This window comes from Variovorax sp. WDL1 (assembly GCF_001541225.1).
Classification (GTDB): Bacteria; Pseudomonadota; Gammaproteobacteria; order Burkholderiales; family Burkholderiaceae_C; genus Variovorax.
Window position 1 is genome coordinate 13,939 of sequence record NZ_LMTS01000228.1, and the last position, 49,653, is coordinate 63,591.

Genomic DNA, 49,653 nt, shown 5'->3' on the forward strand with positions numbered 1-49,653 from the left:
CGCGGCGCGACCGATGACCTCGGGATCTGGCTGATGGACAAGCCCCAGGGCCTCGAGGGTGCCGTGGTCTACAACGCCGACATCTACCGGCGCGAGACCGGCGAGGCCTTCAAGGAGCGCTACATGGAGCTGCTGCGCAAGGTGGCCCAGCAGCCGGACACGACCCTTGGGGCGCTCTCCGCGCCCGAGGGCTCGGAGAGCGCGCTCTACCTGCAGCGCCTGGCCGCCGACGCGGCACCGGCGCCGAGCGCGGCCGAGACCGTGGCCGCGCGTCCGGCGCAGGCGCAGCCGGTGCTGCTCCTGCCCGAGCAGGCCAAGCTGGCGCAGATCTGGGCCAGCGCGCTCACCATCGATGTCAACGACATCCGTGCCAACGACAACTTCTTCGACCTGGGCGGCGACTCGCTGCTGGCGATGCGGGTGGTGCAGCAGGCCGAACAGGTGATGGGCTTCCGCGTGGAGCCGCGGCGCTACGTGTTCGAAAGCCTGGGGCAGCTCGCCTCCGCCGCTGCGGGCACACCGCTCGAGGTGGAATCCGCACCTGCCGCCGACAGCGGCGCCAAGCGCGGCGGCCTGCTCAGCCGCGTGCTGGGCTGGGGCCGCAAGAACTGAGGCGCATCGCCATGACGACCGTGCAGCTCCCTTCCTCGATGAACTGCCGCCTCTGGCAGGTGGACCTGGACGCCACTCCGGCGCCGCAGGCCGTGGCCGCCCTCTCCGAAGCGGAGTGGGACCGTGCCCGGCGCTTCGTCTTCAAGCGTGATCGCAACCGCTTCATCGCCGCCCATGCCGCGCTGCGCGAGACGCTCTCCTCGCAATGCGGCATCCCGGCCTCCACGCTGGAATTCGCGCTGGGCGCCCTCGGCAAGCCAAGCCTGGTCGAGCATGGCGGGCTGCGCTTCAATCTCAGCCACAGCGAGTCGCTGGCCCTGATCGCCGTCTGCGACGACGCCGAGGTGGGCGTGGACATCGAGCTGCTGCGCCCGATGCCGGACGCCGAGGCCCTGGCCGAAACCTACTTCAGCGCAGCCGAGCGGCGCGCGCTGGCGGCGCTGCCGCAGGAAGCCCGCGACCGTGCCTTCCTCTGCTGCTGGACGCGCAAGGAGGCCTGCCTCAAGGCCACCGGCATGGGACTGTCGGTGGACACGCGCAGCTTCGAGGTGGGTGTGTCGCCCGACGTGCGCGAAGTGCAGATCGACGCCGCGGACGGCTGCGCGCGGCTCGCGCTATCCTCTTTTCACGATGTCCAGGGAGCGCAATGCGCCGTGGCCCGCGTGCTGGCCTTCGGGCTGGCCCAGGCAGCGTGCCGGCCCCTGGTCGACAATGAGATGTACGCATGACTCCGATGCTCTTCGGCCCGGCCTCCAGGCAGCTGTTCGGGCTTTTCCACGCACCCGAGCGCGACGCCAGGCTCGCAGTGGTGATCTGCATGCCCCTGGGCCAGGAGGCCGTGCGCGGGCACCGGCTGTTCCGCGTGCTGGCCGACCGGCTCGCTCGGGCCGGCGTAGCGGTGCTGCGCTTCGACTATTACGGCAGCGGCGACTCGCCCGGCGAGGACACCGACGGCGATCTCGAGGGCTGGCGCCGCGATGTCTGCGCCGCGCACGAGGAGCTGCGGCGGCGCACCGGCAGCCGGCGCATCATCTGGCTCGGCGCGCGCCTGGGCGCGGCGCTGGCGGTAATGGCAGCCAAGAGCGGGCGCTGCGACCCGGCGCGGCTGATCCTCTGGGACCCGATCGTGGACGGCGCGCGCTACGTCGACGAGCTGCGCGCCGGCCACGTCGATGCGCTGGAGCGTTCCTTCTGCGTGCCCGACGCTGCCTGGCGCCGCCAGCTGGCGCGGGACCCGGACGCCTTCACCGAAGAGACCTTCGGCTTCGGCGTGTCGCCGCTGATGCGCGAGCAATTGCGCGCGCTCTCGCCGGCAAGCCTGCAACTCACCGCGCTGCACGAGACGGTGGTCCTGGCCGATGCCGAGGACCACGCGACCCATCAATGGGCGGCGCAGGAGATGGCTCGTCACATGCCGTTGCGAATCTCGGCCTTCCAGCACCCGCTGGTCTGGACCTCCGATCCGCATCCCAACAACGCAATGGTTCCCACGGAGGCGCTGCAACGACTGCTGGCGGTAATACATGAGTGACTACAAAGAGACACCCGTTCAGTTCGGACCCGACGGCTCGCTGATCGGCATCATCACCACGCCGGCCGAGGGGCCGATGGCGCCGGTGGCCTGCCTGATGCTCAACATGGGCGCCAACCACCGGATCGGGCCGCGACGCATCAACGTCAAGCTGGCGCGGGAGATGGCAGCGCGCGGCATCAGTTGCATCCGCATGGACCTCGCCGGCCTGGGCGACAGCGGGCCGGCCAGCGGCTCCGAGCACTTCCTCACGCAGGCGGTGCTGGACCTGCAGGCGGCCATGAACCTGATCCAGACCATGCTGGGCGTGCGCCGCTTCATCGTGATCGGCCTGTGCTCCGGTGCGACCAACGGCCTGTCGCTCGCGGTGGCCGACTCGCGCGTGGTGGGCCTGCTGATGTTCGACGGCTACGCCTTCCCCGGCCGGCGTGCGCAGCTGGAGCGCAGCTTGTGGCGCGCGCTGGCATTGACCAATCCCGCGGTGATCGGCAAGACGGTACGCTGGCTGCAGCGCAAGTTCTCCGCCGCCGCCGCAGCCGCCGCCGCGCCGCACATCTTCGAGCCCGATCCGCCGGAAGTCACGGCCGCGCTGTTCCGCCGCTCGATGACGCAGATCGCGGAGCGCAACGTGGCGGTGTTGCTGCTGTACACCGGCACCATGCACGTGACCGACCGCAAGCGCGACCAGCTCGGCCCCTTCGCGAAGGAGGCCTTCACCCAGCACTTCGAGTACCAGTTCATCGGCGAGATCGACCATAGCCTCACCTCGATGGCTTCGCAGCAGATCTTCATCGAAGTGGTGTGCGACTGGGCGCTGCGGGTGGTGCAGGGTGCTCCGGTGACTTCCTCGCCGCCTGCCGCCGAGCCAGCACGCACGGGCGGGCAGTTCGCAAGCAGCAGGCCGGCGGTTGCGTTGCAGCGGGATCCGGTGATCTGAGCATCATGTCAGTGTCGCGGTGACGCCTGGAGCCAAACGTACACGCTCCTGGCAGCCCCGCGTCTTGACTGGTGGCCAGACGCGTCATCGTGTCGGCAGATGTTGCAGGCGCTGCCAGCCGACCACGGGATCGCATCGGCCTGCTTGACCGCCTCCTGCAGATACTCGGCGTCGCCGCCTGGCTCGAAATACCGGCCGATCCGAGCCGGTTGCAAGGCTCACGACATGCCCCTTGACCCCATTGACTCGGGTGGCTACCCCTTTGGAACGCAGATATTCCCTCGGGTTACCAACCCGAATGAACACACTGCCGCTCGACTGCCTTGTCGCCAATTTCCTCGCTTGTGAAGGCAGGCTCGACAGCCCTCCAACTCCCGACGAGGAAAATGTCTTTCCCCTTCCGCTCGACGATACGCACTGGCTAGGTGTGCAGATGAGCGAATCGGAAAACGACCTGCTGTTCTTCGCGCATCCCGGGCCCGAGGCGTTCCCTCAAAGCCCGCCGCAAATTGACGCGGAGTTATCCGAAGAGCTGGAACTCGGCGATGACATGGATGGAAGATGGGTTCTGACCGCGAACCGATCGAGTGGGCGCTACACGCTCTGGGTCAGCGTGGAGCACGAACGAGTGGGGCATGTCGAATTCGCGAGGATCGTCGACAACTTGCGCTGGCGCTTTGCGATGTGGGACGACGTTCTCGCAGAGCGTAACAATCCTTCGCAGGCTGTTACTCAGGAGTTCCGCTAACTCGAGTTGGAGAACCTATGGAAGCCCTGACGCGTCGATTCGCCCCGTCCAAAATCTTCAAGACCTTCAAGGAGGACGACGATTCGTCCGGCGACGAAAAGGCCAACAAGGGCGGTAGCAAGAAAGTAAAGAACCTCCAGCCCCCCAAGCTGAAGTCGAACTGGCCGCCGCATCTGGAGAAGCATTACAACGAACTCTCTGCCCTCTACCCGGGACGGGACTTCAAGACCCCGATCAAGACTGCCATCACCCTCCTCCACGCACTCAACCTCGATGACGCTGCTTGCGATGTGCTTCACGATGAGCACGTCATCGAGAACATGGTTATCGAGCTGAAAGCGAAGACGATGCGTTTTGGCGAGAGGTTGACCGGTCGAGGAACCTTCCTGGTCCCGGTCTTCAGGCTCCTGGTGAAGCTGGATGTCAAGGCAGCCCGGCAATTCCATTTCCTCTGCGACCCGGCAGCCAAGGATCTGCGCGCCGGGACGGAGGAATACAGGCTCATTGAGACGTTGCCTCCGGCGCAACCTGCTTCCGATCGCAAGCAGGCAAAGCGCGAAAGGGACCTCTACATGGACAAGGTGAAAAGCACGATCAATGGTGATCCGAAGGCCTACGCCACGCAATTGGTGCTGCTCATCCAGGGCTGTCCCCCAAGCGCGCGCGACAAAGTCCTCAATCTTCTCGCGAACGTCAAGGTGTCCACGGCCTGTCGAAAGTCTCGCGAGCTCGCCGCAGCCGTTGACGGGCTCCAGGGAATGATCCCGGCCGAACGGGGCCAAGTGGACACCACGCTTGCCTTGCTCGTGGTGGATATCAACCTTGCGATGGCCGAAGCGGAGGGCCCCGGGAAGCGGGAGTTCGATTTCTTGCAGGATCCGAAGATAGTTGCACTCTTCGCAAAACTGGAGAAGGGCCTGGGCGAACAGCAGTTCGACCTTGGAACGCTGATTGCCACGCTATGCCCCGGCGAGCGCACGACAGCATCGCAGGCGAAGTTCGTCACAGGATTGATGGGGCATCTGATTCAAGGCGCGCATGACCGCGGGGAGCTATTTGACTTCCAAGGCTTCTTGTCGGCCACGCTGCTTTCGGGTATGCCGGGAAGGTGCGCGAAGTGGCTCGCAAACTCCGCAGTAGGAACCTGCCGAACCGCTGTCGACGTAGGGAGGCTTGTCGACGCTATCGAGCAGGTGGGGTACATGTCGGGCATGGAGATCTCCCATTGGGCGCCGCTCGGCCTCTGGGCAAGTATCGTCGGCAGCGACATCGGCAACTCGCACTACATCAAGCCGCACATCAAGGAGGAACTGGAGCACACAGGATTGCTTGGTGAACTTCGGAAACGGCTCCAAGACGTCGACGACAACTCCCGCAAGTCAATCAGCCTACTCGCCGCGGGCTTCAACGCGGTGGACCAACTGGAAAAAGACAGAGAGCGGTCTATCGAGCTTGCGACGGCATCACACACCGCACAGCGGCAGGCGAAGGAGGAGAAGGAGCAGCAGCGCCTTCAGGATGCGCTCAAGTCAGCTTCCGTCGAGGTGCGCGGCGCGATCGAGGACATGGGCTCGATTTCCTCCTGGGATGAAATGCTTTCATGCGCCAAGTCGGTTTCAGACAAAGCTACGCAGTGGAAAGCTCGACGTGCAGAAGGTTGCGGGGGATTTGGCGGCAGTCGACACATCGGCCGCGATGAAGCTTCTGGGCGTGCTCGCGGCGATTCTTCCTCCGGATAGCGCTCTTGCTTTGCTTGTCGCAGCGCACAAATATCGGCCTGAGTCGATTCAGACCCCAGATTTTGCGAACGGCCTCGTCGATATCTGGTATTTGGCCAGACGAAGAATGGACATGGGCGAAGTGGCGATCGCGACAGACCTCATCAATTTCCTTGCCAAGCTCAGAGAAAATGACGCTTCGTCCAGCACTTACTTTATAAAAATTCGCATAAGGGACCGGATTGCCGTCTCTCCAGCGCTACCTACCTCGCCCGTTGACCGGCAAGTGAAACAGTTGATCGACAACATGTACTAGCTGCCACTCTCGTGTCTGATGCCTTCACCGAGGTGCTCGGCTTGGCCCGATGCTCAGGCGGCAGGCCCAGGCGCCGCGTACGCGAGCTTCTCCCCCGGCAGCTCCTGCATCGGCCCGCTGCCGCTGTAGCGGTCCAGCGCCAGGTAGATGGCCGGCGTGATGTAGAGCGTGATCACCTGCGAGAACAGCAGCCCGCCGACCACCGCCACGCCCAGCGGCTGGCGCAGCTCGGCGCCGGCACCCAGCCCCAGCGCGAGCGGCAGCGCGCCCATCAGGGCAGCCAAGGTAGTCATCAGGATCGGGCGGAAGCGCAGCCGGCAGGCCTCTCGTATCGCGTCGACCGGCGCCATGCCCTGGGTGCGCTGCGCGTCCAGCGCGAAGTCGATCATCATGATCGCGTTCTTCTTGACGATGCCGATCAAGAGCAGGATGCCGATGGTCGCGATCAGCGTCAGGTCGAAGCCGAAGAGCTTGAGCGAAAGCAGCGCCCCCACCGCCGCCGAGGGCAGCCCGGCCAGGATGGTGAGCGGGTGGATGTAGCTCTCGTAGAGCACGCCGAGCAGCACGTAGATGACCAGCACCGCCAGCACCAGCAGCACCGCCTGGCTGGCCTGCGAGCTCTGGAACACCGCGGCGTCGCCGCCGTAGCTGGTGATGATCGAGGGCGGGATCTTGAGCTCGGCCTTGAGCTGGTCGATCTTCGCGGTCGCATTGCCCAGCGGCACGTCGGGCGCAAGGTTGAAGGACACCGTCACCGCCTGCAGCTGGCCCTGGTGGTTGACGGAAGTCGGCCCCACCGTGCGCTTGACGGTCGAGAAAGCCGACAGCGGCACCAACTGCCCGGTCTTGCTGCGAACCGACAGGCGCGACATGTCTTCCTCGAACTGGCGGTCGTCGTCGGCCGCCGAGAGGATCACCTGGTAGGTGTTGCTGGGCGCGTAGATGCTGCCGATCTGGCGGTCGCCATAGGCGTTGTAGAGCGCGGTGCGCAGGTCGCCGACCGCAACGCCGAGCACGCCGGCCTTGTCGCGGTCGATCTCCAGCGTGGCCTGCAGGCCGCGGTTCTGGGAGTCGCTGGTGACGTCGCGGAAGGCGGGGTCGGCACGCATGCGCTCCATCAGCTTTTCGGCCCACTCGTTGATGGAGCCGGCGTTCACGCTTTGCAGGGTGTACTGGAAGCGTGCCTTGCTCTGGCGGCCGCCCAGGCGCAGGTTCTGCACCGGCTGCATGTACGCTGCGATGCCGGGGATCTCGCGAAAGCGCGTGCGCAGGGACTCCATCACCTGCGCCATCTTGCCGCGCTCACTGCGCGGCTTGAGGACCACGAACAACCGGCCGGTATTCTGAGTGGAGCTCGAGCCGCCGACGCCGACGAAGGAGTTGACATAGGCCACATTCGGATCGGTCCGCACGGCCTCGGCCACACGGTCCTGCAAGGCCTTCATCGCCGGAAACGAGATGTCTTCGGCAGCCTCGGTCGTGATGAAGATCTGGCCGATGTCTTCCTCGGGGAAGAAGCCCTTCGGGATGACGATGAACATCCAGGCCGTCAGCGCGAAGGTCGATGCCGCAACGACCAGCATGAGTTTGCGGCGGCGCAGCGTCCAGTCGAGCGAGCGCAGGTAAGTGCCGTGGACCCAGCGGTATCCACGCTCGAACGCGCGGCCTATGGCGGTGCCGGGCTCGGCGTGGCCGTCCTCGTGCTCCTGCGCCCCCGCAGAGCGATGCGTCTGCCGCAAGAGGCGGCTGGCCATCATCGGCACGAGGGTCAGCGACACCACGGCCGACACCAGCACCGCCAGGCCGACCACGACCGCGAACTCGTGGAACAGGAGGCCGATCACGCCCGGCATGAAGAAGATCGGGATGAACACCGCCACAAGCGAGACCGAGATCGAGACGATGGTGAAGCCCACCTCGCGCGCACCGCGCAGCGCGGCGGCCATCGGCGCCATGCCCTTCTCGACGTAGCGCATGATGTTCTCCAGCACCACGATGGCGTCGTCCACCACCAGGCCGACCGCCAGCGTGATGCCCAGCAGCGACACGTTGTCCAGGCTGTAGCCGAAGGCGTAGAGCAGCGCCACGGCGCCGATCAGGGAGATCGGGATGGTGGCCGCCGGAATGAGCGTGGCCACCACGCGGTGCAGGAACAGGAAGATCACCAGCACCACCAGCAGCACCGTGCCCAGCAGCGTGAGCTGGACGTCGTGCACCGCCTCGCGGATGGAGATGGAGCGGTCGTTGACCATGTTGATCTCGACCGACTGCGGCAGCTCCTCGCGGAACCGCGGCATCAGCGCCCGCACCGCGTCCACCACCTGCACGGTGTTGGCATTGGGCTGCCTCTGCACGGCCAGCGAGATCGAACTCTGGCCGTTGAAGCTGCTGGCGGTCTTGACCGACTCGAAGCTGTCCTCGATGGTGGCTACCTCGTCCAGCCGCACCGGCGCCCCGTTGCGCTGGCCGACGATCACCTTGGCGAAGTCGGCGGCCTTTAGCATCTGCTCGTTGGCCTGGATGGTGAGTGTCTGGCGCGGGCCGTCGAGCACGCCCACGGGCGTGTTCGCGTTGGCCAGGCGCACGGCGTTGGCCAGTTCATCGAGGGTGATGTTGCGGGCGTTGAGCAGGTCGGCGTTGGCCTTGATGCGCACCGCGAAAGCCTTGCGGCCATACACCACGACCTGTGCCACGCCGTCGATGGTGGAGAGCGTCGGCGAGATCAGGTTCTCCGCATAGTCGTTCAGCTCGGACGGGTTCATCGAGGGCGAGACGAGCGCGATGAACAGCACCGGCGCATCGGCCGGATTGACCTTGCGGTACGAGGGCATCTGCGTCAGTTCGACCGGCAATTGCCGCTGCGCCCGCAACAGCGCAGCCTGCACATCGACGGCGGCGGCATCGATGTCGCGGCTGCTGACGAATTCCAGGGTGATCGAGCTCACGCCCTGGGTGTTGACCGAGCTGATCGTCGACAGGCCCGGAATGGTGGAGAACTGCTTCTCCAGCGGCAGCGCAACCGAGGAAGCCATGGTGTCGGGACTTGCGCCCGGCAACTGCGCGTTGACGTTGATGACCGGCGTGTTGTAGCTGGGGAGGGCCGCGACCGGGATCTGGAAGTACGCAAAGATGCCGGCCACCACCACGGCGGCCGAGAGCAGCACCGTCATCGCCGGACGACGGATGCAGAGCTCCGAGATATTCACTGGATTGCCTCCCGCAGGCTCGTCACTTCGTGTATGGGCGGCCGGGCGGCGCTCATGTGCGCTCCCGCTGCGCGACCACCCTGGCGTCGCCGGGCGTTGCGGAGGCGGCTCCGCCCGAGGTCGCCTGGGGCGCATTGCCATTGGAGCGCTGCGGCTGGCCGGCGCTGTCGAGCCGCACCTTGCCGCCCGGGCGCACGTTCTGCTTGCCTTCGATCACCACCTGCTCGCCGGGCTCCACGCCGCGCACCGCGACCTGCGTGCCGAAGTTGTACAGCGCCTGAACCTTGCGGCGCGTCGCTGTCCGCTCGGCGTCGACGACGTAGACCGAGCTGCCCTCGGCCAGCATCATGATGGCGGCCGCGGGAATCACGGTGGCGCCCTCGAGCGTGCGCACGGTCACGCGGGTCTCGACGAACTGGCCGGGCCACAGGCCCTGGTCGGCGTTGTCGAACACAGCCTTGGCGCGCACGGTGCCGATCAGCGGGTCGACCGTGTTGTCGACGAAGTTCAGGGTGCCCTTCATCGGCGTCTTGCGCCCGCTCACGAGTGCCTCGACCGGCGCGTGCGAGCGCGCGGCGGCCAGCAGGTCCTGCAGCTTGTCTTCGGGCACCGGGAAGCTGACCGCGATCGGGTCGAGCTGGGTGATGGTCACCAGCGACAGGCTGGGCTGCACCAGGGTGCCCGGGTAGATGTTGACGGCGCCGATGCGCCCGGCAATGGGCGCGCGCAGCGTGGCATAGCCCAGCGCCACCTGGGCCGATTGCACCGCGGCCTTGTCCGCTGCCACCGCGGCGCGCTGCGCCTCCAGTTGCGACAGCGTGGCGTCGGCGGCGGCCTTGGCGATGAAGTTCTGCGCCACCAGCTCCTGGCTGCGCCGGTACTGGCGTTGCAGGTCGGCCAGTGTGGCCTCGTCCTTCTGCTGCTGGGCACGGGCCTTGGCCAGGTTGGCCTGGTCGGGGCGGTCGTCGAGCGTGAAGAGCAGTTGCCCTTGCTTGACGAACTGGCCCTCCTTCACATGCACTTCGCGCACCGTGTTCGTGACCTGCGGGCGCAGATCCACGCTGTTGAGGGAGACCACGCTGCCATTCACCTGCACGGTCACCGGCACGTCCTGCTTCTGGGCCGCCGCCAGCGTGACCAGGGCCGGCGCCGCCGCGCCCGGGCCAACGCCCTTGCCGGGCGCGGCGGCGGTTCCGGCGGGCGGCGCGCCCGTCTGCGCCACGTCCTGCGTCCTGTTTTCCGCCCAGCGCCACGCGCCGGCTGCGCTCAGGATCAGCACACCCGAGAGGGCGAGGACGAGTTTCTTGTTCATGAGCGCTTCTGGGTTGGGTAGAAAGCCGGCCGCGGTTGTTCGAGGCGCACTTTTGCCTGACAACAGCTATTGGAGCAGGGGTCGGGGATTGCCGTCCATCGGTGCCGTAAAGATAAGTAAAGCGGATATGAAGCACCGCACGGAAGGCGCCCCGTTCTCGGGGGAAGGCGGGAGGCCGCCGCTTAGAATCGCCGCTGCCCCACAGCCTCTGGATGAACACCATGAACCGCTGCAACACCCCCTGGACTGCCCTCCTTCTGGCGGCACTGTGCACCGTGACGGCGCCTGCTGGCGCGCAGGAACCGGTCCAGACGCAGAACGAGGCCGCGCTCGGCGGCCGCAACTTTCCGATCGGCACCCTGCGCGGCCGCTTCATGGTCGTGAATTCGCCCGAGATCCAGCTCGACGGCCAGCCCGAGCGGCTCTCGCCGGGCGCGCGCATCCGCAGCGCCCAGCAGATGCTGGTGATGCCGGCGAACCTCACCGGCCAGAACCTGCTGGTCAACTACAAGCGCGATCCCGCGGGCATGGTGAGCGAGGTCTGGATCCTCACGCCCGAGGAGGCCCAGGCCAAGCGCGAAACCGCCGACAGGCCGCTGCTGAACTTCTGGCCCTTCGTGGCCAACTCCGGCCCGCGCGACGACGGCAAGACGCCGTTCGACCAGCTGCCGCGCTACGGCCAGTAGCTGTCGAATCCGGGTACCGGTCGCGAAGGCTTCGCACCCTTCGCGGCCGGATGTCCGCTTTTCGACGGCACCTCCACGGAGCCTCCTCATGACCCCAAAAGTTTTCATCAAGACCTTCGGCTGCCAGATGAACGAGTACGACTCGGACAAGATGGCCGACGTGCTGCGCGCCGCCGAAGGCTACGAGCCCACCACCGACGTGGAAGAGGCCGACCTGATCCTCTTCAACACCTGCTCGGTGCGCGAGAAGGCGCAGGAGAAGGTGTTCTCCGACCTCGGCCGCGTCAAGCACCTCAAGGCGCGCGGCGTGAAGATCGGGGTCGGCGGCTGCGTGGCCAGCCAGGAAGGCGCGGCCATCATCGCGCGCGCGCCGTACGTCGACGTGGTGTTCGGCCCGCAGACGCTGCACCGCCTGCCCGAGCTGCTTCACCAGCGCGAGCGCGCCGGCCAGCCGCAGGTGGACATCAGCTTCCCGGAGATCGAGAAGTTCGACCACCTGCCGCAGGCGCGGGTCGAGGGCGCAACCGCCTTCGTCTCGATCATGGAAGGCTGCTCCAAGTACTGCAGCTACTGCGTGGTGCCGTACACGCGCGGCGAGGAGGTGAACCGGCCGCTTGACGACGTGCTGGTCGAGGTCGCCGGCCTGGCCGACCAGGGCGTGCGCGAGGTCACGCTGCTGGGGCAGAACGTCAATGCCTACCGCGGCCGGATGGGCGACACCGCCGAGATCGCCGACTTCGCGCTGCTGATCGAGTACATCGCCGAGATCCCCGGCATCGAGCGCATCCGCTACACCACCAGCCATCCCAACGAGTTCACGCCGCGCCTGATCGAGGCCTACGCCCGGGTGCCCAAGCTGGTGAGCCACCTGCACCTGCCGGTGCAGCACGGCAGCGACCGCATCCTGATGGCGATGAAACGCGGCTACACGGCGATGGAATACAAGAGCACGGTGCGCAAGCTGCGCGCCATCCGCCCCGGGCTTTCGCTAAGCAGCGACTTCATCGTCGGATTCCCCGGCGAGACCGACGCGGACTTCGAGAGGATGATGAAGCTGATCGACGAGCTCGAGTTCGACAACAGCTTCAGCTTCATCTTCAGCCCGCGCCCCGGCACGCCGGCGGCACAGCTGCACGACGACACACCGCACGACATCAAGCTGGCACGGCTGCAGCGGCTGCAGGCGGTGATCGACGGCAACGTCAAGGGCTTCGGCCAGGCCCTCGTGGGCACGGCCCAGCGCGTGCTGGTCGAGGGCCGTTCGCGCAAGGATGCGAACGAGCTGATGGGCCGCACCGAGTGCAACCGGGTGGTGAACTTCGCGGGCGATCCCCGGCTGGTCGGCCGCATGGTCGACGTGAACATCACCCGCTCGCTGGCCTACACGCTGCGCGGCGAGGTGCCCACCGCGGAATCGGCCGCGTCATCGGCGCGCATGGCCGCGCCGGCCGCCTGATGGCGAGCCTGAAATCGGCGCGCGGCTCGTTCCAGCAGCTGTTGCTGTTCGCATTCCTGCTGATCACCGCGCTGCTGGTGGGCGTGGCCCTGCGCTCCGTGTTCCAGTACGACGCGCTGATGACCCAGAGCCGCAACGCCGCAGGCCGCGCGCTCACGCTTTCGGGCGCGGCGCAGTCCCTGGCGGAGCGCAGCGCCGCGATGGAGCGCGCAGGGCGCCAGTCGTTGGTGCTCAACGATGCGGTGCTGCGCCGCCGCTTCGATGACGCGGCGCGCGACGCGCACCAGGCGCTCGATCGCCTCGGCGCGAACGGCCTGCCCGCCACCGGCCTCGACCTGTGGCGGGCCCAGCTCGCCGTGATCGAAGGATTGATGAGCGGCGCGCCCGAGACCGCGCTCGCGCGCGAGAGCTCGATGGCGATGCAGTTCCGCGAACTTGACGCGCTCAACAGCAACCTCGCCCAGCAGGCTCAGATCCTGATAGAGGCGCAGAACAACGCGCTGGCGCAGCGCATCGAGAACGCACGCCGGCGGCTGATGCGCGAAGTGCTGGCCGCGAGTGCATTGGCGGTGGCGCTCGCGTTGGCCTTCGGTGTTTGGCTGGCCCGGCCCTTCAAGCGGCTGCAGCGCGCGATCGTCGGCCTGGGCGAGAACCGGCTCGACGAGCCGATCGACATCCGCGGTCCGGCCGACGTGCGCCGCATCGCGCAACAGCTCGAATGGCTGCGTCTGCGGCTGACCGAACTGGACGCGGACAAGGCACGCTTCCTGCGCCACGTCTCGCATGAGCTCAAGACCCCGCTGGCCGCGCTGCGCGAAGGCGTCTCGCTGCTGGAGGACGGCGTGACCGGCGCCCTGAACCCGGCTCAACGCGAGGTGGCCCAGATCCTGCAGCAGAACACGGTCGCGCTGCAGGGGCAGATCGAGGCGCTGCTGCGTTTCAATGCGGCGGCTTTCGAGGCGCGCGAGCTGCGCCGCCAGCGCACGCCCCTGCTGCCGTTGATCGAGGAGCAGATCGAGGCCCAGCGCCTGCAATGGCAGGCCAACGGGCTCACGGTGCGGGCCGAGGGCGAGCCGATCGCAGTGGTGGTCGACCCGGTAAAGCTTGGCACCGCGGTGGCCAACCTGCTGTCCAACGCGATTCGCTATTCGACGCGCGGCGGCACCATCGCGATCACCGTGTCGAGCACGCCCGACACCGTCTGCATCGAGATCCAGGATGCCGGTCCGGGCATCGCCGAGAGCGACCGCGACCGCATCTTCGAGCCTTTCTTCCGCGGCGAACGCCAACCCCAGCATGCCGTCAAGGGCACCGGCATCGGGCTGTCGATCGTGCAGGAGTACATTGCAGCCCATGGCGGTCGCATCACGCTGCTGCCGGAGGGACCCGGGGCGCGCTTCCGCATCGAGCTGCCGCGCTCCACCTGACCACAGCCCCCGCTTCAAGCGTTTTCTCCGACCCATGCTCTTCAGTTCGCTAGCTCGCAGATCCGCATTTGCCATGACCGTGCTCGTCATGCCGCTGCTGCTCGCTGCATGCGCCGCGCCCCCCAGCCCGCCGCCCGAACCCGTCGCCGTGCAGCCGCCGCCGCCACCGCCTCCCCCCCCACCGCCGCCGGTGCAGCCCGTCGAGGCTGAGCCGATGGCCCCGGCCACCCAGCCGGCGCTGATCTTCACCCAGCTCACGCAAGGCCCCGTGGCCGCCCTGCTCGTCTACGCCGACAAGGTGCGCCCGCTGGGCGGCAACGAGCTCGCCAACGAAATTGCACGCCTGGGCGAACCCGGCGAGCAGCCCCTGGTCCAGATGCAGCTGGCACTGCTGCTCGCGCAGACACGCGCCCCGGCCGATCTCGCGCGCGCGCTCGGCCTGGTGCAGCGCGTGATCGCCAACCAGGCGAGTGAAGCCCAGGCCCTGCACCCGCTCGCCCGGCTGCTGGCCGCGCGCTACCAGGAGCAGCGCCGCGTCGAAGACGAGCGCGACCGCCAGGCCCAGCAGGTGCGCGACAGCCAGCGGCGCATCGACCAGTTGAGCGATCGCATCGAGGCGCTGCGTGCCATCGAGCGCAGCTTCTCGCGTCCCAACAGCCCGCCACCGCCCGTCGCGCCGGCGGCTCCAAAGCCCGCACCATGATCAACACCGGGTCCGCCAAGCAATCCGCCAGCCCGCCCGGCGCCCGCCTGCTGGTGGTGGACGACGATGCGGACATGCTGCGCCTGCTGTCGATGCGGTTGACGGGCGCCGGCTACCAGGTCACGGCCGTGACGTCCGCCGAGTCGGCATTGACGCAGCTCGAGATCGAGCACCCCCAACTGGTGCTGAGCGACGTGCGGCTGCCGGGCCGGGATGGCCTGCAGCTCTTCGACGAGATCCGCAAGCGCCACCCCACGCTGCCGGTGATCCTGCTGACCGCCCACGGCACCATTCCCGACGCGGTCGAAGCCACGGCCCGCGGCGTCTTCACCTATCTCACCAAGCCGTACGACGCCCGCGAGCTGCTCGACAAGATCGCGCAGGCCCTGGCGCTCGGCGCGCCCGCGCCCAGCGGCGGCAAGGTCGGCGACGAGAGCTGGCGCGCGGAGATCGTGAGCCGCAGCAACCGCATGGCCGAACTGCTGGCCGAGGCCCGGATGGTGGCCAAGTCCGACGCCAGCGTGCTTCTGCGCGGCGACAGCGGTGCGGGCAAGGAACTCCTGGCCCGCGCCATCCACCGCGCCAGCGCGCGCGCCGAGAAGCCCTTCGTGGCTGTCAACTGCGGCGCCATTCCGGAGGCGCTGCTGGAGTCGGAGCTGTTCGGCCATGTGAAGGGAGCCTTCACCGACGCGGTGGCCAACCACAAGGGCCTGTTCCAGCAAGCGGACGGCGGCACCCTGCTGCTCGATGAGATCGGCGACATGCCGCCGGCGCTGCAGGTCAAGCTGCTGCGGGTGCTGCAGGAGCACGCGGTACGGCCGGTGGGCTCGACCCAATCCATCGAGGTCGATGTGCGGATCATCTCCGCCACCCATCGCGACCTCGATGCCGCCATGGAGGCCGGGCAGTTCCGTGAGGACCTCTACTACCGCCTCAATGTGGTGACGCTGAACCTGCCGCCGCTGTCGGCGCGGCGCGAGGACATCCCGCTGCTGGCCAATCATTTCCTGAACCGGCTCTCGAGCAAGTACGGCAAGCGCCTGTCGGGCTTCGCGCCGGAGGCGCTGAAGGCGCTGACCATGGCGCCCTGGCCGGGCAACGTGCGCCAGTTGTTCAACGTGGTCGAGCAGGTCTGCGCCCTGTCCAGCTCGCCGCTGATCCCGTTGGCGCTGGTGCAGCGGGCGCTGCGCTCGCCCAGCGTCGAGGTCCAGACCTATGCCGAGGCCAAGCAGCGCTTCGAGCGCGAGTACCTGGTCGGCCTGCTCAAATTGACCGACGGCAACGTCGCCGATGCGGCACGTCTGGCAGATCGCAACCGCACGGAGTTCTACCGGTTGCTGCAGAAGCACGGGCTCACTGCCGGGCACTTCAAATCGGATGCCCTCCCGCCGGGCGGCGACGCTGTCGCTGACGAGCGACGCTCCTAAGTGCTTGATTTCATTGAAAGTTCACCCAGGGTTAACTTAGGCTGTCGGGCTGCGGCGACAGATTCGGGGTTTTTGGTGGTCTTTTGGTTTAAAAAGCGGGCTCGAAGAGCCGTCGATGCTGCTAACTTGTTGATCTGAAACAACTATTCCTGGCTGGCACAGGGATTGCCCTTAGAAGGGCATGACAGCACTTACCAGCCCATCTTTCGCACTGCGTCCGCAGCGCGACGGCCTGCGTCAAAAGCAGTTTTCCCTCTCGCGGTCCCGCACCGCGGGTCATCCGCCGGCCGGCCTGGCCAACGCCGGCGGTGCGGCACCGGACAGCGTCTTCAAGCGTCTTCCGGCTATCGGCGACACGCCTTCCGTCGAAAAGCAACGGTGGTGAGCCGCATATGAAGCCCAACGATTTCTCCCAGCTCAACGTTCTCACCGAGGCGGATTTCTCCCGCCGCAGCACGCTGCGTGAAGAACGCCATCCCAACTCGGTGACGGCGCCGCCGATCAACCGCGGCTCGATGGCGCCACGCCCCTGGCGCGGCTTCTGGAACAGCATCGGTACGGCATTGCTGGTCAAGCTCGGCGCCGGCGGCAAGGCCGCGGCCGGCGCGTCGCGCGCACCGCAGCGCCCCAAGGCCTGGGAACGCGCAGCCCAGCAGCGCCGCCTCGCCTTCATGGCGCTCACCGTGCTCAGCACGGTCGTCGCCTCGACGCTGTTCGCACGGGTGCAGCCCGACTACGACAACGTTTGGCTCGAGTACAGCCAGATCGCCCTCTACGGCCTGCTCTCGGGCTGGGTGGTGACCGGCTTCGTGACCGCGCTCATGGGTTTCTATGTCTCGGTGCGCGGCGACAAGCACGCGCTGTCGGCCAAACAGGTGGCTGACCATCCGATGAACCCGGAAGCGCGCACGGCAATCATCATGCCCATCTGCAACGAGGACGTGGCCACGGTCTTTGCAGGCCTGCGCGCGACCTGCGAGTCGGTGGCCGCGACCGGCCATGCGAGGCAGTTCGACGTCTTCGTGCTGTCCGACAGCTACACGCCCGAGGTTGCCGCCGCCGAGCGCGCCGCCTGGGAAGATTTGCGCGCCGCTCTGGCGGACAGCCCGAACCAGCCGCAGGTCGAGGTGTACTACCGCCTGCGCAAGCGCCGCACCCACCGCAAGGCCGGCAATGTGGCCGACTTCTGCCGCCGCTGGGGCAAGGACTACCGCTACATGGTGGTGCTCGATGCCGACAGCGTGATGAGCGGCGATTGCCTGACCTCGATGGTCAAGCTGATGGAAGCCAATCCGAGTGCCGGCATCATCCAGACGGCGACCCAGGCCATCGGCCACGTGACCCTGCACGCGCGCGCCCAGCAGTTCGCCTCGCGCGTGACCGGCCGCCTTTTCACGCTGGGCATGCAGTTCTGGCAGCTCGGCGAGTCGCACTACTGGGGCCACAACGCGATCATCCGCATCGAGCCCTTCATGCAGCACTGCGCATTGGCGCCGATCAAGGGCACCGGCGGCATGTCGGGCGGCATCATGTCGCACGACTTCGTCGAGGCCGCGCTGATGCGCCGCGCCGGCTACCACGTTTGGCTGGTCGCGGACCTGGTCGGCAGCTACGAGCAGCAACCGCCGGACCTGCTGGCCGAGCTGCAACGCGACCGCCGCTGGTGCCAGGGCAACCTGCAGAACGCCCGCCTGATGGCCGAGCCGGGCCTGCACCCGGTGCACCGCGCGATGTTCGTCACCGGCACCATGGCTTATGCCTCGGCGCCGATGTGGCTCGCCTTCTTGACGCTGGGCACGGCCCTGTGGCTCACCGGCTCGAGCGTGGTCGCGCATTGGCTGGCGATGCCGATGGAACTGGCCGGCCTCTGGCTGTGGACCTTGTGCCTGCTGTTCCTGCCGCGCATGCTGGGCGTTGCGGCCGTGGTGATACGCGGCGAACAACGCCAGTACGGCGGAGTCGGCGGCCTGCTCAAGAGCGCCGCGCTGGAAAGCACGCTGGCCATCGTGCAGGCGCCTGTGCGGATGCTCGCCCACTCGCTGTTCGTGGTGGTCGCGCTCACCGGCATCAAGCTCGACTGGAAGTCGCCGCCGCGGGAAGCCGCTGCCGTGCCGTGGCGCATCGCCTTCACCCAATTGGCGCCGATGTCGCTGGTCATCGCGGCGCTGGCGGTAGGTATTGCGCTGATCGACGCCAGCGCGCTGGCTTGGCTGATGCCCGTCGGTCTACCGCTGCTGCTGGCGATCCCGCTGACCGTGCTGACCAGCCAGATCGCGCTGGGCAACGCGATGCGCGACCGGGGCTTCCTGGTGATTCCGGAGGAGTCGCGTTCGCCCGCGGTGCTGCGCAGGGCGTGGATGCACGCGGTGCGACTGGCGCGCGCCTGACGGCTTCGCTGCCCATCAAAAAGCCCGCTCCATGAGCGGGCTTTTTTCTTGCCTGGTCCCCAGCGGCAAGGGAGCGGATCAGAAGCGCGGCATGCCGCCCCCACCTCCACCCATGCCGGGCAAGCCTTTCATTCCCCCCATGCGCTTCATCATCTTCATGAGGCCGCCGCCCTTCATCTTCTTCATCATCTGCTGCATCTGCTCGAACTCGTTCAGCAGCCGGTTCACCTCCTGAACCTGCACCCCCGCCCCGGCCGCGATGCGGCGTTTGCGCGTCGCCTTCAGCAGCTCGGGCTTGCGCCGCTCCAGCGGCGTCATGCTGTTGATGATGCCCTCCTTGCGCCGGATGTCGCGCTCCGCGCGGTTCATGTCGGCATCGGTGGCCTTGGCGGCGAGCTGCTGCGGCAGCTTGTCCATGATGCTGGACAGCCCACCCATCTGCTTCATCTGCTGCAGTTGGCCGAGAAAGTCGTTGAGATCGAAGCCGGCGCCGCTCTTGACCTTGGCCGCCAGCTTCTGTGCCGCCGCCACATCGACGCCGGCCGTGACCTGCTCGACCAGCGCCACGATGTCGCCCATGCCGAGGATGCGGCCGGCATGGCGCTCGGCGTCGAACACCTCCAGGCCGTCGATCTTCTCGCTGACACCGGCAAACTTGATCGGCACACCCGTCACCTGCCGCACCGACAGCGCGGCGCCGCCGCGCGAGTCGCCGTCTGTCTTGGTGAGGACGATGCCGGTCAGCGGCAGCGCTTCCTTGAAGGCCTTGGCGGTATTGATCGCGTCCTGGCCCTGCATGGCATCGACCACGAACAGCGTCTCGACCGGGTTCAGTGCGGCGTGCAGCTGCTGGATCTCGTTCATCAGCACCTCGTCGATGGCGAGGCGGCCCGCCGTGTCGACCAGCAGCACATCGAAGAAATGGCGCTTGGCATGATCGAGTGCGGCGCGGGCGATGTCGAGGGGCTTCTGGTCTGGCGTGCTCGGGAACCACTCGGCCCCGGCCTGCCTGGTGACGGTCTTGAGCTGCTCGATGGCCGCCGGCCGGTAGACGTCGCCCGAGACGGTGAGCACCTTCTTCTTGCGCTTCTCGATCAGGTGCTTGGCCAGCTTGGCGGTGGTCGTGGTCTTGCCGGCGCCCTGCAGGCCCGCCATCAGGATCACGGCAGGCGGCTGCGCCACCAGGTTGATGTCGGCCACGCCTTCGCCCATGGTTGCGGCGAGCTCCCGGTTGACGATGCCCACGAGCGCCTGGCCGGGCTTGAGCGACCCCAGCACCTCCTGGCCCATCGCCTTCTCCTTGACGCGGGCCACGAAGTCGCGCACCACGGGCAGCGCGACGTCGGCCTCGAGCAGGGCCATGCGCACCTCGCGCAGCATGTCCTGCACATTGCTTTCGGTGATGCGGGCCTGCCCGCTGACCTGTTTGACGAGGCGTGAGAATTTTTCGGTGAGGGCGCTGGCCATGGTGTTTCCCGCGGGCGGGACCGGTGGGTGGGGAGCGGGGCGTCTTCGCAAAGGGTCACACCAAGGCGAGACGCTAAACTCCGGTCGATGATTTTAGCGATCCCCTCCCCACTCGGCGTGGCGCTGGGCATCGCCACCGCCGCCGCCTACGGCGCGACTGCCGCAGCCTCCTCCTGGCTCGGGCGGTCTTCCACGCAATGGATGCTGGGCCTGGCCTGGGTGCTCCACGCGTGCGTGCTCGCCTGGTCGCTGGCTGGCGGCGACCCGCGCTTCGGCTTCGCGCCGGCGCTGTCGGTCACCGCCTGGCTGGTGATGACGGTCTACGCGATCGAGAGCCGCCTTTATCCGCAGCTCAAGGTGCGGCGCCTGCTCCCGGCCCTGGGCGCGGCCGCCGTACTGCTCGCGATGATCTTCCCGGGTACGCCGCTGCACGTCTCGGCCTCGCCCTGGCTGCCGCTGCACCTGGCGCTGGGCATCGCCTCCTACGGCCTGTTCGGTGCGGCCGTGGTCCATGCCTGGCTCATGACTCGCGCCGAGAAGCAGATCCGGCTTGCGGCCGAACCGCAGGCCGGCGTGCCTCTGCTCACCATGGAGCGGCTGACCTTTCGCTTCGTGACGGCCGGCTTCGTGCTGCTATCGGCCACGCTGCTAGCCGGCCTGCTGTTCAGCGAGCAGCTGTACGGCCCCAATGCGCGCGGCTGGAAGTGGGACCACAAGACCGTGTTCTCTGTCCTGGCCTGGATCAGCTTCGCGGTGCTGCTGATCGGGCGGGCGCGCTTCGGCTGGCGCGGCCGCACCGCGCGGCGCGTGCTCTATGCCGGCGCGGCCCTGCTGCTGCTGGCCTATGTGGGCTCGCGCTTCGTGCTCGAGGTGGTGCTGGGGCGCGCAGCGCCATGAAATACCTGCTGGTCCTCGCAATCATCCTGGTGGCGGTCTGGCTCTGGCGCAAGGCTCGGCGCGAAGAACTGCAGTCGCGAACGCCGCCTCCCCCTTCTGCGCCCGCGCCTGAGCCAGGCAGCATCGGGCCTCCGCAAGCCATGCTGCGCTGCGCGCACTGCGGGCTGCACCTGCCGGCCCCGGACGCGGTGCGCGGTGCCGACGGCACGGCGTACTGCAGTGCGGCGCACCGCCGGGCCGCGACGCCCTGAACGAGGCTCCATCGATGCGCCGCCGGGCCGCTCCCAGGGCGAACAGCAACGCAGCCCGCTGGGCGGAGGTTGCCTTATGAGCACCTTCCTCTGGTCGCGTGCCGAGCCCGGGACCGATTGGACGCCGCTCGACCAGGCGGCCGGCCGTGAAAGCTCGGCCCTGCTGCGCCTGTGGCGCGGCTTCATGACCGCGCGCAGCTTCGTCGCCGTCGTGCTGCTGCTGCTCCAGGGCCTGGTCTTCGCGCTCGGTCAGGCCATGCAGCCGACCGTGGTAGCGCTGGCGGTCGGGTACCTGCTTGCCACTCTGCTGGTCGCGCGCTATGCGCTCTTCCAGCCGCCAGTGCGGCGCTTCGGCACGGCCTGGCTGTCGACCATCGGCGTCGACCTGGTGGTCTTCAGCGCACTGCAGCTGCTGCAGGTGGGCAGCATCAACTACACGCCGTTGTTCGCCCTCCCGGTGCTGATGGGCGCCGTCCTGGGCAGCGGTGCCGTCGGCCTGGGCACCACGGCCATTGTCACGCTGCTGCTGCTGACGCAGGCCGGCTGGTACTGGCTGCAGCAGCAAGCCGAACCATCGGCGCGCTTCGTGCAGGCCGCGCTGACCGGCACCGGCCTGTTCGTGGTGGCGCTGCTGGCGCACGAGCTGTCGCGGCGGCTGATGCGCGAGGAGGCGCTGGCGCAGCGCAACCGGGGCACGGCGCAGATGCATGCCCTGGTGAACGACCTGGTGATCGAGACGCTGAGCGAAGGCGTGCTGGTAATCGACGCAAAGGGCCAGGTGCACGCGGCCAATCCTGCTGCCGATGCGATTCTGGGACAGGGACTGGCACAGCTTGAGTTGCCTTTTGCGCTGGGCGCTCACCCGGCCTGGATGCCGCTGGCCGCGATCGCGCGCAATACCTTCGCGCGGCGCACGGCGCAGTCGCGCGAGATCCCGATCGCGCAGGCCCAAGGCGCGCCGCGCGAGGTGCGCGTGCGCACGCGGCTCACCCGCGCCGCCGAGCGTGGCATCGAGAGTCTGTGCGTGATGTTCCTGCAGGATCTGCGCGAGCTCGAGGCGCGCATCCGCACCGAGAAGCTCGCGGCCATGGGGCGCATGTCGGCCGCCGTCGCGCACGAGATCCGCAACCCGCTTGCCGCGATCACCCAGGCCAGCGCGCTGCTGGGCGAGGACCTGGTCGATCCCGGCCACCGGCGACTGACGACGATGGTTCAGCAGAATGCGCAGCGGCTGTCGCGCATCGTCGACGACGTGCTCGACGTCGCCCGCGCCCGACAGCAGCGCGTGCTGCCGCTCGGCGAGCAGCTGGTGCTCGATCCCACCGTGCGCACGCTGGCCGAAGAATGGGTGCGGCAAACGCAGCGCCAGGGCGTACTGCTGGTGCTGGAGGCGCCCGGCAGCGTCGTGCGCTTCGACATCGAGCACCTGCGGCGCATCCTCGTCAACCTGCTCGACAACGCGGCACGCTATGCTGGCGCGCGCGACGGCTCGATCCAGGTGACGACCCGGCTGAACGCCGCCGGCCGCGCCAGCCTTCAGGTGTGGAGCGACGGCGCGCCGCTCGAGCCTGCGGTGCAGCGCCATCTGTTCGAGCCCTTCTTTTCGTCCGAGAGCCGCTCCAGCGGCCTTGGCCTTTACCTGTGCCGCGAGTTGTGCGAGCGCCACGGCGCCACCATCGGCTACGAGCGCCGCGCCTTGGCAGCAGAGGGGCCGGAAGGCAACGAATTCGCCGTCGTCTTCATGCCGGGCGAAGGCGGGCTGACACAATAGCGCCGTGAGCAGCCCCAATCCGCCCGCGCCGCGCCCCGCCCAGATCTTGGTCGTCGACGACGAACCCGACCTGCGCACGCTCTACGAGCTCACGCTGCTGCGCGAGGGCTACCGCGTCGAGGCGGCCGGCAGCGTGTCGGAGGCGAGCGAACATCTCGACGCGGGCCGCTTCGATGCCGTGATCACCGACATGCGCTTGCCCGACGGGCTGGGCATGGAGATCCTGCAGCGCATCCAGCAGGAGCAGCGCAGCGAGCGTTGCGTGGTGATGACCGCCTACGGCTCGGCCGAGAATGCGGTCGAGGCCCTGAAGGCGGGCGCCTTCGACTACCTGACCAAGCCGGTGGACCTGAAGCAGTTCCGTACCGTCGTGGCTTCGGCGGTGCAGGCGCAGGCCGCGCCCGCACGGCCGGCGCGCCAGGCGGAGGACAACGCCAGCAAGTTGGCAACGACCATCAGCAACGCGGGCACGGCTGCACTCGAAAGGCTGGTCGGAAATTCCGAACCGATGCGCCTGGTCAAGTCGCGCATCGCCAAGGTGGCGCGCGGCATGGCGCCGGTGCTGGTGCGCGGAGAGTCCGGCACGGGCAAGGAACTGGCGGCACGCGCGGTGCATGCGTGCAGCCAGCGCAGCGATGGGCCCTTCGTCGCGGTCAACTGCGGTGCCATTCCCGAGAATCTGCTCGAAGCCGAGTTCTTCGGCGCGCGGAAAGGCTCCTACACCGGCTCCTCGCAAGACCGCGATGGCTACTTCCAGGCAGCGCGCGGCGGCACGCTCTTCCTCGATGAGATCGGCGACCTCCCGCTGGCAATGCAGTCCAAGCTGCTGCGCGCGATCCAGGAGCGCAGCGTGCGGCCGATCGGCTCGACGCAGGAGGACGCCGTCGATGTGCGCATCGTGAGCGCCACGCACAAGGACCTGCAGGCCGAGGTGCAGGCCGGCCGTTTCCGACAGGATCTGTTCTACCGGCTCAACGTGATCGAGATCGCGGTGCCGGCGCTGCGCGAACGGCGCGAAGACCTGCCGGCGCTTTGTGAGGCGCTGCTGGCGCGGATCGCGCGCGACGCCGGCATGCCGATCCCAGCGCTATCGCCCGAAGTGCTGCAGCGGCTGTCGCAGCATCCGCTCAACGGCAACGTGCGCGAGCTCGAGAACCTGCTGCACCGTGCTGTCGCGCTGAGCGACGGCGATGTGCTGCACATCGATGTCTCCAGCCCCACGACGCCGCGCGAGCCGGCGGGGACGCCGCCCCTGACGGCGACGCAGGCATGGGTCGAACAGCCGCACGGCGCACCTTCCGCGGCAAAGCCGCCCGCCACGGTCCCGAGCGATCTGCAGAGCTATCTGGACCAGCAGGAACGCGAGATCCTCGTGCGCGCACTGCAGGAAAGCGGCTTCAACCGCACCGCGGCCGCGGCGCGGCTGGGCCTGAGCCTGCGGCAGATCCGCTATCGCATCGCGCGCCTGGGCATCGCTACGCCCGGCGGCGACGACAGTCAAGGCAATGGCCCCGACGAGTGAAGACAACCAGAGCACCGGCCTGTGGCAGGACGGCTGGTACCGCTTCGCCAGATCGCTGCGCTCTCCGAACTTCGGGCCACGCCCCGCCGGTGCGCAGATCGACCTGATCGTGCTGCACTCCATCAGCCTTCCGCCCGGCCACTATGGCGGCGACGAAGTGCAGCAGCTCTTCATGAACCAGCTGGACTGGGATGCGCATCCTTACTTCGGCACCATCCGCGGCCTCGAAGTCTCGGCCCATTTCTACGTGCGTCGCAACGGAGAGCTCTGGCAGTTCGTGAGCTGCGACCACCGCGCCTGGCATGCCGGCCCATCATCCTGGCGCGGCCGTGCCAACTGCAACGACGATTCGATCGGCATCGAACTCGAAGGCCTGGAGGGCGAGAGCTTCGAGCTTGCGCAGTACGAAACCCTGGCCAGTCTCTGTCCCGCCATTGCTCAGCGCTACGCCATTGGCTTCGTGGCGGGCCACGAGCACATCGCGCCGGGCCGGAAGGCGGACCCCGGCACCGGCTTCGACTGGGTGCTTCTGCAACAGCAGTTGGGCTGGGAGCGCGCGATGTTTCCCGACTCCGTCATGGCCCGCTGAATTTTTTCAATCCTCGCCTCGGCCCCGATGCACAGGCGCCACGTCACCGCCGTCGCAGACATCGCCGGCAGCCGCTCAGCAACCATGCGCCTTTCAGGCCCAAATGCGCGCGCAGGGCGCATGGGGAGTGGCACGCGCTAAGGTCGTTCAGCAACGATGCGGCACGAGCGCCCCATCGAGGCCGCCATCATGGCGATGCATGCCATTGAACTACAAGGAAAACACTACATCTAGTGGGTTGTGGCCCTCTGAGACCCCAGATATAGTGTGCCCTGCCCCGTGCTTCATGACCAAGCAACCGGCCAGGCACGGCACGCCGCCCCAACAAGAAATGCCAACAGAGGACTGAATGCAAACTGCCCAGAACCATCCCGCCACGTCCCGCGCCGTTCCCTCGACGCCGCAACAAACCCGCGACAAGGCCGGCTCCCCCGCCGGCAACGCGCTCGCCAACTACCAGATCATCCGCCGCAATGGCGCGGTCGTTCCCTTCGAGCCCAACAAGATCGCCATCGCGATGATGAAGGCCTTCCTCGCGGTGCACGGCACCCAGGGCGCGGCCTCCGCCAGCGTACGCGAGACGGTCGACACCCTGACCCAGGGCGTGGTGCGTGCCATGCTGCGCTCGCGCCCGGGCGGCGGCACTTTCCACATCGAGGATGTGCAGGACCAGGTCGAGCTCGGCCTGATGCGCGGCGGCCACCACGAGATCGCCCGCGCCTACGTGCTGTACCGCGAGCGTCGCGCGCAGGAGCGCTCCAGGCAGGGCGAGCAGGATGCCCCGGTCGCCGTCTCCACGCTGCACGTGATCGACCGCGGCGAGCGCGTGGCGCTCGACCTCAACGAACTCAAGGGCCTGATCGAGTCCGCCTGCGCCGGCCTGGGCGAGAGCATCACCGGCGGCCCGATCGTTGCCGAGACCATGCGCAATCTCTACGACGGCGTGCCGCTCGACGAGGTCTACAAGGCTTCCATCCTCGCCGCCCGCACCCTGATCGAGAAGGACCCCGACTACACCTTCGCCACCGCGCGCCTGCTGCTGCACACGATCTTCAAGGAAGTGGTCGGCCGCGAAGTGCCGGCCGCCGAGCGTGCCCAGGCCTATGCCGACAACTTCCCGCTCTTCATCAAGAAGGGCGTGGACAACGAGCTGCTCGACGAGAAGCTGCTGCAGTACGACCTGGCCCGCCTGGGCGCCGCGCTCAAGCCCGAGCGCGACCTGCAGTTCGACTACCTCGGCCTGCAGACCCTGTACGACCGCTACTTCCTGCACGTGCGCAAGACCCGCATCGAGCTGCCGCAGGCCTTCTTCATGCGCGTGGCCATGGGACTGGCGCTGAACGAGATCGATCGCGAGGCACGCGCGATCGAGTTCTACGAGGTGCTGTCGTCCTTCGACTTCATGTCCAGCACGCCCACGCTGTTCAACAGCGGCACGCTGCGCTCGCAGCTCTCGAGCTGCTACCTGACCACCGTGCCTGACGACCTGGACGGCATCTACGAGTCGATCAAGGAAAACGCCCTGCTCTCCAAGTTCGCGGGCGGCCTGGGCAACGACTGGACCCGCGTGCGCGCGCTGGGCAGCCACATCAAGGGCACGAACGGCGAGTCCCAGGGCGTGGTGCCCTTCCTCAAGGTCGTGAACGACACCGCGGTCGCGGTCAACCAGGGCGGCAAGCGCAAGGGCGCGGTCTGCACCTACCTGGAAACGTGGCACCTCGACATCGAGGAGTTCCTGGAGCTGCGCAAGAACACCGGCGACGATCGGCGCCGCACGCACGACATGAACACGGCGAACTGGATTCCCGACCTGTTCATGCGCCGCGTGATGGAAAAGGGCAGCTGGACGCTGTTCTCGCCCTCCAACGTGCCCGATCTGCACGACAAGTTCGGTGCCGACTTCGAGGCCGCCTACGTGGCCTATGAAGAGAAGGCCGCGCGCGGCGAGATCAAACCCAGCCGCACGGTCCAGGCCACCGATCTCTGGCGCAAGATGCTCACGATGCTGTTCGAGACCGGTCATCCCTGGATCACCTTCAAGGACGCCTGCAACGTGCGCTCGCCCCAGCAGCACGCCGGCGTGGTCCACTCGTCCAACCTCTGCACCGAGATCACGCTCAACACCAGCGACACCGAAACTGCCGTCTGCAACCTCGGCTCGGTCAACCTGCTGCAGCACCTGAAGGACGGCAAGGTCGACCAGGAGAAGCTGCAACGCACGGTCGCGACGGCGATGCGCATGCTCGACAACGTGATCGACATCAACTACTACGCGGTCAAGAAGGCGCGCGACTCCAACCTGCGCCACCGCCCCGTCGGCCTGGGCCTGATGGGCTTCCAGGACGCGCTGTACGAGCTGCGCATCCCCTACGCCTCGCAGGAGGCCGTGCAGTTCGCCGACGAGTCGATGGAAGCGATCTGCTACCACGCCTACTGGGCCTCGACCGAACTGGCCCGCGAGCGCGGCCGCTATTCCAGCTACAAGGGCTCGCTGTGGGACAAGGGCGTGCTGCCGCCCGACACGCTGGACCTGCTCGAGAAGGCGCGCGGCGGCTACGTCGAGGTCGACCGCTCGTCCACGCTCGACTGGAGCGCGCTGCGCCAGAAGATCAAGACCGACGGCATGCGCAATTCCAACTGCGTCGCCATCGCCCCGACTGCCACCATCTCCAACATCATCGGCGTGGACGCCTCGATCGAGCCCTGCTTCGGCAACCTCTCGGTCAAGTCCAACCTGTCCGGCGAGTTCACCGTGATCAACCACTACCTGGTGCGCGACCTCAAGCGCCTCGGCCTGTGGGACGACGTGATGGTGATGGACCTGAAGCACTTCGACGGCTCGCTGCGCCCGATCGATCGAGTGCCGCAGGACGTGAAGGCGCTCTACGCGACCGCGTTCGAGATCGAGACGACCTGGCTGGTCGAGGCCGCCGCGCGCCGCCAGAAGTGGATCGACCAGGCGCAGTCGCTGAACATCTACATGGCTGGCGCATCGGGCAAGAAGCTCGACGACACCTACAAGCTCGCGTGGCTGCGCGGCCTGAAGACCACCTACTACCTGCGCACGCAGAGCGCCACGCACGCCGAGAAGTCGACGGTGCAATCGGGCCGGCTCAACGCGGTGTCGTCGGGAAGCAATAGCGGTGGCGACGCGTCTTCGTCGGGCATGAGCGCGCTCGACGCGGCCGCGGCGGCTGCGCAGGCGCAGCTCAGCGCGATCCCTGCGACCGACATCGCCTTCTGCGGCGTGGACGATCCAACTTGCGAAGCATGCCAGTGATGTCGGCGTGAAGATGCAGTGATTCGCGGCATCGCCCGACAAATGGCGATGCATGCGAACAACATAACGGCAACATAAACAGAGCGCGATGTGAAGAGCACTTTGCAACTCACATCGTTGCTCACATAATTTGAGCATTGGATTTTTCTATGTTGACCTGGGACGAAGAAGTCAAGCCCTCCTTGCCAAAGGACCTGCAACAAGGCATGCGGCAACCATCGAACAGCGACGCGCAAGCCAGCCGCTCGCTGGAGCATCCGACTTCGCAAACAGCGCCCGCTCCCGTTCCGCGCAAGCTCGATGACGGCGCCGTCGTGCGCACACCGCAGCAACCCGCGCCCACATTGCCGGCCGCACGCCGCGTGAAGGCGGCCGACAAGCGCATCATCAACGGCCAGACCGACGTCAACCAGCTTGTGCCGTTCAAGTACAAGTGGGCGTGGGAGAAGTACCTCGCCACCTGCGCCAACCACTGGATGCCGCAGGAAGTGAACATGACGCGCGACATCGCGCTCTGGAAAGACCCGAATGGCCTGAGCGAGGACGAGCGCCGCATCGTCAAGCGCAACCTCGGCTTCTTCGTGACGGCCGACTCGCTGGCCGCCAACAACATCGTGCTGGGCACCTACCGCCACATCACGGCCCCCGAATGCCGCCAGTTCCTGCTGCGCCAGGCGTTCGAGGAGGCGATCCATACGCACGCCTACCAGTACATCGTCGAATCGCTGGGTCTGGACGAGAGCGAGATCTTCAACGCCTACAACGAGGTGCCGTCGATCCGCGAGAAGGACCAGTTCCTCATCCCCTTCATCGACGCCATCAGCGACCCGAACTTCCACACCGGCACGCACGAGAACGACCAGACGCTGCTCAAGTCGCTGATCGTCTTCGCCTGCCTGATGGAAGGCCTGTTCTTCTATGTCGGCTTCACGCAGATCCTTGCGCTGGGCCGCCAGAACAAGATGACCGGTGCCGCCGAGCAGTACCAGTACATCCTGCGCGACGAGTCGATGCATTGCAATTTCGGCATCGACCTGATCAACCAGCTGAAGCTCGAGAATCCCCACCTCTGGACTGCGGAGTTCAAGGCGGAGATCAAGGCCCTCTTCCTGAAGGCCGTAGAGCTCGAGTACCGCTATGCCGAAGACACCATGCCTCGCGGCGTGCTCGGCATGAATGCCTCCATGTTCAAGGGCTACCTGCGCTACATCGCCAACCGGCGCGCGCAGCAAATCGGCCTCGAAACGCTCTTCCCGAACGAGGAAAACCCCTTCCCCTGGATGAGCGAAATGATTGACCTGAAGAAGGAGCGCAATTTCTTCGAGACCCGGGTGATCGAGTATCAATCGGGTGGTGCGCTCTCCTGGGATTGAATTGTTCTGACAACAAAAATGAATTCAAGAATAGCCATCACCGTCGACAGGCACCGGAGAGTGCAGCGGCGGTGAAGGCGCAGGTGTTCATGGCGCTGGAGCTCGATCCAACGTCATGAATCGCTTCACGACGACCAACATGCGTGGAGTGCTTCAAAGGTTGATTTTTTCAACTTGATCAAGGAGAAAAGAGAAATGGCAACTGCAAAGAAAGCGCCGGCGAAGAAGGCCGCTGCAAAGAAGGCTCCGGCCAAGAAGGTCGCTGCTGCAAAGAAGGCGCCGGCCAAGAAGGTCGCGGCAAAGAAGGCTCCTGCCAAGAAGGTAGCGGCCAAGAAGGCGCCGGCCAAGAAGGCCGCAGCCAAGAAGGCTCCTGCCAAGAAGGTAGCAGCCAAGAAGGCGCCGGCCAAGAAGGCCGCAGCCAAGAAGGCGCCGGCCAAGAAGGCGCCGGCGAAGAAGGCCGCGGCCAAGAAGCCTGCTGCCAAGAAAGCAGCGAAGAAGCCTGCTGCCAAGAAGGCCGCGAAAGCGCCCGCCGCTGCTGCGCCTGCGCCTGCAGCGCAAACGACGCTGAACCCCCAGGCAGCCTGGCCGTTCCCGACGGCCAGCAAGCCCTGAGTCTCTCGGCAGCCTTGAAGGCAAAGGCCCGGCACTTCGGTGCCGGGCTTTTTTATTGCGGACCGGGGCTCAGAGTCCGAGCGCCTGGCGATCCACCTGGTAGTTCTGCGGACCGCGCTGCGCGATCTTGAGCGCGCCGAGGCGGTTGCCCAGGGCAGCACAACGCGAGAGCGGCCAGCCCTGCTCCAGGCCGTACAGCAGCGCGCCGCGCCAGGCATCGCCGCAGCCCGTGGGCTCTACCACGGCGGAGGGCTTGACGGCCAGCACGTGCTCGCGTTCGCCGCGGGTCCACACCTCGCAACCCTCGGCCGCGAGGGTGACGACCAGGCCCTGCACGCGCTCGGAGATTTCGGCAAAGCTCCAACCCGTGCGCTGCGAGAGCATCTTTCCCTCGTAGTCGTTGACCACCACCCAGCTCGCCAGCTCCACGAAATGCCGCAGCGCGTCGCCGTCGAACATCGGCAGGCCTTGACCGGGATCGAAGACGAATGGAATGTTGGCCGCCTTGAACTGCTGGGCGTGCTGCAGCATCGCCTCGCGTCCGTCTGGCGCCACGATGCCGAGCCGGATGTCGTCGCGCGCCGTCACCTTCGTGATGTGCGCCTGCTGCATGGCCCCCGGATGGAAGGCCGTGATCTGGTTGTTGTCGCGGTCGTTCATGATCATCGCCTGCGCGGTGAAGGTGTCGTCCACCTGCCGCACGAACTCCGTGCTGATGCCCAGCGAGCGCAGCCTCTCCAGGTAGTCGCCGCCATCGCTGCCCACCGTGGCCATCGGCAACGCCCTGCCGCCCAGCGCGTTGAGGCTATAGGCGATGTTGCCGGCGCAGCCCCCGAAATCGCGCCGCAGGCCGGGAACCAGGAAGGACACGTTGAGGATGTGCAGCTGATCGGGAAGGATCTGATCGGCGAACCGGCCCTCGAAGGTCATGATCGTGTCGAACGCGAGAGAACCGCAAATCACTGCTGCCATGTATGAAACACCGGTTGGGTTGAGGAAGAGAAAGAAGAAGAGGCGCCGTCTTCAGGGATAGAAGGCCAGCAGATGGAAGCCCGCGACCGGCGGCAGCGCCGCCGCCTCGGGACCCGTGAGCGCGAGGGGCAGCGAGGCCGCGCGCTCGGCACGCGCCGGCAGCACGGACGGCGCCCCGAACTCGGCGGGCATCAGGACGCGCCGCACCACCGCCCGCTCCTGCGTGTCGAGCAGCGAGAGCTCGATGGCCGGCATCGCGAGCGGCAGTGGCGCCCCGTTGCGCAAGGTGAAGTTCAGCCTGTAGGCGTCGCCGCTCTTCTCCCGCGCGAAGGAGGCGCCATCGATGGTGATGTCGCCGATCTGCTTCGGGGCCGAGAGCTCGCAGCCGGTCAGCCCGCACAAGGCCGCGAGCGCGGGGCGAAGCGAAGGCTGCCGAGCCGCCATCAGGTCTCGTTCCTGATGCAGCACTTGAACGGCCAGGAGGATCGCCGCGAAGACGGCCAGGCCCACCAGGACGCGACGCACACCCGTGCGCTGCCAGAATGCCGCGCCGCCGGCCGCCGCCGCAGCGAAACGGGGCAGGCGCCGCGGTGTGTCGAGCACAGGCTCAGGCTCGCTGGCCGACAGCACAACGGGCGCCGACTCGCGCGCGGCCCGCTCTTCGCCCCGCGCCTTCGCGCGGGCGATCTTGGCGGACTTGGCGCGCGCGCGGCGCAGGGCTTTCTGCAACTGCACACTGGCGGCGTCCTCCTCGGCGGTGCTTGCACGCACTGTCTTCGCTTCGGGCGCCGCCGGCTCCGCCTCGTGCGCCCCGCGGCCGATGGGCGGCACGGCCGACAGGTTCAGGTCGATGTTCGGGAAAGGGGGAAATGAAGGGTACGGCGGCACCACATGCGGGTCCGCTTCGACCATGGAAGCTGACGTCTGGGGCCAGGGTTCGTCGGCGACGACGCCGGTGAACGACTGAGGATCGGGTTTCTGCACTGGCGCCTCGGGCTTTTCCGGCGCTTCGGATGCCGGTGCGTCGGCGACTGGTGGCCCGGGGACCCCGGTCCCGGTCCCGGTCCCGGTCCCGGACTCGGACTCGGACTCGTGCTTGTGCTCGTGCTCGTGCTCGTGCTCGTGCTCGTCATCGAGGAAATCCGTCTCCTCGATGCGCCGTCCGAGCTCCTCCCCAGGCGACTCGGCCTCCTCCTGCGCGGGCAAGACCGGGGCTGGAGAAGGCAGGGCCGTCGCCGGCGCAGCTGCCGGAGGCGGCGAGCCTGCCGCTGTTTCGTCAAGCGGCGCGGGCACCTTGGACGCGGGGGCCGGCTCGGGTGTCTCGTGCAAGTCGAGCGTTGCATCGAAGACCTCGCTGCAGCGGCCGCAGCGCACCCAGCCCTCGGAGATGCGAAGCTGGTCCCTCACCACCTTGAAGGTGGTGCCGCAGGCAGGGCAGCGGGTGACCAGGCTCATGAGGCGCCGATTGTATTGGGGCTGGCCCCAAGGCAGGCGGGCTCAGGCGCTCGCGGTCATCAGGATCCAGCCGTCCTCGGCGTCGCTCACTTCCAGCGCGACATAGGGCGCATACGCCAGCTTCAGCTCATCGGCCTGGCGCTCGAGAATGCCGGCCAGCACCAGCGAGCCGCCGGGTGCCACATGCTCGCAGAGGAGCGGCGCCAGCACCTTGAGCGGTGTCGCGAGGATGTTCGCGAGCACGATGTCGTACCGCCCTTGGGCGAGTTCGCTCAGGCCGGCCCTCAATTGCACGCCATTGGCCTTGGCATTGAGGCGGGTTGCTTCGACGGCGGCCTCGTCGATGTCGACGGCATCGATTTCCGCGGCGCCGAACTTCGCCGCGCCGATCGCGAGGATGCCGGAGCCACAGCCGTAGTCCAGCACGCGCTTGCCGCCCATCTCGGCCCGCGAGGCGATCCAGCGCAGGCACATGCGCGTGGTCGGATGCGTGCCGGTGCCGAAGGCCAGCCCCGGATCCAGCCGGATCACCTGCCGCGCCCCTGCCGGCGGCTCGTGCCAGGTGGGGACGATCCAGAACTCCGGTGTGATCTCGACCGGCGCAAACTGCGATTGCGTGAGCCTCACCCAGTCCTGCTCGGGCACGTCGACAAGGTCCAGGAGTTGGCAACCGTCAAAGAAGTCCTGCGCCGCCAGCACGGTCGCAGCCTCGCGCGCCTGCGCCTCGTCGGCGAAGAGAGCGATCACGCGCGAGCGCTGCCAGCCCTCCTTCGGCGGCGGCATGCCCGGCTCGCCGAAGAGCGCCTGCTCGGCATCGGTCTGGGCGTCCGCGTCCTCGACCGAGACGCTCAGCGCGTCCAGCGCCTCGAGCGCGTCGCTGAGGCTCTCGACACGGTCTTCCGGGACGAGCAGGCGAAGTTCGAACATGGGGCGACCCCGCTCAACGCTTGTGGGCCGCGAGCCACTCTTCGAGGTAGTGGATGTTGGTGCCGCCGCTCATGAACTTGGCATCGACCATGAGCTCGCGGTGCAGCGGGATGTTGGTCTGGATGCCTTCCACCACCGTCTCGTTCAGCGCGGTGCGCATGCGCGCAAGCGCCTGTTCGCGTGTGTCGCCGTGCACGATGATCTTGCCGATCATCGAGTCGTAGTTGGGCGGAACGAAGTAGTTCGTGTAGACGTGGGAATCCACCCGCACTCCAGGCCCGCCCGGCGGATGCCACATGGTGATGCGGCCCGGCGAGGGCGTGAACTTGTAGGGGTCCTCGGCGTTGATGCGGCATTCGATGGCATGGCCCCGCATCTCGATCTGGCGCTGCGTGAACGGCAGCCGCTCGCCGGCCGCGACCATGATCTGCGTCTTCACGATGTCGATGCCGGTGGTGAACTCGGTGACCGGGTGCTCGACCTGCACGCGCGTGTTCATCTCGATGAAATAGAACTCGCCGTTCTCGTAGAGGAACTCGAAGGTGCCGGCGCCGCGATAGCCGATCTTCTTGCAGGCCATGGCGCAACGCTCGCCGATCTTCTCGAGCAGCTTGCGCGGGATGCCCGGAGCGGGCGATTCCTCGATCACCTTCTGGTGGCGCCGCTGCATCGAGCAGTCGCGCTCGCCCAGGTAGACCGCGTTCTTGTGCTTGTCGGCCAGCACCTGGATCTCGATGTGGCGGGGGTTCTGGAGGAACTTCTCCATGTAGACCGAGGGATTGTTGAAGGCCGCGGCGGCCTCCGCCTTGGTCATCTGGATCGCGTTGACCAGCGCCGCTTCGGTGTGCACCACACGCATGCCGCGCCCGCCACCGCCGCCCGCCGCCTTGATGATCACCGGATAGCCGATGGCGCGCGCAATGCGCTTGTTGATGGCGGCGTCGTCGGACAGCTCGCCCTCCGAGCCCGGCACGCAGGGAACGCCGGCCTTGATCATGGCCTGCTTGGCCGACACCTTGTCGCCCATGATGCGGATCGATTCAGGCGTGGGCCCGATGAACTGGAAGCCGCTCTGCTCGACGCGCTCGGCGAAGTTGGCGTTCTCGCTCAGGAAGCCATAGCCCGGGTGGATGGCCTCGGAATCAGTCACCTCGGCGGCGGAGATGATCGCCGGCATGTTCAGGTAGCTCAGAGAGGACGGCGCCGGGCCGATGCATACCGCCTCTTCGGCCAGCTTCACATACTTGGCTTCGCGGTCGGCCTCTGAATAGACCATGACCGCCTTGATGCCCAGTTCGCTGCAAGCGCGCTGAACGCGCAGGGCAATTTCGCCGCGGTTGGCAACCAGGATCTTCTTGAACATGGTCACTCGATGATGAACAGCGGCTGGCCGTATTCGACCGCCTGACCGTTTTCGCCGAGGATCTGTGTGACGGTGCCGGACTTGTCGGCCTCGATTTCGTTGAGGATCTTCATCGCCTCGATGATGCAGACCGTATCGCCTTCCTTCACCTGGCTGCCTACTTCGACGAAAGCCGGTGCGCCTGGACTGGAGGAGCGATAGAAGGTACCGACCATGGGGGACTTCACCACATGCCCGGCCGGCGCCGCCTCCGGGACGGGGGCCGCGGGAGCAGGCGCCGCGATGGCCCCAGCCGGCGCGGGGCCAGCCGCTGCTGGAGCTGCCGGGGCAGCAACGGTTTGCACGTACTGGATCGGCGCAGCCACTCCCGCTTTCACGATGCGGACCTTGCCTTCGGTTTCAGTGATTTCCAACTCGGAAATATTCGATTCGGACACCAGATCGATCAGTGTCTTGAGCTTGCGCAGATCCATGGGACTCCAGCGCCGGCTTTGCCGGCCATGAGGACTTAACTCACGAGAAAATCGGGGTACTGCGGCGTTCAGCCGCCAAATAACCGATTCGGGGGGTCGATTCTAGCTGTGAACTATGCCCGTCGCCACGCCTGGAGGTCGGCCGGCTCGATCTTGCCTATTCTACGCGCCGCAATCGCACCTCCCGCGTCCACCACCAAGCTGAACGGCAGCCCGCCAGCTGTATTGCCCATTCCCTTGACCAATTCGGTGCCTTGCAACCCGGCCAGTCCAATGGGATAGCTGACCGGCGTCTTGGCGAGAAACTTGCGCACAGCGCTGGGCTGGTCTATCGCTAATCCCACGACTTGCCAACCATTGGCAGCATTTTCGCGAAAGAACGCGTCGATCATCGGCATTTCCTCGACGCATGGCGGACACCACGTGGCCCAGAAATTGATGAGAAGGGACTTGCCTCGAAGCTGCTCGAAGACCAGTTCGCCGCCCTCCGGCCGCTCGAATCGCAGGGACCAGAAGGCGGCATCCAGCTGCTCGCCCCCGCCATCGGCGCGCCGGTGCCATACCGCGCCGCCGACGCCCGCCATCGCCGCCACCGCGGCAACGCTCCCGTAGAGCCAGCCACGGCGCGTGGACCTGGGATTCATCCGCTTTCCTTTTCGATCAGGCGCCGCAGGGCCGCCATGTTGCCCCGAGGCACGCGCCCCTGGGCATCGGGTTTGAGGGCGCCGCGCAGATCGTCCAGGTCATAGATCAGGAGATGGACGCCGATCTCCTCGCCGAGGGCGCGGCTGGCCACATGGATGCTGAGCGCTTCGACCTGCTCGCCATGGAAGCCAGTGACCATGCGGGGCTCGTAGTCCACATGGTGGTCGATCAGCGTGATTTCCGCCGACTTCGGATCGTCGCAGAACAGCTGGATGTAGATGTCCGACAGCCGCGTCGCCGTGCCATGCCAGACGGCGCCGCCGATATGGGGCCGGAATTCGGCCATGTGCTCCATCCATTCGAGCGCCAGCACGCGCAGGGCGTGCAGTTCCTTGGGCTGCGTGTCGGCGCAATAGAGCCGGATGTAGTCCCGCACCTCGCTCTCCACCTCGTCGTTGTGGGGCAGCGGGGTGCGCGCAGGCAAGCCCAGGTCGCGCAGCGCGCGGCGCTTGGCCGGACCGTACTCCAGCCCCTCCTCGACGATGAGGCGGGCTGCGGCGGCGGCGATTTCCTGCTTGGGCACGTCCATCGACCCATTTTGCACAAAGGAAGGCGCGCACAGAAGAGCTGCCCCAAGGGCATCCCTAGAATCACCCGATGCACATTCACATCCTCGGCATCTGCGGCACCTTCATGGGCGGTCTGGCTGCCCTGGCGCGCGAGGCCGGCCACCGGGTGACCGGCTGCGATGCCGGCGTCTATCCGCCGATGAGCGACCAGCTGCGCGCACTCGGCATCGAGCTGATCGAAGGCTACGGCGCCGACCAGATGGCGCTGGCGCCGGATGTCTTCGTCATCGGCAACGTGGTGTCGCGGATCCGGCTCGCGGACGGGATGCCCAAGTTCCCGCTGATGGAAGCGATCCTCGACGCCGGCGCTCGGTACACCAGTGGCCCCCAGTGGCTGGCGCAGGAGGTGCTGCAGGGCCGGCACGTGCTGGCCGTGGCCGGCACGCACGGCAAGACCACCACCACCTCCATGCTGGCCTGGATCCTCGAGCGCGCCGGCCGCTCGCCAGGCTTCCTGGTGGGCGGGGTTCCGCTGGATTTCGGCGTCTCCGCCCGGCTGGGCGGCGGTAGCGGAGGCACGAGCGCCCCCGCGGGGGCCACATTCGTGATCGAGGCCGACGAGTACGACACCGCCTTCTTCGACAAGCGCAGCAAGTTCGTCCACTACCGCCCGCGCACCGCGATCCTCAATAACCTCGAGTTCGACCACGCCGACATCTTCGATGACCTGGCTGCGATCGAACGGCAGTTCCATCACCTGGTGCGCACGGTGCCGGCCAGCGGCCGCGTCGTCGTCAACGCGACGGAGGAAAGCCTGCAACGCGTGCTCGCCCAAGGCTGCTGGAGCGAGGTGGCCCGCTTCGGTGCCGGCGGCGAATGGCAGGCGCAGGGGACGCACGATGCCTTCGACGTGCTTCGGCACGGCGAGAAGGTGGGACGCGTCGAGTGGGCGCTTTCGGGGCTGCACAACCAGATGAACGCGCTGGCCGCCATAGCGGCGGCAGAGCATGTGGGCGTAACTCCGGCAGAGGCAGCCGCGGCACTGGGAGGCTTTCGCAACGTGCGCCGACGCATGGAGGTGCGAGGCACGATCGATCGGCCCGGCGGGCCGATCACGGTCTACGACGATTTCGCCCATCATCCGACCGCCATCCGCACCACACTCGAGGGCCTTCGCAACAAGCTCGACGGTGGCGGCCATCGCGGCGAGCGCATCCTGGCTGCCTTCGAGCCGCGCAGCAACACCATGAAGCTGGGCACCATGACCGCCCAGCTGCCGTGGAGCCTGGAGCAGGCCGATCTCGCCTTCTGCCACAGCGGCGGCCTCGAATGGGACGCCGCGGCCGCGCTCGCGCCGATGGGCGCACGCGCTCGCGTCGCCGCCGCGATCGAGCCGTTGGTGGCGCAGATCGCGGCTGCCGCGCAACCGGGCGACCATATCGTCTGCATGAGCAACGGCGGTTTCGGCGGGGTGCACCAAAAGCTCATTTCGGCCCTGCGCGCGGCAAAATGAGCGGATGCGCGCACAGGAACTTATCGACACCCTGAAGCTGGCCCCGCATCCCGAGGGCGGCTGGTACCGCGAGGTGTTCCGCTCCGCGACCCAGGTCTCGCCGGCTGACGGGCGCACGCCGCGACAGGCGCTCACCACCATCTATTTCCTGCTCGAGGCGCAGCAGCATTCGCGCTGGCACCGCGTGCTCTCCGACGAGGTCTGGGTCCATCTCGAAGGGGCACCGCTGGCGCTGTGGACCAGCGACGCGGCCTTGCGAACGCCGCCGGCGCACATCCGGCTCGGCCCCGTCGACGTGCACGGGACCCATCCGCAGCACACGGTGACGGCGGGGCGCTGGCAGGCGGCGAAGCCGCTGGTGACGCCGGGCAGCCCCGACTACACGCTTGTCAGTTGTACCGTTGGGCCCGGCTTCGACTTCAACGACTTCTGCTTCATGCAGCCCGACGGGGACGAGGCGGCGCTTATGCGCCACCACTGGCCGGCGCTGGCCGAACTGATCTGAAGCGCCGACAGGCCCTCTTGCTTCAGCCCCGGCGCGCCTTGACCGCCTGCGACAGCAGCGCCAGCACCTGCGCCGAATCCTCCCAGCCCAGGCAGGCGTCGGTGATGCTCTTGCCGTATTCGAGGTTGGCGACGCTGTCCTTGCCTGCGCTGAATTTCTGGGAACCGGCATTCAGATGGCTCTCGACCATCAGCCCGAAGATGCTGCGGCCGCCGTGCGCGATCTGTCCCGCGATGTCCTGGGCCACCTCGATCTGCTTCTGGTGCTGCTTGCTGCTGTTGGCATGGCTGCAGTCCACCATCAGCGTCGGCGGCAGTTTGGCTGCCTCCAGGTCCTTGCAGGCCGCGGCCACGCTGCTGGCGTCGTAGTTGGGCGCCTTGCCGCCGCGCAGGATGACGTGGCAGTCCTTGTTGCCGTTGGTCTGCACGATCGCAACCTGACCGTTCTTGTGCACCGAGAGGAAGTGATGACCACGCGCCGCCGCCTGTATTGCATCGGTGGCGATGCGGATGTTGCCATCGGTGCCGTTCTTGAAGCCAATGGGCGCCGACAGCCCCGAGGCCAGCTCGCGGTGCACCTGGCTCTCGGTGGTCCGCGCGCCGATCGCGCCCCAGGAAATCAGGTCGCCGATGTACTGCGGCGAAATCACGTCGAGGAACTCGCTGCCGGCAGGCAGGCCGAGGCGATTGATCTCGATCAGCAGCTGGCGCGCGATGCGCAGCCCTTCATCGATGCGGAAGCTCTCGTCGAGGTACGGGTCGTTGATCAGCCCCTTCCAGCCCACCGTGGTGCGCGGCTTCTCGAAGTAGACCCGCATGACGATCTCCAGCGTGCCGGCGTACTTCTCGCGCTCGACCTTCAGGCGCCGGGCGTATTCGAGCGCGGCGTCCGGGTCATGGATCGAACAGGGCCCCATCACCACCAGCAGCCGGTCGTCCTTGCCGCTCATGATGTTGTGGATGGCCCGGCGGGTGCCGGTGATCAGCGTCTCCACCGGCGTGCCGCGTATCGGGAAGAAGCGGATCAGGTGTTCGGGAGGGGGTAGCACGGTGATGTCCTTGATGCGTTCGTCGTCGGTTCGGCTGGTTTTCTCGACGCTCGCATACCAGTTCTCGGTAGCAGGGACGTTGCTCGTGCTCATGGTTCGTTCCTTCAAGGGATGGAAATCATCGGGGCATAAAAAAACCGCCGGGGCTCGAGGCGCCGGCGGTCTTGGGAGGGTGTTCAGTGTGCTTTACGCGCTCGCCTCTCGTCCGCCGGAGTCCGGGAACCAAAAGTACGAAAAGAAGAACGCGACGCGCAAAGACATAGGGGCGCAATGTAGCACAGGAAAGCGCACTGCCCGTTGCGAAAAAGCCTCAGGCCGTGCCACCGACGGTCAAGCCGTCGATGCGCAAGGTGGGCTGTCCGACGCCGACCGGCACGCTCTGGCCTTCCTTTCCGCAGGTGCCCACGCCGGAATCGAGCGCCATGTCATTGCCGATCATGGTGACGCGCGTCAGCGCGTCCGGACCGTTGCCGACCAGGGTCGCCCCTTTCACCGGGTACTGGATCTTGCCGTTTTCCACCCAGTAGGCCTCGCTGGCCGAGAACACGAACTTGCCGCTGGTGATGTCGACCTGGCCGCCGCCGAAGTTGGTGGCGTAGAGCCCCTTCTTGATGCTGGCGACGATCTCCGCGGGCACCTTGTCGCCACCCAGCATGTAGGTGTTGGTCATGCGCGGCATGGGCACATGCGCATAGCTCTCGCGGCGCCCGTTGCCGGTGGGCTTGACCTTCATCAGGCGCGCGTTGAGGGAGTCCTGGATGTAGCCCTTGAGGATGCCGTCCTCGATCAGCACGTTGCGTTGCGTGGTGTTGCCCTCGTCGTCGACGTTGAGGGAGCCGCGGCGGTCGGCGATGGTGCCGTCGTCCAGCACGGTCACGCCCTTGGCGGCCACGCGTTCGCCAATGCGGCCCGAGAAGGCGCTCGACCCCTTGCGGTTGAAGTCGCCCTCCAGCCCATGGCCGATCGCCTCGTGCAGCAGGATGCCGGGCCAGCCCGGGCCGAGTACCACGGTCATCTCGCCCGCGGGCGCCGGACGCGAATCCAGGTTGACGAGCGCCTGCTGGACCGCCTGGTCGACGAACTCGGCGATGCGCGCCTCGTCGAAGTAGGCCAGGCCGAAGCGCCCGCCCCCGCCGCCCGAACCCACCTCGCGACGGCCATTCTGCTCGGCGATCACTGTGAGCGAGAGGCGCACCAGCGGTCGCACGTCCGCAGCCAGGGTGCCGTCGGCACGCGCCACCAGCACCACGTCGTATTCGCTCGCCAGGCCTGCCATTACCTGCGCGACCCGCGGATCCCGCGAGCGCGCGAGCTTCTCGACCTTGCCCAGCAGCTCGACCTTGGCGGCGCTGTCGAGCGTCGAGATCGGATCCACGCCGCCGTACAGCGAACGGCCGGTCGCGACCTTGCGCGTGGGCGCCTTCACCCGGGCGTTGCGCCCGGCGGCGGAAATGGTGCGCACGGTGCGCGCCGCATCGAGGAGCGAGGCCTCGGAAATGTCGTCCGAATAGGCGAAGGCCGTCTTCTCGCCGCTGACGGCGCGCACGCCAACGCCCTGGTCGATGCTGAAGCTGCCGGTCTTGACGATCCCCTCCTCCAGGCTCCAGCCCTCGCTGCGGGTGTACTGGAAATAGAGGTCGGCATCGTCCACCTTGTGGGCGGTGATCTCGGCCAGGGCGCGAAGCAGATGCGATTCGTCCAGGCCGAAGGGCGTGAGCAGGAGCTGCTGCGCCGTGGCGAGGCGCTCGAGGGTGGGTTCGCGGGAGATCATCGGGGGATTCTAGGCGCGCCCCCCGGATGACGCGCAAAAGCGGTGAATGCGCTTCTCAGCTCTGCATCAGCCTCTTGGCGCGCGCGATCGACATGAGGATCCCCAGCGCCAGCCCCAGCGTCACCATCGCGGTGCCTCCATAGCTGATGAAGGGCAGAGGCACGCCGACCACCGGCAGGATGCCGCTGACCATGCCCATGTTCACGAAAGCGTAAGTGAAGAAGATCATGGTCAACGCCCCGGCCAGGAGGCGCGAGAACAGCGTCGGCGCGTCCAGCGCGATCGCCAGGCCGCGGAAGATCAGGAAGATGAAGCCCGCGATCAGCGCCAGGTTGCCGGCCAGGCCGAACTCCTCGGAATAGGCCGCGAAGATGAAGTCCGTGGTGCGCTCGGGGATGAACTCCAGGTGCGTCTGCGTGCCCTGCATGAAGCCTTTGCCGCCGACCCCGCCGGAGCCGATGGCGATCATGCCCTGGATGATGTGGAAGCCCTTCCCCAGCGGGTCCTTGGTCGGGTCGAGCAGCGTGCAGACGCGTTGCTTCTGGTATTCGTGCAGCACGCGCCAGTCCACGCCATCGGCGCACAGCTTCGATTCGAAGCCCACGATGAGCGAGATGGCGATCACCCCGATCACCACCGGCGGCACGATCAGCTTCCATGAGAGGCCTGCGAAGAAGATCACCGACAGGCCGGCCGCCAGCACCAGCAGCGACGTGCCGAGGTCCGGCTGCTTCATGATCAGGCCTACTGGCACCGCCAGCAGCACCGTCGCGACCACGAAATCCAGCGGGCGCAGCTGGCCCTCGCGGCGCTGGAACCACCAGGCCAGCATCAACGGCATGGCGATCTTCAGGATCTCGCTCGGCTGGATCACCATGCCGACATTGATCCACCGGGTGGCGCCCTTCTTGGTGATGCCGAACAGCGCCACCGCGATCAGCAGTCCCACGCCCATTAGATAGATGGGCACGGCGAAGAACATCAGCCGCTGCGGCGGCACCTGTGCCACCACGAACATGATGAAGCCGGCCAGCAGCATGTTGCGGCCGTGGTCCATGAAGCGCGTGCCGTGGTCGTAGCCGGACGAGTACATGGTCAGAAGCCCGGCGCAGGCCAGCAGCAGCACCGCGAACGCCAGAAAGCCGTCGAAGCCCTGGAACACAGGCGCGATGCGTCGCGCGAGGGACGGCTGGTGGAACACGGCGGACATGGGCGCGGATTATCCGCTCGCCGCCGCCTGCTTCACGGACAATCGCCGATCACCGTCGGCCCTTGAGTAAGACAAAGGCATGAAGCTCGCGCCCACCACCCACCTGCTGTACCTCCACGGCTTCCGTTCCTCGCCGCAGTCGACCAAGGCGCGGCAGATGGCGCAGCGCGTTCGCGAACGGCATCCGCAGCTGCACTGGTGGTGCCCGCAGCTGCCGCCTTCGCCGCACGCGGCCATCGAGCTGGTCATGCGGGGCATTGCGCAGTGGCCGCGCGACAGCATGGCGGTGGTCGGCTCCTCGCTCGGCGGCTTCTACGCCACCTACGTGACCGGCATGATGCGCTGCCGCGCTGTGCTGCTGAACCCGGCCGTCCACCCGGCGCGCGACCTGGCGAACTACATCGGCGAGCAGACGTCCTGGCACGACCCGGCCGAGCATTTCTACTTCCGCCCCGAGTACATCGACGAGCTGCGCGCGCTGGACGTGGGCCCGCTGGCCAGGCCGGAGCGCGTCTTCGCCGTCATCGCCAAGGGCGATGAGCTGCTGGACTGGCGGGAGATGTCTGCCCGCTATCCTGGCAGCCGCATCAAACTGCTGGACGGCGGCGACCACGCCCTGTCCGATTTCGAGCGCAACCACCTGGACGAAGCGATGGCCTTCATCGACCCGGCCTGAGGCGCCGCTGCCCGCCACGCATGGGACAATCCGCCCCATGTTTGTATTGTTCGAAGAAGCCGGCAAGTACCTGGGCGGCCGCGTGCTGTCGGAGGCGGAGTCCTCGGCGCAGGTGGAGCTCGATTCCGGCAAGCGCGTCAAGGTGAAGGCTGCCAACATCGTGCTGCGCTTCGAGAAGCCGGCGCCGGCCCAGATGCTGGACGAAGCACGCGAGCTCGCCGCCGGCATGGACCTCGACCTGGCCTGGGAATTCGCACCTGAAGGGGAATTCGGCTTTGCCGAGCTGGCCTCCGACTATTTCCAGGCCCAGCCCGCCCTCGCCCAGCAGGCCGCTTCGCTCCTGGCGCTGTTCGAGGCGCCGCACTACTTCCGCCGCGCCGGCAAGGGCCGCTTCAAGAAGGCGCCGGCCGAGATCGTGCAGCAGGCGCTCGCCGCCATCGAGAAGAAGAAGCAGGTGCAGGCCCAGATCGCCGAATGGGCCGCGCAGCTCGGCGCCGGCGAGTGCCCGGCGCCGGTGCGCGAGCAGCTCTACAAGATCCTCTTCAAGCCCGACAAGAACGCGCCCGAATACAAGGCCGTGGTGGAGGCCGCGCGCGCCACGCAGCGCCCGCCGCTCGAACTGCTGCAGCGCGCCGGCGCGATCGACTTGCCCTACCAATTCCACTGGCGCCGCTTCCTGTTCGAGAACTTCCCGAAGGGCACCGGTTTCCCGGCGCTCAAGGCCCCGGCCATCGCAGACGAGCTGCCGCTGGCCGAGGTGCAGGCCTTCTCGGTCGATGACTCGCACACCACCGAGATCGACGATGCGCTCTCGGTGACGGGCCTGGGCAGCGGCACGGTGCGCGTCGGCATCCACATCGCGGCACCGGGCCTCGCGCTGGCGCCCGGCAGCCCGATCGACCAGGTGGCGCGCGCGCGCATGTCCACCGTCTACATGCCGGGCCACAAGATCACGATGCTGCCCGACGAGGTGGTGGACACCTACACGCTGCAGGAGGGCCGTGACTGCCCGGCCGTCTCGCTCTATGCCGATTTCGACGAGGCCACGCTGGCACTGAAGGCCACCGCGACCCGCCTCGAGCGCGTGCCCATCGTGGCCAACCTGCGGCACGACCAGCTCGACGGCTTCATCACCCAGGCGTGGCTCGAAGACGCCTCGGTCGACAGCGCGGGCACGCCCGATGTGGCCGCGCGGCTGCGCGAGCCGCTGTCCTTCCTGTTCCGCCTCGCCAAGCAGCTGAAGGCGCAGCGCGAGGTGGTGCGCGGCAAGCCCGAGAGCTTCAACCGTCCCGACTACAACTTCCGCCTGCCCGACGCCCACGGCGAGCCCACCGGAGGCGAGCGGGTGCAGATCACGACGCGCCAGCGCGGCGCGCCGCTGGACCTGATCGTGTCCGAGGCGATGATCCTGGCCAACAGCAGCTGGGGCGGCTGGCTCGGCGAGCTCGGTGTGCCTGCGCTCTACCGCAGCCAGGCCAGCCTGGCGCCCGGCATCAAGGTGCGCATGGGCACCAAGGCGCTTCCGCATGCCGGTCTCGGCGTGAAGAGTTACGCCTGGAGCACCTCCCCGCTGCGCCGCTACACCGACCTGGTGAACCAGTGGCAGATCATCGCGGCCGCGCGCCATGGCAAGACAGCCGCGCTGGCAGCGCCCTTCAAGCCCAAGGACGCCGACCTGTTCTCCATCCTCTCCGGCTTCGACGCCGCCTACAGCGCCTACAACGCGCACCAGGGCGCCATGGAGCGCTTCTGGACGCTCAAGTACCTGGAGCAGGAGGGCATCGCCGAGCTCGAGGCAACGCTGATCAAGGACTTGCCCAACGGCGCCCTGGCGCGTGCCGACGCGCTGCCGCTGGTGTTCCAGGTCACCGGCACCCAGGGGCTCGCGCGCGGGGCCCGCGTGCGCGTCAAGCTCGGCGAGGTCGACGAGATCGCCCTCGACGTGCACGGCACCGTTATCGAGCGCCTCGATACCGCGCCGGCCGAAGCAGTTGCCGAAGAAGAAGGCGACGTAGAGGAAGTCGCCGGGCCGATTGCCATTGCAGTCGATCTGGCCGACAGCGACGAGGCCGCCCCCCCGGAGAAGCTCCCGGCATGAACCTGCGCGACCTGAGCAGCCTGCAGCTCGCGCTCGGCATCTCGGTCGCCGCGCACGCCCTGCTGCTCGCGTTCCGCTTTGCCGACCCCGAGTCCTTCAACCGGGTCTTCACCGAGACGCCGCTGGAAGTCATCCTGGTCAACGCCAAGACCAACGAGCGCCCCGAGAAGGCCATGGCCATTGCCCAGAGTTCGCTGGCAGGCGGCGGCGACCTCGATCGCGGCCGAGCCACCAGTCCGCTGCCGCCCTCGACCTTCACCACCATCGGCGACTCGATGGAAGACGCCCAGCGCCAGGTGGAGGCCATGCAGGCCCAGCAGATGCTGCTGCTGGCGCAGATCAAGGAGCAGCTCGCCACGATGCCGGCGCCCGACCCGCGCCACCAGGGCAATCCCAGCGAGGCCGCGGCGCGCGAAGAAAAGCGCCGTCAGCTGATCAAGATCCTGGCCGAGATCGAGCGCCGGGTGAACGAGGAGAACGCGCGGCCCAAGAAACGCTACCTGAGCCCGGCGACGCGCGAAGCCACCTACGCCGTCTATGTCGACGCGCTGCGCCGCAAGATCGAGGCACGCGGCACCGAGAACTTCCCGGAGCTCGCGGGCAAGAAGCTCTATGGCGAGCTCACGATGATGGTGACCGTCAACTTCGACGGCGCGATCCTCGGCACCGAGATCATCGAAGGCTCCGGCAATTCCACGCTCGACCGCCGCGCGCAGGCCATCGTGCGCAGCATCGGCAACTTCGGCAAGTTCACCGACGCGATGCGGCGGCAGACCGACCAGATCGTGCTGCCCTCGCGCTTCAAGTTCACCCGCGACGAGACGCTCGAGGCGCAGGTCTCCTCGTCGTCCAAGCAGTGACCGAGCGAGGCACCATGGATCTTTACTGCGTGATGGGCAACCCGGTGGAGCACAGCCGCTCGCCCTGGATTCACGCGCGCTTCGCCGAGCTGACAGGCCAGGCGCTGGACTACGGCCGCCGCCTGGTGCCGCTGGACGGCTTCGAGGCCGCGGTGGCGGCCTTCCGCGCCGAGACGGCCGGCACGGCGCGCGGCTGCAACATCACCGTCCCCTTCAAGTTCGAGGCCGCAGCGCTGGCGCAGCACCTGAGCCTGCGCGCCATGCTGGCACGCGCGGTCAACACGCTGCGCTTCGACGCGGACGGCATCCATGGCGACAACACCGACGGCGCCGGCCTCGTCGCCGACATCGCGCAGCACGCCGGCGTCACGCTGGCGGGCAGCGAGCTGCTGCTGCTGGGCGCCGGCGGCGCCGCGGCCGGCGTGCTGGGCCCGCTGCTGGAGGCCGGCCCGCGCCGCGTGGTGGTAGCCAACCGCACGCTGGCCAAGGCCATCGCGCTGGTGCGGCACCACGCAGCACTCGCGCTGCAGCACGGCATCACGCTGGAGGCCCATGAACTGCAGTCCGTGCCCGGCGAGTTCGACGTCATGGTGAACGGCACCGCCTCCAGTCTCGCCGGGGGCGAGGTGCCGGTGCCGGCACGCGTGCTGCGGCGCGGCGCACTGGCCGTCGACATGATGTACGGACCGGCCGCAGCGGGCTTCATGGCGTGGGCGCGCGAACACGGCGCCGTGCCGCGCGACGGGCTGGGCATGCTGGTCGAACAGGCGGCGGAATCCTTCGCCTTCTGGCGCGGCGTGCGGCCGCCCTCGGCGCAGGTGCTGGCCGAACTGCGCGCGGTGGTCGACGGCAAGTGAAGGCTCTGCTGCGCTGGGTGCTGTGCCTGCTGTTCGCGGCGGTCGCGCTCGAGGTCTTCTTCATCGGCCGCATCGCAGCGATGGCGGTGATCGATCCGCAATCCACCGCATTCCAGCGCTCCGAGGCCTGGCAGCTCGCGACCGAGGGGCGACGCAACGGCGATCGCATCGAGCGCCGCGCAGGGCCGCCCCAAGCAAGCGAGCGCCCCCTCGGGGGGCAGCGAGGACACGCCAGTGCCGAGCGTGGGGGCCTCAAGGAATGGAGACAGGAATGGGTGCCCTATGGCCGGATCGCCGACACCCTGAAGCGCGCCGTGATCGCGAGCGAGGACAGCGAGTTCATCTACCACAACGGCGTCGAGTGGGAGGCCGTCGAGCGCGCGCGCCAGCGCAATGCCAGGGCCGAACAGATCGCGGCCCGGCGCGCGGCACAGATGCGTGCCCGCGGCAAGGAACCGCGCCCGATCCAGCTGCGCGGCGGCTCGACCATCACCCAGCAATTGGCAAAGAACCTGCTGCTGTCGGGCGAGCGCACGCTGCTGCGCAAGGGCCAGGAGCTGCTGCTCGCGGTCGCGCTGGAGCTGCTGCTGGACAAGCAACGCATCCTGGAGATCTACTTGAACAGCGTGGAGTGGGGCGAAGGCATCTTCGGTGCCGAGGCGGCCGCGCAGCACTACTTCAGGAAGCCGGCCTCGAGGCTCGGCGCGCAGGAGGCCGCGCGGCTGGCGGTGATGCTGCCGAGCCCGAAGTTCTTCGAGCGGCGGTCCGGATCGGCCTACCTCGCTGGCCGCACGGCCACGATCGTGGCGCGCATGCCATCGGCCGATCTGCCCTGATCCGACAGGGCAGCGCTGGCGCGTGCGAGGGGAAATCTGGAGCGGGAAACGAGACGTGTACTAGGACAGTAAGTCGTTGATTCCCAATCACTTCCTTCGCCGTGATACCTAGCGAAGACCTCAATTGTAGCCTTGTTTTTCGTCCTCGGCAACGAGTTCATCCAAAGAAATCCAACGACGTCCATAGACCCGCACTCCGGCACACCACATCCCCCACTTGGCACATCGCAGTCCGCGACTGGCTCGAACTCGGCGCCCAGCACGCCGTCCGCTGTTCTCTATCCGCCACTGTGATACCCGCTGAGGAACGTCTTCGCTGACGCCATGGGGTTGACGGCGCCTGGGAGCGGCAGCACCTACAACGCGCTCCACGTCACCAACACCGACGCCTGTTCAGAAGAGCGCGCGCAACCAGACCCCACGTCTGCGCGCGATTCTTTATTGGTATATCAGGATGCCTGGGTAGGCATGACGGCCGCGAGTTTGCTCTGTCCCCCTGGAGGCCGGGCAACGAACGCCATCCCATCGCGCCGCCTGAGACCGCTGGCATATCAGGCCATACCTAGACGGTTTTGCAGAAGCCGCAACTTCTTACGACCCTGATAGCGTGAGCGTCACTGTCGAGCCTACGTGCCGATGCTAGACCTTTTAGCCGATGAATTTTTGCACATCGAGCACACGACGACTACCAGTTGAGCGAACTGGTGAGAAGTACTCAAGCCACATGACGAAGCGGCTCTCGGGACCCGCTCCCTGCACAGACAACAGGCCGACCATGAGATCGGTTGCAAAGGAGTCGGCCGTGTAGTTCTTCTCCTGGAAGGAGACGGAGCATGTATGAGAACAAGAACGATGCGCCAACATCAAAGGTGTTCTACCGTCCGATCGAAGCGTCCATTCGCTGGGCCGGGTTGCTGCGATATGAGCAAGTGATCCTGGCCTCGATTTCGTCGCCAAGGAACCTGCCGGAATCGTTGGACTGCCCACGCTGGGGCGAACTGCGGCTGTACACCGACCGCATTTACGACGGCATCCTCAATGGGGAACTGCCCTTCGGGCAGAACGGTATCACGGCACACGATACCGCGCTGATCGACTCTCCTGATTTGACGGTTCGCCACGTCGATCTGAAGCGCTGGATGCGTCAGCACTACCCCGAGCAGCGTCCCGGCTTTCTCTTCTCCCGCAGCGAGCGCATCGCCCACCCCTTCATCTCGCTGGAAACCGGACAAGCCATGTTGGTCGAGCGGCTGGCCCTGAAATCCGCTCTGGACCAGTACAAGCGCCAACTGCACGAGCTGCAGGAAAAGCATGACGCGCTGCTCAAGCAATCCGCTGTGACCCCTGTCTGTGCGCAGTGCCCGATGAGCGACCGCGCCGAAGCAACCTACCTGAACATCATCGGCGGCATGCTGGACCTGATGCTCGGCCAATCCCCGTCGGGCACACCATACTCCACCTTCAAGACCCAGGAATCCGTGGTGAGCGCTTTGGTCGCGCATCACAGCGGCGCCATGGGCATCGCGGAGCGGACGTTGAACGGCAAGTTCGCCACGGCCAGGCGCCGGCTGCGTAGCGCGACAGTTTGAAGTTTTCCAGCTTGTACATGCAATCGCGGAGATTGCATTTGCAATGTCTTTCCGCAGC

Annotated in this window: 43 protein-coding genes; 30 read left to right on the forward strand and 13 right to left on the reverse strand. The window is 67.1% G+C overall.

Annotated elements, in window-relative coordinates:
* From APY03_RS44650 to APY03_RS27695, 7 genes are all read left to right on the forward strand, one after another.
* A partial coding sequence (locus tag APY03_RS44650) for an acyl carrier protein (protein WP_232324445.1) occupies positions 1–612 on the forward strand: 612 nt, incomplete at its 5' end.
* 11 nt (positions 613–623) lie between these two features.
* The gene (locus tag APY03_RS27670) at positions 624–1,340 is read left to right on the forward strand and encodes a 4'-phosphopantetheinyl transferase family protein (RefSeq protein WP_068681944.1); all 717 of its coding nucleotides are present in this window, start codon (positions 624–626) and stop codon (positions 1,338–1,340) included.
* On the forward strand, positions 1,337–2,143 hold the full coding sequence (locus APY03_RS27675; protein WP_068681946.1) for an alpha/beta fold hydrolase: 807 nt from the start codon (positions 1,337–1,339) through the stop codon (positions 2,141–2,143). Before APY03_RS27670 ends, APY03_RS27675 begins: the two co-directional genes overlap by 4 nt.
* Positions 2,136–3,080 (forward strand): alpha/beta hydrolase, encoded by a 945-nt coding sequence (locus APY03_RS27680; RefSeq protein ID WP_068681948.1) that lies wholly within the window; start codon positions 2,136–2,138, stop codon positions 3,078–3,080. Before APY03_RS27675 ends, APY03_RS27680 begins: the two co-directional genes overlap by 8 nt.
* A gap of 298 nt (positions 3,081–3,378) precedes the next feature.
* Positions 3,379–3,828: a hypothetical protein gene (locus tag APY03_RS27685; protein ID WP_068681950.1), complete on the forward strand. Its 450-nt coding sequence runs from the start codon at positions 3,379–3,381 to the stop codon at positions 3,826–3,828.
* Between the two features lie 17 nt (positions 3,829–3,845).
* Positions 3,846–5,567, forward strand: coding sequence for a hypothetical protein (locus tag APY03_RS27690; protein WP_068681952.1), 1,722 nt, complete (start codon positions 3,846–3,848; stop codon positions 5,565–5,567).
* Positions 5,524–5,862, forward strand: a complete 339-nt coding sequence (locus tag APY03_RS27695; protein ID WP_146039260.1) for a hypothetical protein — start codon at positions 5,524–5,526, stop codon at positions 5,860–5,862. Before APY03_RS27690 ends, APY03_RS27695 begins: the two co-directional genes overlap by 44 nt.
* A gap of 53 nt (positions 5,863–5,915) precedes the next feature.
* Here the strand turns inward: APY03_RS27695 and APY03_RS27700 are convergent, their stop codons facing one another.
* On the reverse strand, positions 5,916–9,068 hold the full coding sequence (locus APY03_RS27700; RefSeq protein ID WP_068681956.1) for an efflux RND transporter permease subunit: 3,153 nt from the start codon (positions 9,066–9,068) through the stop codon (positions 5,916–5,918).
* A 52-nt stretch (positions 9,069–9,120) separates the two neighbouring features.
* Positions 9,121–10,290 carry an efflux RND transporter periplasmic adaptor subunit gene (locus APY03_RS27705; RefSeq protein ID WP_443082847.1) on the reverse strand — a complete coding sequence of 390 codons (1,170 nt, stop codon included), beginning with the start codon at positions 10,288–10,290 and terminating at the stop codon, positions 9,121–9,123.
* A gap of 311 nt (positions 10,291–10,601) precedes the next feature.
* On the opposite strand from APY03_RS27705, the gene APY03_RS27710 reads away from it, so the two are divergent.
* The 7 genes from APY03_RS27710 to mdoH all read left to right on the forward strand — a co-directional run bounded on the left by APY03_RS27710 (position 10,602) and on the right by mdoH (position 18,466).
* Positions 10,602–11,066, forward strand: coding sequence for a hypothetical protein (locus APY03_RS27710; RefSeq protein WP_068681958.1), 465 nt, complete (start codon positions 10,602–10,604; stop codon positions 11,064–11,066).
* Positions 11,067–11,154: 88 nt separating this feature from the next.
* The gene (gene miaB, locus APY03_RS27715) at positions 11,155–12,522 is read left to right on the forward strand and encodes a tRNA (N6-isopentenyl adenosine(37)-C2)-methylthiotransferase MiaB (protein ID WP_068681960.1); all 1,368 of its coding nucleotides are present in this window, start codon (positions 11,155–11,157) and stop codon (positions 12,520–12,522) included.
* Entirely contained in the window at positions 12,522–13,949 is a 1,428-nt protein-coding gene (locus APY03_RS27720; protein ID WP_068681962.1) for a sensor histidine kinase, read from the forward strand. The genes miaB and APY03_RS27720 overlap by 1 nt, the downstream gene beginning before the upstream one ends.
* Positions 13,950–14,022: 73 nt before the next feature.
* Complete coding sequence (locus tag APY03_RS27725) at positions 14,023–14,652, forward strand: hypothetical protein (RefSeq protein ID WP_443082846.1); 630 nt, start codon at positions 14,023–14,025, stop codon at positions 14,650–14,652.
* A complete protein-coding gene (locus APY03_RS27730) occupies positions 14,649–16,079 on the forward strand; it encodes a sigma 54-interacting transcriptional regulator (protein WP_068681966.1) in 1,431 nt (476 codons plus the stop codon). The genes APY03_RS27725 and APY03_RS27730 overlap by 4 nt, the downstream gene beginning before the upstream one ends.
* 181 nt (positions 16,080–16,260) lie before the next feature.
* Positions 16,261–16,464 carry a hypothetical protein gene (locus tag APY03_RS40685; protein ID WP_083944597.1) on the forward strand — a complete coding sequence of 68 codons (204 nt, stop codon included), beginning with the start codon at positions 16,261–16,263 and terminating at the stop codon, positions 16,462–16,464.
* 7 nt (positions 16,465–16,471) lie between these two features.
* A complete protein-coding gene (gene mdoH / locus APY03_RS27735) occupies positions 16,472–18,466 on the forward strand; it encodes a glucans biosynthesis glucosyltransferase MdoH (RefSeq protein ID WP_068681968.1) in 1,995 nt (664 codons plus the stop codon).
* A gap of 78 nt (positions 18,467–18,544) precedes the next feature.
* Here mdoH and ffh read toward each other — a convergent pair whose 3' ends face one another.
* Positions 18,545–19,933 (reverse strand): signal recognition particle protein, encoded by a 1,389-nt coding sequence (ffh, locus tag APY03_RS27740; protein ID WP_068681970.1) that lies wholly within the window; start codon positions 19,931–19,933, stop codon positions 18,545–18,547.
* Between the two features lie 87 nt (positions 19,934–20,020).
* Here ffh and APY03_RS27745 point away from each other — a divergent pair, with 87 nt between their 5' ends.
* The 8 genes from APY03_RS27745 to APY03_RS27780 all read left to right on the forward strand — a co-directional run bounded on the left by APY03_RS27745 (position 20,021) and on the right by APY03_RS27780 (position 30,228).
* On the forward strand, positions 20,021–20,830 hold the full coding sequence (locus APY03_RS27745; protein WP_068681972.1) for a cytochrome C assembly family protein: 810 nt from the start codon (positions 20,021–20,023) through the stop codon (positions 20,828–20,830).
* Complete coding sequence (locus tag APY03_RS27750; RefSeq protein ID WP_068681975.1) at positions 20,827–21,081, forward strand: PP0621 family protein; 255 nt, start codon at positions 20,827–20,829, stop codon at positions 21,079–21,081. The genes APY03_RS27745 and APY03_RS27750 overlap by 4 nt, the downstream gene beginning before the upstream one ends.
* 76 nt (positions 21,082–21,157) lie before the next feature.
* Entirely contained in the window at positions 21,158–22,852 is a 1,695-nt protein-coding gene (locus APY03_RS27755; protein ID WP_068681977.1) for a two-component system sensor histidine kinase NtrB, read from the forward strand.
* A gap of 4 nt (positions 22,853–22,856) precedes the next feature.
* A complete protein-coding gene (locus tag APY03_RS27760) occupies positions 22,857–24,374 on the forward strand; it encodes a sigma-54-dependent transcriptional regulator (RefSeq protein ID WP_068681979.1) in 1,518 nt (505 codons plus the stop codon).
* Positions 24,358–24,963 carry a 1,6-anhydro-N-acetylmuramyl-L-alanine amidase AmpD gene (gene ampD, locus APY03_RS27765; RefSeq protein ID WP_068681981.1) on the forward strand — a complete coding sequence of 202 codons (606 nt, stop codon included), beginning with the start codon at positions 24,358–24,360 and terminating at the stop codon, positions 24,961–24,963. Before APY03_RS27760 ends, ampD begins: the two co-directional genes overlap by 17 nt.
* Positions 24,964–25,312: 349 nt before the next feature.
* Positions 25,313–28,243: a ribonucleoside-diphosphate reductase subunit alpha gene (locus APY03_RS27770; protein ID WP_068681982.1), complete on the forward strand. Its 2,931-nt coding sequence runs from the start codon at positions 25,313–25,315 to the stop codon at positions 28,241–28,243.
* 149 nt (positions 28,244–28,392) lie between these two features.
* Positions 28,393–29,616: a ribonucleotide-diphosphate reductase subunit beta gene (locus tag APY03_RS27775; RefSeq protein WP_068681984.1), complete on the forward strand. Its 1,224-nt coding sequence runs from the start codon at positions 28,393–28,395 to the stop codon at positions 29,614–29,616.
* A gap of 195 nt (positions 29,617–29,811) precedes the next feature.
* On the forward strand, positions 29,812–30,228 hold the full coding sequence (locus APY03_RS27780) for a histone H1-like DNA-binding protein (RefSeq protein ID WP_068681986.1): 417 nt from the start codon (positions 29,812–29,814) through the stop codon (positions 30,226–30,228).
* Between the two features lie 69 nt (positions 30,229–30,297).
* Here APY03_RS27780 and APY03_RS27785 read toward each other — a convergent pair whose 3' ends face one another.
* The 7 genes from APY03_RS27785 to APY03_RS27815 all read right to left on the reverse strand — a co-directional run bounded on the left by APY03_RS27785 (position 30,298) and on the right by APY03_RS27815 (position 36,652).
* Entirely contained in the window at positions 30,298–31,200 is a 903-nt protein-coding gene (locus tag APY03_RS27785; protein ID WP_068681988.1) for a carbohydrate kinase family protein, read from the reverse strand.
* A 51-nt stretch (positions 31,201–31,251) separates the two neighbouring features.
* Positions 31,252–32,655: a DUF3426 domain-containing protein gene (locus tag APY03_RS27790; protein ID WP_068681990.1), complete on the reverse strand. Its 1,404-nt coding sequence runs from the start codon at positions 32,653–32,655 to the stop codon at positions 31,252–31,254.
* 42 nt (positions 32,656–32,697) lie between these two features.
* On the reverse strand, positions 32,698–33,582 hold the full coding sequence (gene prmA, locus APY03_RS27795; RefSeq protein ID WP_068681992.1) for a 50S ribosomal protein L11 methyltransferase: 885 nt from the start codon (positions 33,580–33,582) through the stop codon (positions 32,698–32,700).
* Positions 33,583–33,595: 13 nt separating this feature from the next.
* Positions 33,596–34,945, reverse strand: a complete 1,350-nt coding sequence (gene accC / locus APY03_RS27800; RefSeq protein ID WP_068681994.1) for an acetyl-CoA carboxylase biotin carboxylase subunit — start codon at positions 34,943–34,945, stop codon at positions 33,596–33,598.
* A 2-nt stretch (positions 34,946–34,947) separates the two neighbouring features.
* Positions 34,948–35,418 carry an acetyl-CoA carboxylase biotin carboxyl carrier protein gene (accB, locus tag APY03_RS27805; protein WP_068681996.1) on the reverse strand — a complete coding sequence of 157 codons (471 nt, stop codon included), beginning with the start codon at positions 35,416–35,418 and terminating at the stop codon, positions 34,948–34,950.
* A 113-nt stretch (positions 35,419–35,531) separates the two neighbouring features.
* The gene (locus APY03_RS27810) at positions 35,532–36,062 is read right to left on the reverse strand and encodes a TlpA family protein disulfide reductase (protein ID WP_068681998.1); all 531 of its coding nucleotides are present in this window, start codon (positions 36,060–36,062) and stop codon (positions 35,532–35,534) included.
* Entirely contained in the window at positions 36,059–36,652 is a 594-nt protein-coding gene (locus APY03_RS27815; protein WP_068682000.1) for a hypothetical protein, read from the reverse strand. Before APY03_RS27815 ends, APY03_RS27810 begins: the two co-directional genes overlap by 4 nt.
* 68 nt (positions 36,653–36,720) lie before the next feature.
* Here APY03_RS27815 and mpl point away from each other — a divergent pair, with 68 nt between their 5' ends.
* Entirely contained in the window at positions 36,721–38,145 is a 1,425-nt protein-coding gene (mpl, locus tag APY03_RS27820) for a UDP-N-acetylmuramate:L-alanyl-gamma-D-glutamyl-meso-diaminopimelate ligase (protein WP_068682002.1), read from the forward strand.
* Positions 38,146–38,149: 4 nt separating this feature from the next.
* Positions 38,150–38,650, forward strand: coding sequence for a cupin domain-containing protein (locus APY03_RS27825; RefSeq protein ID WP_068682004.1), 501 nt, complete (start codon positions 38,150–38,152; stop codon positions 38,648–38,650).
* Between the two features lie 22 nt (positions 38,651–38,672).
* On the opposite strand, the gene APY03_RS27830 is transcribed toward APY03_RS27825, so the two are convergent.
* The 3 genes from APY03_RS27830 to rodA all read right to left on the reverse strand — a co-directional run bounded on the left by APY03_RS27830 (position 38,673) and on the right by rodA (position 42,679).
* Positions 38,673–39,791: a 3-deoxy-7-phosphoheptulonate synthase gene (locus APY03_RS27830; protein ID WP_068682006.1), complete on the reverse strand. Its 1,119-nt coding sequence runs from the start codon at positions 39,789–39,791 to the stop codon at positions 38,673–38,675.
* A gap of 217 nt (positions 39,792–40,008) precedes the next feature.
* Complete coding sequence (gene tldD / locus APY03_RS27835; RefSeq protein WP_068682007.1) at positions 40,009–41,469, reverse strand: metalloprotease TldD; 1,461 nt, start codon at positions 41,467–41,469, stop codon at positions 40,009–40,011.
* Between the two features lie 55 nt (positions 41,470–41,524).
* A complete protein-coding gene (rodA, locus tag APY03_RS27840; RefSeq protein ID WP_068682009.1) occupies positions 41,525–42,679 on the reverse strand; it encodes a rod shape-determining protein RodA in 1,155 nt (384 codons plus the stop codon).
* A gap of 79 nt (positions 42,680–42,758) precedes the next feature.
* On the opposite strand from rodA, the gene APY03_RS27845 reads away from it, so the two are divergent.
* From APY03_RS27845 to APY03_RS27870, 6 genes are all read left to right on the forward strand, one after another.
* The gene (locus tag APY03_RS27845; RefSeq protein WP_068682011.1) at positions 42,759–43,355 is read left to right on the forward strand and encodes a YqiA/YcfP family alpha/beta fold hydrolase; all 597 of its coding nucleotides are present in this window, start codon (positions 42,759–42,761) and stop codon (positions 43,353–43,355) included.
* Positions 43,356–43,392: 37 nt separating this feature from the next.
* On the forward strand, positions 43,393–45,453 hold the full coding sequence (locus APY03_RS27850) for a ribonuclease catalytic domain-containing protein (protein ID WP_068682013.1): 2,061 nt from the start codon (positions 43,393–43,395) through the stop codon (positions 45,451–45,453).
* The gene (locus tag APY03_RS27855) at positions 45,450–46,313 is read left to right on the forward strand and encodes an energy transducer TonB (RefSeq protein ID WP_068682015.1); all 864 of its coding nucleotides are present in this window, start codon (positions 45,450–45,452) and stop codon (positions 46,311–46,313) included. Before APY03_RS27850 ends, APY03_RS27855 begins: the two co-directional genes overlap by 4 nt.
* Before the next feature lie 14 nt (positions 46,314–46,327).
* Positions 46,328–47,170: a shikimate dehydrogenase gene (aroE, locus tag APY03_RS27860; RefSeq protein ID WP_068682017.1), complete on the forward strand. Its 843-nt coding sequence runs from the start codon at positions 46,328–46,330 to the stop codon at positions 47,168–47,170.
* Positions 47,167–48,006 carry a transglycosylase domain-containing protein gene (locus tag APY03_RS27865; protein WP_068682019.1) on the forward strand — a complete coding sequence of 280 codons (840 nt, stop codon included), beginning with the start codon at positions 47,167–47,169 and terminating at the stop codon, positions 48,004–48,006. The genes aroE and APY03_RS27865 overlap by 4 nt, the downstream gene beginning before the upstream one ends.
* Positions 48,007–48,839: 833 nt before the next feature.
* Positions 48,840–49,595, forward strand: a complete 756-nt coding sequence (locus tag APY03_RS27870; protein ID WP_068682021.1) for a hypothetical protein — start codon at positions 48,840–48,842, stop codon at positions 49,593–49,595.
* Positions 49,596–49,653: the final 58 nt, after the last annotated feature.

Excerpts from the sequence above, each read along its gene's own strand:
- APY03_RS27670 (WP_068681944.1), top strand. The coding sequence starts at position 624 with ATGACGACCGTGCAGCTCCCTTCCTCGATGAACTGCCGCCTCTGGCAG.
- APY03_RS27675 (WP_068681946.1), top strand. The coding sequence starts at position 1,337 with ATGACTCCGATGCTCTTCGGCCCGGCCTCCAGGCAGCTGTTCGGGCTT.
- APY03_RS27680 (WP_068681948.1), top strand. The coding sequence starts at position 2,136 with ATGAGTGACTACAAAGAGACACCCGTTCAGTTCGGACCCGACGGCTCG.
- APY03_RS27685 (WP_068681950.1), top strand. The coding sequence starts at position 3,379 with ATGAACACACTGCCGCTCGACTGCCTTGTCGCCAATTTCCTCGCTTGT.
- APY03_RS27690 (WP_068681952.1), top strand. The coding sequence starts at position 3,846 with ATGGAAGCCCTGACGCGTCGATTCGCCCCGTCCAAAATCTTCAAGACC.
- APY03_RS27695 (WP_146039260.1), top strand. The coding sequence starts at position 5,524 with ATGAAGCTTCTGGGCGTGCTCGCGGCGATTCTTCCTCCGGATAGCGCT.
- APY03_RS27710 (WP_068681958.1), top strand. The coding sequence starts at position 10,602 with ATGAACCGCTGCAACACCCCCTGGACTGCCCTCCTTCTGGCGGCACTG.
- miaB (WP_068681960.1), top strand. The coding sequence starts at position 11,155 with ATGACCCCAAAAGTTTTCATCAAGACCTTCGGCTGCCAGATGAACGAG.
- APY03_RS27720 (WP_068681962.1), top strand. The coding sequence starts at position 12,522 with ATGGCGAGCCTGAAATCGGCGCGCGGCTCGTTCCAGCAGCTGTTGCTG.
- APY03_RS27725 (WP_443082846.1), top strand. The coding sequence starts at position 14,023 with ATGACCGTGCTCGTCATGCCGCTGCTGCTCGCTGCATGCGCCGCGCCC.
- APY03_RS27730 (WP_068681966.1), top strand. The coding sequence starts at position 14,649 with ATGATCAACACCGGGTCCGCCAAGCAATCCGCCAGCCCGCCCGGCGCC.
- APY03_RS40685 (WP_083944597.1), top strand. The coding sequence starts at position 16,261 with ATGACAGCACTTACCAGCCCATCTTTCGCACTGCGTCCGCAGCGCGAC.
- mdoH (WP_068681968.1), top strand. The coding sequence starts at position 16,472 with ATGAAGCCCAACGATTTCTCCCAGCTCAACGTTCTCACCGAGGCGGAT.
- ffh (WP_068681970.1), bottom strand. The coding sequence starts at position 19,933 with ATGGCCAGCGCCCTCACCGAAAAATTCTCACGCCTCGTCAAACAGGTC.
- APY03_RS27745 (WP_068681972.1), top strand. The coding sequence starts at position 20,021 with ATGATTTTAGCGATCCCCTCCCCACTCGGCGTGGCGCTGGGCATCGCC.
- APY03_RS27750 (WP_068681975.1), top strand. The coding sequence starts at position 20,827 with ATGAAATACCTGCTGGTCCTCGCAATCATCCTGGTGGCGGTCTGGCTC.
- APY03_RS27755 (WP_068681977.1), top strand. The coding sequence starts at position 21,158 with ATGAGCACCTTCCTCTGGTCGCGTGCCGAGCCCGGGACCGATTGGACG.
- ampD (WP_068681981.1), top strand. The coding sequence starts at position 24,358 with ATGGCCCCGACGAGTGAAGACAACCAGAGCACCGGCCTGTGGCAGGAC.
- APY03_RS27770 (WP_068681982.1), top strand. The coding sequence starts at position 25,313 with ATGCAAACTGCCCAGAACCATCCCGCCACGTCCCGCGCCGTTCCCTCG.
- APY03_RS27775 (WP_068681984.1), top strand. The coding sequence starts at position 28,393 with ATGTTGACCTGGGACGAAGAAGTCAAGCCCTCCTTGCCAAAGGACCTG.
- APY03_RS27780 (WP_068681986.1), top strand. The coding sequence starts at position 29,812 with ATGGCAACTGCAAAGAAAGCGCCGGCGAAGAAGGCCGCTGCAAAGAAG.
- APY03_RS27785 (WP_068681988.1), bottom strand. The coding sequence starts at position 31,200 with ATGGCAGCAGTGATTTGCGGTTCTCTCGCGTTCGACACGATCATGACC.
- APY03_RS27790 (WP_068681990.1), bottom strand. The coding sequence starts at position 32,655 with ATGAGCCTGGTCACCCGCTGCCCTGCCTGCGGCACCACCTTCAAGGTG.
- prmA (WP_068681992.1), bottom strand. The coding sequence starts at position 33,582 with ATGTTCGAACTTCGCCTGCTCGTCCCGGAAGACCGTGTCGAGAGCCTC.
- accC (WP_068681994.1), bottom strand. The coding sequence starts at position 34,945 with ATGTTCAAGAAGATCCTGGTTGCCAACCGCGGCGAAATTGCCCTGCGC.
- accB (WP_068681996.1), bottom strand. The coding sequence starts at position 35,418 with ATGGATCTGCGCAAGCTCAAGACACTGATCGATCTGGTGTCCGAATCG.
- APY03_RS27810 (WP_068681998.1), bottom strand. The coding sequence starts at position 36,062 with ATGAATCCCAGGTCCACGCGCCGTGGCTGGCTCTACGGGAGCGTTGCC.
- APY03_RS27815 (WP_068682000.1), bottom strand. The coding sequence starts at position 36,652 with ATGGACGTGCCCAAGCAGGAAATCGCCGCCGCCGCAGCCCGCCTCATC.
- mpl (WP_068682002.1), top strand. The coding sequence starts at position 36,721 with ATGCACATTCACATCCTCGGCATCTGCGGCACCTTCATGGGCGGTCTG.
- APY03_RS27825 (WP_068682004.1), top strand. The coding sequence starts at position 38,150 with ATGCGCGCACAGGAACTTATCGACACCCTGAAGCTGGCCCCGCATCCC.
- APY03_RS27830 (WP_068682006.1), bottom strand. The coding sequence starts at position 39,791 with ATGAGCACGAGCAACGTCCCTGCTACCGAGAACTGGTATGCGAGCGTC.
- tldD (WP_068682007.1), bottom strand. The coding sequence starts at position 41,469 with ATGATCTCCCGCGAACCCACCCTCGAGCGCCTCGCCACGGCGCAGCAG.
- rodA (WP_068682009.1), bottom strand. The coding sequence starts at position 42,679 with ATGTCCGCCGTGTTCCACCAGCCGTCCCTCGCGCGACGCATCGCGCCT.
- APY03_RS27845 (WP_068682011.1), top strand. The coding sequence starts at position 42,759 with ATGAAGCTCGCGCCCACCACCCACCTGCTGTACCTCCACGGCTTCCGT.
- APY03_RS27850 (WP_068682013.1), top strand. The coding sequence starts at position 43,393 with ATGTTTGTATTGTTCGAAGAAGCCGGCAAGTACCTGGGCGGCCGCGTG.
- APY03_RS27855 (WP_068682015.1), top strand. The coding sequence starts at position 45,450 with ATGAACCTGCGCGACCTGAGCAGCCTGCAGCTCGCGCTCGGCATCTCG.
- aroE (WP_068682017.1), top strand. The coding sequence starts at position 46,328 with ATGGATCTTTACTGCGTGATGGGCAACCCGGTGGAGCACAGCCGCTCG.
- APY03_RS27870 (WP_068682021.1), top strand. The coding sequence starts at position 48,840 with ATGTATGAGAACAAGAACGATGCGCCAACATCAAAGGTGTTCTACCGT.